The sequence below is a fragment of the Bacillus sp. 22475 genome (assembly GCF_052044835.1).
Classification (GTDB): Bacteria; Bacillota; Bacilli; order Bacillales; family Bacillaceae_G; genus Bacillus_A; species Bacillus_A cereus.
This window is the reverse complement of sequence record NZ_JBQENW010000014.1, coordinates 1-57,671: the sequence shown is the minus strand read 5'-3', so window position 1 is coordinate 57,671 and position 57,671 is coordinate 1. Positions and strand designations below refer to the sequence as shown.

The following is a 57,671-nucleotide window of genomic DNA, read 5'->3' as shown; positions in this document are numbered from 1 at the left end:
TCCCCTAAATCGAAACGAAGAACTTCTTCGTTCGTTTCTTCATTTGCTAAACGAACGAATGCGTTTCCTACTTGTCCAAAGTTTTGATTACGGCCTTCCGCATCATAAATTGTAACTGTAATAGCAATTTTATGAACGTCTGCTGGAACCTTTTTCAAATCTACAACAAGTTGCTCATCGTCGCCTTCGCCTTCACCTGTTCTGTTATCGCCAGTATGTAAAACTGATCCACAAGGAGACTGTAAATTATTGTAGAAAATAAAATCAGTTTCCTTCGTACATTTCCCGTTCGCATCTAATAAAAAAGCAGATGCATCTAAATCGAAATCGTCTCCGCCATCATAAGACTTAATATCCCATCCAAGACCAATTACTGCTTTTGTTAAACCAGGGCTCGTCTTACCTAAATCAATCTTCTGTCCTTTTTGTAACTGAATAGCCATTTATATTCACCTCTATATTTTTATCTTTAAAAATATACCCATCAGTAAACATGCATTTCACCAATGGATATATAAATTGAATCTATTACTCTACATCTAAACCAAAGTTATTACATAGAGACGCTAATCCACCTTGGAATCCACTTCCGATTGCATTGAACTTCCAATCACCTGCATGGCGGTATAATTCACCTACTACTACCGCTGTTTCAATAGAGAAATCTTCTCCTAAATCGTAACGAATTAACTCTGCATTCTTTTCTTCATCGAGAATACGTACGAATGAGTTAGAAACTTGACCAAAGTTTTGGCTGCGGCCTTCTCCATCATAAATTGTAATTGTGAAACAAATACGTTCGATGTGAGCAGGAACATTTTTTAAATCGATTTTAATCGCTTCATCATCGCCTTCGCCTTCACCAGTTCGGTTATCTCCTAAATGCTCTACAGCACCATTCGCACCTTTTGGATTATTATAGAAAACGAAATCTTCTGCTCCTGAAACTTTACCGTTCGCACCTACTAAAAAGATACTAACATCTAAATCGAAATCAGCTTGTCCATCATAACGATTTGTATCCCAGCCAAGCCCTACAAGTACCTTTGATAAACCTGGATTTGTTTTTGTTAAATCTACCTTTTGTCCCTTTTTTAAAGAAATAGATGCCATTTAAAAATTCCTCCTTAGTTTATCCTATTGATAACGTGATACAATCTCACTTAAGTTTTTATCTTGCGTGCCTTCTCCAACTGCTGAAAACTTCCACTCATTTTCGTAGCGATACATTTCTCCTGCAATTAAAGTTGTTTTACTAGCATAGTTTTCTGATAAATTATAACGTGCTAATTCCTCACCTGTATGAGGATTTTGAATACGAATATAAGCGTTACGGATCATACCAAAGTCTTGACGTCTGTTTACACAGTCATAAATATTTACAACGAATACTAAACGGTTAATACGACTTGGGACTTTATGTAATTCTACAAAGATTGTTTCATCGTCACCTTCGCCTTCACCTGTTAAATTATCTCCTGAATGAATAATACTACCACAAGTAGAAAGTTTGTTTCCGAAGTAAACTAAATCATTTTTGTTTAAAAAACGATCTCCTTCTAACATAACAACAGATGCATCACAATCTACATTTGGTTTACTTCCAAATAATGAAGACAGAAATCCACCTGATTGCCCAATTGGATCCCAGCCTAAGCCAACCTGTAGTTTTGCTACTTTTGGTTGTCCTTTCGTTAAATCGATCTTTTGACCTTTTTCTAAAATAATAGGCATGAAGTTTCTCCCTTTCTACAAAGCATTTTCCAAATCGGAAAATATTGTATTCTTCTCTTATATTGTAGCATTATTTACCTAGCGATAAAAAGGATAAATTCTCAGTTATATGAAAACATTCATATAATTTACTTATGATGATGTAATAAGTGGTAAATAGCACCAATCATTCCTGCACAATTACCGTTTTGTGCAAGTTCAATCTCACAATTATTATAAATCTCTTGATTTAAGTATTTACTAACCTCCTCTTTTACTTCTTTTAAAAACTCATTTCCTCTATCGGTAATTCCTCCACCAATAATAATCGTTTCTGGATTAAAAATATAAGCAAGATTACTAATTCCGATCGCCAAATGTTTAAAGAAGATCCCAACTGCTTGAGCAACTTCCCGATCTCCTTTATCATACAACTCGAAAATTCTTTTCCCATTCCACTCGCCTTTGCCTTTATATTTTCTTACAAGCTGAATTAATCCTGAAATCGAAGCAACCTCTTCAAACGTTTTTCCTTCTATTAACATATTCCCCCATTCACCAGCACTAAATGAATGTCCTCGGTACAATTCTCCATCTATAAAAATTGCTCCCCCAATTCCTGTTCCAAGGGTGAGCATAATAAAGTTCTCTTTCTCTCTTCCACTACCATTCCACTTTTCTCCAAACGCTGCACAATTCACATCATTGTCAATCGATACTGGAACTTTTAATATCTCTTGCAATCTATCAATAATAGGAATAGTACTATATCCCGGAATATGATCCGCACCTCCCGTCACAATTCCTTTATTAATATCAACAATTCCCGTAGTGCTAATACCAATTCCTGCAATAGTATGTTCATTCATTATTTTTTTGGATACATATATAAGTTTTTGAATAATTTGTTCTCCGCCTAAATGAATTTCTGTTGCAACTGTTTTACGCTTTAATACTCTCCCTATTTCTGAAACAATGCCATACTTAATTTGCGTACCGCCAATATCAAACGCTATGTACTCTTTCATCTACTGCCACTTCCTCTACCGTTATGAATGTAAATTCTCCACCTCTACTATTTGTAGGAAATCTACATTAACTCTTTTCTGCTTTGACAAATACACCACCTTTTTCTATATATAGTTTTTTTTGCATAAAACTCTTTTTCCTAAGAAATATTACAAAGGGATGTATTTTAGATGGAATATTAATTGCTTAGGAGGAAAACCATGACGAAAATCTTCATTTTAGCATCAACACTCTCTTTATCTTTTTTTAGCGGTTTAAATATCGGTAATGCTGCAACTGAAAACTTCCAACCATTAACAAACGCTATTGTACAAAATAGCGATCATTTTGCCGAAGGAAATTTAAAGGATAATAATAAACCTCCAGGAAATAACGGTTCTCAGGACGATAGTGGTTCTGGCGGCAGTGGCTCTGGCGGCAATGGTTCCGCCGGTAACGGTTCTGGTGGTAGTGGCTCTGGTGACAACGGTTCTGGTGGTAGCGGCTCTGACGGCAATGGTTCTGGTGGCAGTGGCTCTGGTGACAACGGTTCCGGCGGTAACGGTTCTGGTGGTAGCGGCTCTGACGGCAGTGGTTCCGGTGGCAACGGTTCTGGTGGTAGCGGCTCTGACGGCAGTGGTTCTGGTGGCAACGGTTCTGGTGGTAGCGGCTCTGACGGCAGTGGTTCTGGTGGCAATGGTTCCGGTGGCAATGGTTCTGGCGGTAACGGTTCTGGCGACAGTGGCTCTGGTGGTAACGGTTCTGGCGGTAACGGTTCTGGTGGCAGTGGCTCTGGTGACAATGGTTCCGGTGGTAACGGTTCTGGTGGCAGTGGCTCTGGCGGCAATGGTTCCGCCGGTAACGGTTCTGGTGGCAATGGCTCTGGCGGCAATGGTTCCGCCGGTAACGGTTCTGGTGGCAATGGCTCTGGCGGCAATGGTTCCGCCGGTAATGGCTCTCAAGGTGGCAATCGTGTTAAAGGTGATAGCAGTTCTCAAGGCAGTAATGGCTCTCAAGGCGGCAATCGTGTTAAAGGCGATAGCAATTCTCAGAAGGGCAACGGTTCTCAAGGTGGTAATGTAAAAGATAATACAAAAAAACAAGGTGATAAATTACCTAATACTGCAACGCATTACCCTATATCTATTTTAATGGGTCTTTCAACATTCCTAATTGGTATGTTACTGTTTATTCGTCTTAAAAACGTAAAATAAGAACAACATCCTTCCATCTAAAGAATACATGAAATACTGTATAAAACTAAAAAGGGCTTTGGATTGTATTTTATTATGCAGCCCAAAGTCCTTTTTATCATCTATCAAAAGAGTATTAATACGCTTTTCCCCAATACACCATTTGTTTAGCTTCTTTACCACAACAAATACATTCGTCAGCTACATCTTCTTGCTCAAAAGGCATACAACGTGAAGATACTCCAACTTCTTCTTTTAGTTTCTCTTCACAAGCTAATTCCCCGCACCACATTGCCTTAATAAAACCTTGCTTTTCGTCAGCTACTTTTTTCATCTCTTCGAAATTCGTCGCAATATACGTATTTTCATCGCGAAATACTTTTGCTTTATTAAATAAAGAAGTATGAATTTCTTCAAGTAATACTGGAATACGTTCTTCTAATTGATCCATTGATACAAACTCTTTTTCCTTCGTATCTCTTCTTACAAGTACAACTTGATTCTTTTCAATATCTTTAGGGCCAACTTCTAATCGAATTGGAATACCCTTCATTTCATACTCATTAAATTTCCAACCTGGCGTTTTATTACTAGCATCTATTTTTACTCGTGCAATCTTTTGAATATGTCCTTGTAACTCTGTTGCTTTTGCTAAAACTCCTTCTTTATGCTGAGCAATCGGTACAATAACAACTTGCACTGGAGCGACTTTTGGTGGCATTACAAGTCCATTATTGTCACTATGAACCATAATCAATCCACCTATCATTCTTGTTGATACTCCCCAAGATGTTTGGTGTACATATTGCCACTTACCGTTACGATCTAAAAATTTAATATCAAATGCTTCAGAGAAATTCGTCCCAAAGTTATGAGATGTTCCTGTTTGAAGTGCTTTTCCATCATGCATTAAACTTTCAATCGTATAAGTTGCCTTTGCTCCCGCAAACTTTTCTTTTTCTGTTTTTTGTCCTTTAATAACTGGTATCGCTAAATAATCCTCACAGAAAGAAGCATATAAGTTTAAAATATTTAATGTTTCAGCCTGCGATTCTTCTGCCGTTTCATGGATTGTATGACCCTCTTGCCATAAAAATTCAGTCGTACGAAGGAATGGCCTAGTTGTCTTCTCCCAACGAACTACTGAACACCACTGATTATATAACTTTGGCAAATCATTATAGGATTGCACAATCTTTGAAAAGTGCTCACAGAATAAAGTTTCAGATGTAGGGCGTACACAAAGTCTTTCCGCTAATTTTTCATCTCCGCCATGCGTAACCCATGCTACTTCAGGAGCAAATCCTTCAACATGATCCTTCTCTTTTTGCAATAAGCTCTCTGGAATAAACATTGGCATATATACATTTTCATGGCCAGTTTCTTTTAACTTCTCATCCATCACCTTCTGCATATTTTCCCATAAGGCATAACCATATGGACGTAAAATCATACACCCTTTTACACTTGAATAATCAACAAGTTCGGCTTTTTTTACAATATCGGTATACCACTGCGCAAAGTCCTCTTCCATCTTCGTAATGGCTTGCACTTGTTCTTTTGCCATAGTTAATCTTCCTCCTTCTAGAAAATACAAAAAAGCCCGCGTCCCTAAATAGGGACCGAGCTTTGCCGGCGTTACCACCCTGATTCATACACAAAAATTGTATATGCTCTCTTTTTGATAACGGGAAATTCCCGCTGCATATGCAGAACTCAAAGGTAGGTTCCATATCGTCTTTTTAAGAATCTTTCAGCCTGGCGGATTCTCTCTCTGCTAAAAAGGTTTAACATGTACTATTCCTTTTTCATCGTTATAACGAAATAAATTTGTTGAATATCATAATACAAATTCTTTTTTTTAACAATAACTAATTTTCTTATTTTTATATATTCTTTTCATTTTTTGCAGTTTTATACGTAGCTTTTTCGAGAGATTTTTACAAGTTGATGTGCAATCATACCAATAAGTGTACCTAGTAGAACGAAAAAACCAATAAATCCATATCCCATTCCTTCCCACCCACCAATAACCATCATGGTAACAGGAAATGATGCTAAGCAAAGAAGTATTACAATCAGTGCAAATATAATATCAAACTGTTTGTCTGGAAAACGTTTCTTTAGTAAATATGAAATAGCAAATACAAGGAGAATTGTGATGCCACCAATGATGTAAAATATACCGAATCCATCTAACCAGTCCATACTATTCCCTCCGTCCATAGATTCCCTTATACTTATTATATGTTTAATTTTTCTGAAAATAAACAATAAATTTTATTCAGAAACATATTTTTATTACTAGGTATTAATAGTAATATATAATAATAGGTTTTATATAATTAGGAGGATTACTTTATGGATAAAGCATTAACGAATCGTGTCATTATTTTATCATTCGACTGTTTATCAGCTTTAGATTTTCCTATACTACAAAAACTACCTCATTTCCAATCTCTAATAAAAAAGGGCACGGTTGTCGAAAAAGTAGAACCAATTTATCCTTCTGTAACATATCCAAGCCACTCAACAATCGTAACCGGTAATTACCCTAACAAGCACGGTGTTGTTAGTAATACGTTACTTCAACCAGGACGTGAATCACCTGATTGGCATTGGTACCGAAAATCGATAAAAGGAACAACATTGTATGATGAAGCGCGTAAAGCAAATTTAACGACAGCTGCCCTTCTATGGCCTGTTACTGGGAGAGCAAACATTGATTACAATTTACCAGAAATTTTCCCCAATAGACCGTGGCAAAATCAAGTGTTAGTTTCCTTATTTAGCGGTAGCCCACTATACCAATTAGATTTAAATCGTCGTTTCGGCCATATAAGAAATGGTTTATCACAACCAGAGCTGGATGATTTCGTCCTCGCCTCTGCTGTACACACCATTCAGACGAAAAAGCCTAATGTTATGTTCGTACATTTCACTGATTTAGACACGCAAAGACATTATCATGGCTTTGAATCTAACGAAACAATAGCTGCAATTCATAGACATGATGAGCGGCTCGGGAAAATTATTCAAACTTTAAAAGACAGTGACCTATACGAAGAGAGTACAATTATCGCTCTTGGTGACCATAGCGCTTTAAGTGAAAACAAAGCAATTCAATTAAATGTGCTATTCCAACAAAAAGGCCTCGTATCTATAAATAAAAAAGGGCTATTAGTAGATTGGAAGGCCTATTGTCAAAGTTGCGACGGGTCTGCCTATGTATATGTGAAAGACAAAAATGATACGGATACAATTCGAGAAGTACAACTACTCCTTGAAGAACTGCTGCAAAATAAACAGAATGGAATTGAATTTATACTTCATGATGAAGCTGCGAAAGACTGCGGTGCAGATGGTAATTGTTTATTTATGTTAGAAGCGCAAGAGGGGTATTATTTCACTGAAAACTATACAGGAGATTTTATAAAAGAAATTACTGAAAAAGATGTTACGCCTAGTAAAAAATATACATTTGGTACGCATGGATACTCTCCAACAAAACCTAACTATGAAACAATTTTTATCGCTGCTGGAAAAGGAATAAAAACCGGCGTTACCGTCCCGTATATGAGACTTATTGATGAAGGTCCAACTATCGCTAGACTACTCGGTTTACACTTAGGCGAAACAGACGGATCAATTGTAAAGGATTTACTCCAATTGTAAAGAACTGTGTATATATGTAAAAGTTCTGTAAAAATCATCACTGTTTCTCTTTTTATAATTTTTATTTTTGTACACTGTTAGTAGAACAAATTTAAGGGGGAACACTATATGAAAAAAATGTCCAGACAAGAAAAAAGCTGGATATTATACGATTGGGCGAACTCGGTATATTCGCTCGTCATTACAACTGCATTATTTCCAATTTACTTTAAAGCAGCTGCAAAAGAAGCCGGGCTATCTGGTGCAACTTCAACAGCATATTGGGGATATGCAAACTCGTTCGCTACACTTTTAATTTCTATACTTGCTCCTATTCTCGGCACAGTTGCTGATTATAAAGGATTTAAAAAACGATTTTTCACATTCTTCTTTGGACTTGGTATCGTATTTACAAGTATGTTAGCAGTCGTTCCAACATCTCAGTGGTACTTATTATTAGGATGCTATATGCTCGCCTTAGTTGGTTTTGCTGGAGCCAACATTTTCTATGATGCATTTTTAGTAGATGTCACTTCTGAAGATAGAATGGATCGAATTTCTACAAGAGGTTTCGCTTTAGGCTATATTGGGAGTACTATTCCTTTTATCGGTTGTATCGCTCTTATTATTCTTGCTCAAAAAGGAACTATCCCTTTATCAGTTGGCATTGCTAGTCAAATTTCATTCGCGATAACTGCTCTTTGGTGGGGGTTATTTACAATTCCAATGCTTAAAAACGTAGAGCAAACACACTATATTGAGCGTCATCCAAGACCTATTAAAATGAGCTTCAAACGTCTTGCTGATACTTTTAAAAATATTAAAGAATATAAAACTGTATTTATGTTTCTAATTGCTTACTTTTTCTATATTGACGGAGTCGATACAATTATTACTATGTCTACAGCTTACGGAACCGATCTCGGTATCAGTGCAACGAATCTATTAATCATATTATTTGTAACACAAATTGTCGCTTGTCCATTTGCTTTACTATACGGAAAATTATCTGAAACATTTACTGGCAAAAAAATGTTATATGTCGGTATCATTATTTATATCATTATTTGCACATATGCTTATTTCTTAAAAACGACACTTGATTTTTGGATTTTAGCAATGTTAGTTGCTACATCTCAAGGTGGTATTCAAGCACTAAGTCGTTCATACTTTGCAAAACTAGTACCAAAAGAATCTGCTAATGAATTCTTCGGATTTTATAATATCTTTGGTAAGTTCGCCGCAATTATGGGACCGGTATTAGTCGGTGTTACAACGCAATTAACAGGAAAAACAAACGCTGGTGTTCTTAGTATTATTGTTCTGTTTATTATCGGTGGTTTCTTACTCACTAGAGTTCCAGAAAATAATACATCCGTTACACCACCTAGTCCAAAGACTAAAACGCTATAAGAAAAGATCCTCTTCTCATAAGAAGAGGATCTTTTTTATTTTTAACGGTGCGCCTTATAACGAACGACTCTACTGCTTGTACAAAAATAATTTATCAACAGTTGTTCCTAATACTTCAGCTAAACGGAATGCTAACGCTAAGCTTGGATCATATTTATTATTCTCAATTGCATTTATCGTCTGTCTAGAAACCTTGCATTTATCAGCTAATGCGCCTTGTGAAATATTATTTTCAGTGCGTAATTCATAGATTTGATTTTTCACACCATTGCTCCTAACCTGTAAAATCGTTTTTACAACATCAGTATATAATTGGCTCATATAGTTGTCAAAAGTTCCTCAAAGAAAAAGGGAGCAATTTTGCTCCCTTACAATAGTTATTTCGAAGCTAACGAATTTGTTAGTTCCTCTTTATTAGCGACAGCTTCTTTCTTTATTTGCATACGTAGAACTGGCCCTATCGCTAATAAAATAAGTGCCATCGCTATACAAAACACAGTAACTAGTGAAGTTAGTTCCTTTAATCCTCCAGCTAGTGAAGTTCCAATTAACATTGCCCCCATAAACAGTGGTAAAATCGTCCCATTTACTCTTCCAACCATATTTTCTGGTACAAGTTGAATCATAAGCGTACCGACAACGATATTAACACAAGCTAAACAAATACCTGTTCCAAATCTCATGAAACTAGTAATCCAAAATGATGTAGATAACCCTTCTACTAAAAATGACATCGCTAATATGCTCATGCCGAATACAAACATCTTTTTCGGATTCACTTTTGAAGCGAAAACTGCAGCAACAATACCACCGATTAACATACCTATTCCGTCAGCTGCTGCTAAATATTGAACCGCTTCCTTTTCCATTCCAAGGCGTTCTATTACAAGAAACACCTCTAATGGAGTTGTTAATCCAACAGCTAAGCCTATAATGGTGAAATTGAACGTAATCATACGTAAATTTTTCGTATGAAGAACATACTTCCAACCTTCTTTTATATCATTTTTTAATGAATCTCTCGCCACTTGCTCTTTTTCAACCCATTTTGGTAAAAATGAAAGGGCGATAGCAGATAACAAAAATAAAATGATTAAGCTATATAGTGACGTAAATAAACCAAGTTGTGTATACACAAGCGATCCTACCACTGGTCCAAAAATCAGAAATAATGACTGTAATGTTTGGTTAAATGCAATCGCATTTGCTACCTCTTCTTCTTTTACATAGCGCTTAAATATACGCGACGATGACGGCTGAGAAAACTGACCTACAATCGCGGAAATCAGTGTTGCAAAAAATATAGCCTGCCAATAATCAAATTTTAACAATACGACAATTCCTATAATAGACAGTACACTTAACACATCTCCAGCAACCATTGTTCTTTTCGGATTCCAACGATCTGCTAATGCACCACCAATGAACGAGAAAATAAAGATAGGTGCATACTCCATGACAGATAATAGAGACACTGAAACTGGATCATTATTTGTCCGCTCCATTATGAAATATAAAAGAGCCATATTTCTAATCCAAATTGCAAATTGTTGTAAAATATCAGATGCCATAACGAGCATAAATGCTCGGTTTTTAAATAAAGCTTTCACTTTCATTCTCCTTCCATAAACCGACCGTTCGGTCTATTTTTTTGTAAGAAAAGCAACTGACTTATTATTCAGCTGCCATTCCTTTTAACAATACATCTATTGCCTTTTTATAAATACGTTTCAACTCTTTATAATCTAACTCGTAGTAAAGTACTCCAAGCCCTGATAATAATCCGTTCACAATATACATAAGATCACGAGTATTATCTTCACGGAACTCTCCAGACTGTATACCTGCTTCAATTAATTTCTCAAACATAACATATGATTCTCTAGTTAAAGCTAACAGTTCATCCAGAATCTCTTTACTTACAACTTGGCTCATAGAGAATTCCTCTATTGCATTTGAAATTGGTTGCTGTATGTCCTCTACATGATATTCCGCGAGACCATATAGTTTTTCAGTACTAGTGCTATACAACTTCTCTTTTTCATTCCATTTTTCAAGCCAATCATACGTATGCTGTTTCACTACAAATAAAAATAAATCTTCTTTACTTTTAAAGTGATAATAAATACTTCCTTTACTTCGCTCTGTAATTTCACAAATCTCTTCCATAGATGTAGCTGCGTAGCCCTTCTGTGAAAATAGACTTTCTGCTTTATATGCAATTTCTTTCTTTATCTCTTCTGCGCTTCTTCTCATATTCACACCTCTTTAAACCGACCGTTCAGTCTAATAATAACAAATCAAAAACCTCTATCGCAAGAGGCTATATTCCTTATTTAAGAAAACGTACTTTCAAACCAAGTTCGAATCATATGTATTGTTCCAAATTTAAATGCTAATTTAACAAGAATTACACCTCCCGCAGCTAATAAAAATAACACTACTTTCCCCTTATTTTTCACTTTCGGTTCCCTTTTCATTTCCATTCCCCTTAATATGTTAAAAATATTAATCAAACGTTTGTTTAACTGTGTTTATGCATATGTAAGCCGACTAATCAAACGTTTGTTTAAAAAGAAATACGCCTATATAAGGCGCATTTTCATCAATCACCACCGCCACCGCAGCTTCCTCCGCTATCTCCCCCAAAAGACCCTCCACAATCATGTGAGCCACCATCATGCGAGCTATCATTATCAGATCCAGCAAAGAAAAATAATGGTGATGAGCTGTTAGATGAATTATGAATGTTATTTTGTTTTGTAAGATTTACTTTCTTTTTGTTCGATCGAACTGCTGTTACGATTATTCCAACTACAACAAATAATAGTATGACAATAATAAATTCCATATAAAAGCCTCCCTTATTCCTCGAATAATTGAATGGTTCTCTCTAGATTTTCAAGTGAAATGAAGCGTGATTCACGAAGAATTTCTTTTCCATTATGAAATAATAAAATTGTTGGCCCTGTAAATACTCCATATCGCCCCGCAATCTCTTGCATGTCTTGTAGTAATATCTCTATTTTCTCTACGTAATCATAATTCTCTAATACGCAATTTACTTTTCTTAGCATAACATCACAAACACCACAATTTTCCGTTTTAATAAAAAGAAGTACCAATTGTTGTTCTTCGATATAGGTCGCTAATTCTTCTATCGTTTTAAATGTAGTCATCTTATCCCTCTTAGCGTAGTTTACGAAATACTTTGTCTTGATACATACGAAAAGCTGAACTATCTTTAATCTTTCTCTTTTCCATTACCTGCTGAAAACGTAACGTTTTTATTGTTAACTCTTCTCGTAATTTCTTTCTCTCTTCATCATCATAACAGCAGGCAATTAGATCCTCTATTTTTAATATATCTTTTTGTAGTTCCATCTCTGGTGGAATCATTCCCGCATTTTTTAAAATTTTATAACTCATTCTAAGTTCTGGAGGTACCATTGAAAGATCTTCTAATTGTAGTGGTTTTCCTTTTCCCGGAAGATAATCAAGATCACCATTCCGTATCGCTTGTCGAATTTTTTCTTCAGCAATGTTCAAAAACACATCCACATCGTTCCCTCCTTTACATATTTTTACTATTATTTTACATGATATTTCCTTATCTTTCTACGTCTTTAATAATTGGCTCCATACAATTTTTTCTCAAATTTATTTATAATGAGCTATTTCCTCCCATACCAATCTTTCGTTTTCATATATAGTTTGTATTCAAGCCTTTTTGTATTGAGAAAGTCTTTTACAACTGAATAAAGCGTTTACACTAAATCTTACATTTGTTACGATTTAATCACCCCCAGCTCCCTTGTATAGACTTCGTGATGTCTGATCATTTTATCTAGACGTTTCATACGTCTAGATTCATTTTGATTTATTGGCGTATGCCTTTAAATATATCTTTTATTTTGAAAGGAGAAATGGCTATGAGGTCTCAAAAATTCACACTGCTATTACTATCTCTACTACTTTTCTTACCTCTTTTTCTCACAAATTTTATTACTCCAAATCTCGCATTAGCAGATTCACCAAAGCAAAGTCAAAAAATTGTTGGATACTTTCCTTCGTGGGGCGTTTACGGACGTAATTATCAAGTTGCTGACATTGATGCATCAAAACTTACTCACCTTAACTATGCTTTCGCGGATATTTGTTGGAATGGAAAACATGGAAATCCTTCTACCCATCCTGATAATCCAAATAAACAAACGTGGAACTGTAAAGAATCTGGTGTACCATTGCAAAATAAAGAGGTTCCTAATGGTACTCTCGTACTCGGTGAACCATGGGCTGATGTTACCAAATCGTATCCTGGCTCAGGTACAACTTGGGAAGATTGCGATAAATATGCCCGTTGCGGAAATTTCGGAGAACTAAAACGATTAAAAGCTAAATATCCTCACTTAAAAACAATTATTTCCGTTGGTGGCTGGACTTGGTCTAACCGCTTTTCTGATATGGCCGCTGATGAAAAAACAAGAAAAGTATTTGCTGAATCTACAGTAGCTTTTCTTCGCGCATATGGGTTTGATGGCGTAGATTTAGACTGGGAATATCCGGGCGTTGAAACGATTCCTGGTGGTAGTTATCGTCCTGAAGATAAACAAAATTTCACTCTCCTTCTTCAAGACGTCCGAAATGCTTTGAATAAAGCAGGTGCTGAAGATGGCAAACAATATTTACTAACAATCGCGTCAGGTGCAAGCCAACGCTACGCTGATCATACAGAGCTAAAGAAAATTTCTCAAATACTCGATTGGATTAATATTATGACATATGATTTCCACGGTGGATGGGAAGCTACTTCTAATCATAATGCAGCTCTATACAAGGATCCAAATGACCCAGCAGCAAATACGAATTTTTACGTAGATGGTGCTATAAATGTTTATACAAATGAAGGTGTTCCAGTCGATAAACTAGTATTGGGCGTACCTTTTTACGGACGTGGATGGAAAAGTTGTGGAAAAGAAAATAACGGACAATATCAACCTTGCAAACCAGGTAGCGATGGGAAACTTGCTTCTAAAGGTACTTGGGATGATTATTCTACCGGTGACACAGGTGTGTATGATTACGGTGATTTAGCAGCCAATTACGTTAATAAAAATGGTTTTGTACGCTACTGGAATGACACAGCTAAAGTACCTTACTTATATAATGCGACTACAGGCACATTTATTAGCTACGATGACAATGAATCTATGAAATATAAAACAGACTATATAAAGACGAAGGGTTTAAGTGGAGCAATGTTTTGGGAACTAAGCGGGGATTGCCGTACAAGTCCAAAATATAGTTGTAGTGGTCCAAAATTACTTGATACGCTAGTAAAAGAATTACTTGGTGGACCTATTAGTCAAAAAGATACTGAGCCACCAACGAATGTTAAAAATATTGTAGTTACGAATAAAAATTCAAGTTCAGTTCAATTAAGCTGGACTGCATCCACTGATAACGTAGGCGTTACTGAATACGAAATTACTGCCGGAGAAGAGAAATGGAGTACAACAACAAATAGCATTACAATTAAAAACTTAAAACCTAATACGGAATACACATTTTCAGTAATTGCCAAAGATGCTTCTGGAAATAAATCACAACCTACCGCTCTTACTGTCAAAACGGATGAAGCTAATACGACACCTCCTGATGGAAATGGCACTGCTACATTTTCAGTCACTTCGAATTGGGGCAGCGGTTATAACTTCTCGATTATAATCAAAAATAATGGAACGACTCCTATTAAAAATTTGAAATTAGAGTTTGATTATAGCGGCAATTTAACACAAGTTTGGGATTCTAAAATTAGTAGTAAAACAAATAATCATTATGTAATTACAAACGCAGGATGGAATGGTGAAATTCCTCCTGGTGGATCTATTACAATCGGTGGTGCAGGAACAGGTAATCCTGCCGAACTTTTAAATGCCGTCATTAGCGAAAACTAGACGTAATATCCATTAATTATTTCACTAAAGTTTGAATTTAGGTTCGAGCAAGACTTCCTAAATTCAAACTTTTAATTTTATGAAAAATCAAAAATATCACAATAACCTATTATAATTATATTTGGTTTCTAATATGAAGTTTATATGAAGTTCATTTGAATTTTACATGAATTTCCTTTAATTTCTATTGTCTTCCTATAATATCCATATTATCCTTTACATATAGGAATTATTTTCATTCCATTTTGAACTATCTATATATATAAAGAAAGATAGTCACCTGTTAGGGAAAGGCTTTCGTATTATTATAAATATAACAAAAGAAAAAGCACGCTTATAAGCGCACCATAAGAGTGCTTCTTCATACAATTCTCATGTAAGAGTTCTCGAAAATCATGTTAATCACAAAGAAAAGGCATTAGCTCATAAAAGCTAATGCCTTTTCTTTATTCATATTGTTCAGCATTCCAATCTTCTATATTCCATACTTTTGTTATCCACGATTCATAGAAAGAAGGTTCATGTGAGACAATTAAAACTGTTCCTTTGTATTGTTGTAACGCTTCCTGTAAAGCCATCTTAGTTTCTACATCCAAATGATTAGTCGGTTCGTCTAAAATTAAAACATTGCTTTTCGTTACGATAAGTTCACATAAACGCACTTTCGTTTGCTCTCCACCGCTTAATAAACGAATAGGTTTTAATACGTGTTCTTCTTTCAATCCACACTTCGCTAATGCTTGGCGCACTTCTTTCTTTGTCATATCTGGTCGTTCTGCCCAAATTTTCTCTAACGGTGTTATTTCTGAAGCAAACTCTTCCTGTGCAAAATAAGCAGGATTTACTCGTTCCCCAACAAAAATTGAACCGCTTAGCGGCTTTATTTGACTTAATAACGTTTTTAACATTGTCGTTTTTCCAATACCATTATGACCAACAACAGCTATCTTTTCTCCTTTTTTCACTTGTAAATTCAAGTCTGGAAATAACGGCTCACTATAACCCACTCTTAGTTTCTCAGCCTGTAATATACGACTTACTGGTTCATTATAAACAGTAAAAGCAAAACGGGACCGAGGTACATTATTAACCTTTTCAACCCTTTGCATTTTCTCCAATACTTTCTCTCGACTTTTTGCCTGTTTTGCTTTTCGAATTTTATTTTTTTGAATAAATGTTTCTAACTGAGCAATTTCTTTTTGTTGTTTCGCATACGCCGATTGTAATTGTTTTCTTTGTACTTGGTAACTTTGTAAAAACTTTTCATAATCCCCTACATATCGCTTAACTTTTCGTTCTTCTAGATGGTAAATGACATTCGTAATATTGTTCAAAAATACTTCATCATGCGAAATGATAATATAAGCTTTTTCGTACAGTTTCAAGTACGATTGCAACCATTCTATATGTGCTGTATCTAAATAGTTCGTTGGTTCATCTAGCAATAAAATATCAGCTTTTTCTAGAAGAAGCTTTCCTAATAATAATTTTGTCCGCTGTCCTCCACTTAACTTTGAAACATCCTTTTCCAATCCTATTTCAAACAGCCCTAAACCAATTGCCACTTCTTCAATTTCTGTATGAATTTGATAGAAATTAGAGTTTTCCAATATAGTTTGTAACTCTCCATACCTTACTAACAATTTTTCTACTTCTACTGCTTCAGCCATCTCTTCTGCAATTTTTAACATTTCGTATTCAATCGCATACAAGTTAGAAAATGCACTTTGCAAGTATCCTTCAATTGTTATTCCTTCTTGTAAATCTATATGCTGCTGCAAAAATCCAACCTTCACATGTGGAAACCATTCAATGTTCCCATCATCATGTATAAGTTCTCCTGTTAAAATTCTTAGCAGTGTTGATTTTCCAATCCCATTTTTCCCTACTAACCCAACATGCTCCCCCTTTAATAATCGAAAGCACGCATTATATAAGATGGTTTTCTCACCATACGAATGACTTAAATTTTCTACTGTTAATATACTCATTTTTTTCTCTCCTTTACTTATCGTCCATAAGCTAAATAGAGAGACCAACAGTATGAAGCCTTATTTAATTATGCATATAAAAATGGGTAAGGTGAATACACCTTACCCATTACATATTATCGTAAAAAAGGATTAAGGTTCTTTACCTGCTGTCTTCAATTTAGCTTAATCTTAAAAAATGGGCAGACTTCTCCCATATCAAGCTAAAACCATTTGAAGAACAGTTGATAAAGTCATTTTATCCTTTCACTCCTTTAACATTTGTTATATTAAGAGTATAAACTACTCTGTTATATTCTATTCTCTATTTTCCCTTTTGTTCCTTCTCCATCTTTTCATATTCTAAAAAAAGCCTCTTAACAGTAATTATACTAAAAACTGTTAAAAGGCTTTTTCTATTTTTTCATATAAGGAGCTAACACACTTAAAATCTCTTCTTTATCCTTTTTTAATTCGAGTGATGTTAACATATCCATCGTTCTCGGTCTAGGTAATTTCACTTGTACCTCGCCAACAATTGACGCTGGTCTTTGAGATAAAATAAATACGCGATCTGAAAGCAAGATTGCCTCATCTAAGTCATGTGTAACCATAACGATTGTTTGCTTCTCTTGATGCCAAGAGTTTAAAAGCCAGCTATGTACTTCCATTTTTGTAAATGCATCTAACTTTCCAAAAGGCTCATCAAGCAGCATAATTGGCTTTTCACATAAATATGTGCGAAGAAAACTAATTCTTTGACGCATACCACCAGACAATTCATCTGGATAATGGTCTGCATATTCATCTAGTTCGAACTGCTTTAATGCTTCCATTCCTTCTGTCAGCCTTTGCTTTTTCGGCTTTCCTTCAATTTCTAACGGAAGAACGATATTTTGCAAAGCTGATCGCCACGGTAGTAATAAATCTTGTTGTGGCATATAACTAACAACATCTTGCTCTTGTACTTGCTTATCTTTATACATTACGTTCCCGCTTGTTGGTTTTTCAACATTTGCAATCATGTTTAATAATGTGCTTTTCCCGCAACCACTCGGTCCTACAAAGGAAACAAACTCTCCCTCTTGTATAGAGGCACTAATATTCTCTAATACATTCTTTCCGTCGAAAGATTTCACTATATTTTTTATTTGTAATCCGCTCATTTTTCACTTGGAAGGAATTCATTTGTAAAAGCATCTTTTACATCGATTTTCTTTTTAATAACTTTGTTGTCATATAAGAAATTCATGTAATTCGTCCAAATTTCTTCCTTCTGTACTCCCCATGCTTTCGCATCATCTTGATACTTCGTACTTAACCATTTCTGGCTTTCTTGAACTAAATCTTTATTTACATCTGGAACAGCTTTAATTAGAATATCAGCAGCTTCTTTCGGTTCCTTAATTGCAAAATTATAACCTTCTGTTGTTGCACTCATAAACTTTTTCACAAAGTCTTTATCTTGCTTCGTATGTTTTTCACTCGTAATAATAACAGGACTATAGAAATCAAGCGCTGGATCTAAGTCCTTCACCATAATCGTATTTAACTCTTTTCCTTGGCGCTTCGCTTCAATACCATCCCAACCGTAATAAATCCATTCGAAATCTGCATCACGGCCGATTGATTTAAAGAAATCTGTTTGTCCTAAGATGATTTTTTCAACTTTATTAAAATCAGCTTGATGCTTATCCATAATCGTCTTTAATGTCGCTTCTTCCGCTGGTCCTCCCCAGCCGCCATAACGTTTACCTTCAAAATCTTTCGGTGACGTCATATTATCTTTCTTAAGCGATGCAAACGCTGAAGTGTTATGCTGAATAATCGCTCCTACAGATACAACAGGAATTCCTTCCACACGAGCTAATGTTACATTTTCTTGTGCGCTTATTGCGAAGTCTGCTTTTCCTGATGCTATCATTTGCTCTGCTGTTACATTGTCACCTGGTTGAATAATTTCTACATCTAATCCTTGCTTTTTGTAATAATCTTTCGTTTGCGCTACATACAAGCCAGTATGATTCGTATTTGGAAACCAATCTAATACTACTTTTACTTTTTGATCTTTACTTGCACTTTCTTCTTTCTTCGCCGGATTACATCCAGCCACACCTACCGCTAATAAGGCAGCTAACATAACTTTCAAACCTTTTTTCATTTTCTGCCGTCCTTTCTATATATCCATGGTGCTGTTATTCTTGCCATAAACTCTACGATAAAATACAGGCATAATGTCACTATAACGATGATTGCTGCAACACCAAATACTCGGGCAGTCAAAAAGGATTTTGTAGCCCTCGTAAGCATAACGCCTAATCCTTCACTTGCACCGAGCCATTCTCCGATAATTGCTCCCATTACGCTATATGTAACTGCAATTTTTAAACCGGAGAAAAAGTATGGAAGCACTGCTGGAAATTTTACTTTCTGGTAAACTTGCCATTTTGTCGCCTTCATTGTTTGTAACAGCTTCAACATGTTTTTATCTACTGTTTGAAAACCTTCTAAAATACTAAGCGAAATTGGGAAGAAACAAACGAGTATTACGACCATTACTTTCGGCAACATCCCATATCCAAACCAAATAATAAATAGCGGTGCAAGTACAACAATTGGAATTGTTTGCGAAATAACGAGCAATGGATTTATTAAAATACGAAATAACGGTATAACGTCCATAATAATTGCGATGCTCGTCCCCAATAAAATTGCAAAGAATAGTCCAATTATAACTTCCTGCAGTGTTTGCATCGTATTTGGTAATAGTAAATCTTTCATCCCAATTAATTCTTGAACAATGGCAGAAGGCTTTGGTAAAATCCACGGTTCGATTTTAAATAATGAAACAGATCCTTCCCATATCGCAATGAGAAGGATAAGCCAAATAGTTGTAATAAGTTTAGATTGCTTCTGGTTTTGCATATTCATCACGGTACTTCCAAACCTTTTCATCTATCGTTACACCAGTGCTTGGACGATAATGGATTTTAATAGAAGTAATCACTTCTTCTGCTCCAGCATCGACGCAAGCTTGTTGCGCACGTTTAACGACATCAAGAAGTACATCTAATTCTCCTTCCAAAGTTGTTTCCATTGCCCCTACTTCATAACGAACTCCCGATTGTTGCACAACTTCAATTGCTTTATCGACAACAGAATATACATCTTTCGTTTTCGCTTGTGGTACTACTGAAAATGACATTGTAACTTGTTGTGACATAATAAAATCCCCCTTATAAAATTAGATTTCAAAAATAAGAAAAGGCTTTCCTACTGCGTAGGAAAGCCTTGTATGCAAGTTATTATAGAATAACATATGCTACATCACTTTAAGTAACTCCCTACGCTGGCATTATCCAGATCAGGTTGAGGGTCGATGTTTACTTACATCCTCTCAGCCAATTGGCTCCCCGGTCCTTAATTCGTTTTCATTGTAGCATGATTTATTTTATTGAACAAACAAAAGCATGCATAATCATTTCATTATTTTTGGAAAATATCCAACTTTTTCACCATGAGCTAATAACTGCTGTATAAATTCTTTATTGATTGCTGGTACTATCAATTCTTTTTTCTTAATCCATTCATTCGTTCTACGCGTACCCATTACAATTTCAGATTGCTGCGCTCCATCTCCTGCAACTTGAGAAGCAATTAACTCTGCTATTACTTCATTTTCCTTCGCTAATTCAAGTCCGGTATTTACATATTCTGAAAGTGGAACCATTTCAAGATTGTATCCACACTCTCCAATTAACTGTATAAATTGTTCAAACTCAATTTGATGTGGATGACAAATATGTAACGTCTCTCCTACAATTTGCGAATCTTTTAAATACGATACAATTGATTTACTAGCAAAATCAATAGGTGTGAAATCAACTTTCCACTTCACATTTGGTGCTTTCCCAATTAATAGCATTGTTTTAATAAGACGATAAAATGCGTTTCCTTCAATATTTTGTTGGAACGAACCTGTTTCTGAATGACATGCTAAATTACCTGCACGATAAATATTTCCGCGCAAACCATTTTTCATTGCTTCACGAACAATGTTTTCCGCTTGTAGTTTACTATTTGAATATACATTCTCTAAGTCTACACTGTAATTAAAATCACCAGTTTTCATGTATGTATCCCATTGATCTACCGCTAATTCTAACGGGATACCAATTGTAGAAATAAAATGGAATGTAGCACCTTTCTCCGCTAATGCTAGCATACGGCTAGTTCCTTGGACATTTATATTTTCAAATTGTTTTACATCTCCAAAATGTCTTACATCTGCACCACAATGAATTATCGTATCCATCTTAGAACTGATGAACATAAATTCTTCTTCGCTCATCCCAAGATACTCTTCCCCCAGATCACCAGCTACGGCCTGTATACGCTGTAACCATTCTTCACATATATCACTAAAGTAGCCTGTTAATGTATCTATAATTCTTTGTTGCACATCTTTGGTTGGTCTTACTAAACAATAAATAGTAGCAGATGTATCTCTCAACAATTCATATAATATGTGTGATCCTAAATAACCAGTAGCTCCTGTTAAAAAGACATTTAAAATCTGGGTTTCTTCCAAAACGTTTGCATACGTAATAGTATCTGGTTCGTGAATCACTTTATATTCACGAAATACTTCTTCTTTCTCTACTTTTACTTCTCGCTCAATTCGAGCTAATCCATATATCGTTCTTTCTTTAAAGAAATCTTGAATTGTTAAATGTGAAAAATCTTCTTTTAACAACGTTAAGACTCGTAATACTTTTAATGAATGTCCACCAATTGTAAAGAAATCATCATGCACTCCAACTTTTGAAATTCCTAATACTTCCGCCCAAGCACGCGCTATTTGTTTCTCTGCTTTATTAGAAGGTGCAACATATTCTTGTAGACGAGCCGGTTCATACTTTTCTTCTAACTGAGCTAACTTCTTAACATCAATCTTTTTATTAGGTGTAAGTGGTAATTCATTAATATAAATTAGTTTAGATGGCACCATATAATCTGGTAATTGCTCTTGTAACTGATAAACTAATTCTGGTATTTCTTTTTTATTTAAAGTTGTATAGAACGCGATTAAATATTGGCTACCTTCCTTACTCTTCTTAGCAAAAACAGCATTTTCTTTTACATTATGATTTCGAGAAATTTTACTTTGGATTTCTCCTAGTTCAATACGATGTCCTCTAATCTTTACTTGATCATCTTTCCGATGTAAAAATTCTATATTTCCATCCTCTAACAACTTAACAATATCACCTGTTTTATATATATTAACTATAGGATTAAAGGGGTTCTGAATAAAAGCTTCAATTGTTTTATTAGGCTTATTAAAATACCCTTTTGCTAATCCTACTGAATCAATATATAATTCACCAGGTACACCAATTGGACAAAGATTCATATTCTCATCCAAAATCATAACTTGATAATTAGCACATGGTTTACCAATGGGAATACTCGCAACATCCTCATTTAACTGACTAGGTATTTTATAGGTTGTCGTCACTACAGTACATTCTGTCGGTCCGTATACATTATGAATTTCAACATTTGTACCTATTCTTTCTCTCCACAATTTAATAACCTCTACAGGCAACATTTCACCGCCAATCGCAATTCTTTTTAGGGAAGCTAGCTTATATATATCTTCTTCTGCTAAATAAGTTGCTACTTGTCGAACAAAAATTGTTGCTAATGCCAAGATCGAAGTTGCTTTCACTTTATAGATTGCATTTGCAAATGCTTCTACAGACAATCGCTCTTCCTCTAATAATACATACAAGTTTCCTCCGCAGAATAAAGAAGCAAATGACTCCCATACAGAAGCATCGAAACTAAAAGAAGGAAATTGGGCAAATACATCCTCTTCTGTCAATTCATATTGCTTTTGCATCCAAGTGTACAGATTAACAACGCCTCTATGTGCTAACATCGTTCCCTTTGGATTCCCTGTTGAACCAGATGTATAAATCATATAAGCTACATCATCACAATGAATAGACAACTTTACATCTATATCTTCACAAGTTTCACTATCATACATTGAAACTGTTTGAACCCCATCACATGTTATAGGCGTCTCTTTCATCAATATAACTTTCGCTTGGCTATCTTGAATAATGTACTGTATTCTACTTTCCGGATAATCTGGATCAATCGGAACATACGCTGCACCAGCTTTTAATATAGCTACCATACTTACTACTGTGTCTATGCTACGTTTCATAAATATTCCAACATAGTCTCCTAATTGGACGCCATTTTTAATTAACATATGAGCTATTTGATTACTTTTTTTATTTAGCTCCTCATAAGTTAAAGTACCTTCCCTTGAAGATAAAGCTATACGATTTGGAAATTGAGTAACAGTATTATAGAACATATCGACGATACTTTTCTCAGGATATACTGCTGTCGTATCATTCACTTGACTATAAAGTGCCATCTCGGCCTCTGTAATAACATTAAAATGTTTTATATGTTTATTAGCATTTTGTGATGCATCAACTAAAACACCTTGTATTTGTTGTGCATAACGAGTAATCGTTGTCTCTTTCCAATTAACACTATTAAATATTATTTCTACACTTTGCATATTTTTACTAAATACAAATTGTAATGTATTCGTGTCTTTTAGCTCATAATATGTTTCACCAATAATGATAGGTGACATTTCATATAATGTATTGCCGTTTTGAAACTCTTCTATTTCTTCCTCATTCATTTCTTTAATTTGCTCCAGTTGCTCTTCAATTTGTAAATTCAAACTTTCATAGGAGAGAAAATTAGAAACTTCAATAGTAATCGGAAATAAACTTCCTCTTACATGATAAAGCACGACAATATGTTTTTCTTTAGAAATATGATATAACCACGTTGCAGTCGCTCCTATTAAATCTACAATGTGAGTCAAATTTGGAAATAGTTCAGTTTTCCTTTTTATCCTAAGTTCCGTTCCTTGCACATCTTTAGGTATTTTAATACTTCCTTCTACTTTCCCTAAAAATTCTTTTACCATTTCATTATAAGAAATTGCTAATTTCATATTTATGTAAATTCCTCTCTTAAATATAATAAAGGTGTGAAAATTCACACCTTTTTCATCCCTTATTAACGGGCAGATTCGTTCAATTCATAATCAGTAGCGGAGATATCCCCTTTGATTAGAATTGAACTTTCTCCTTATTCGCTTTTAAACTCACCAATAAGCTCTTGTAATTCCTGAGAAAGCCAACTTAAAGAAGTCGCTAATTCTGCAATATCTTGTACTGATATTTCTTGCTCTTTCATGCTTTCTTCAACATTACTACTGCTGTTGGCATAAGTGTTTGCAATATGTGATAATTCATTTACGACTTGAACGATATTCTGGCTATTTTGTAAAATGTCACTCGAATTACCCGAAACAGCTTTTACTTGATCTGTAACAGATTGCGCTGATTTGGAGATTTTTTCAAAGAAATTTCCACTACTTTGAACAAGTGAAATTCCAGTTTCTACTTCTTTTGAACCTTTTTGCATTGAAACTACAGCATCTTCTGTCTCAGCTTGTGTTTCACCAATTAATTTCGCTATATCTTTAGCAGACGCTTCCGTTTGTTCTGCTAATTTTCGTACTTCATCAGCAACAACTGCAAACCCTCTCCCCGCTGCTCCAGCACGTGAAGCCTCAATAGAAGCATTTAAAGCTAATAAATTTGTTTGATTTGAAATACCTGTAATTACAGTTACGATATCACTAATTTCTTTTGACCTTGTTTCTAACGAATAAATGATGGAAGATAAATCTTGTACTGCATTTTGAATTAAACTCATTTGATTAATAATTTGTCCAATCACTTCATTACCTTCAATTGAATGTTGCTCCATACCTTCAGAAGCAACCGCAACTTGTTTCGCAGCCCCAGTTATCTCTTCTACCTTATCTTCCATTCCATGTACAATCCCTAAACATTGTTGTACTGAAGTTTTTTGAGACTGTGCCCCTACTCTTAAACCTTCAATAGAACTTGCAATCTCTTGAACTGCCATGCTGTTTTCCTCTGTACTCGCCGACAATTCTTGTGAAGAAGAAGAAACTTGCTCAGCAGTTTGCCTTACTTTATCTATAATCCCTTTAAATTTTTCAATCGTGTTATTGAAATAAACATTAATAATTCCAATATCATCTGGTCTTTCTTTTAATTTAATACTTAAGTCACCTTCACCAATTTTACGTAACCCTTCTCGTAAATCTTTTAATGGAGCTAACGAGTGACGCACGATAAAGAATTGAGTAATAGTCGCAATTGCTAATGAAATAATGATAAAGAGTAAGCCCTGTATCATAAACTTCTCTTTTGTAATAGGAACAATGGAAGCATCTAAGTCAGCCGCAATAATTGCAACAATATTGTTTTCTCCATCTGTAATTGGTTCTAATATTGTCACCCACGAACCTATTTCATCTTCATATACTTCTGTTATTTGGGCCTTTTTCGTATCAATCACTTTATCGTATGCCTTCATCCAATGAGCGGGTTGTTCATAATAATCTCCCGGCTTTATAGGAAACGCATTTGTTAACTCTGTAGTCAAACCAACGAGTTGTAATTCTCGCTTTTCATTCGGCTTTGCTCCTGTAACATACGTTTGTCCAACACTTTTCAATTCTTTTGACACTTCATCTAATTTCTCTGTTAACTTTTCTTTTTTCACTTTTTCGGCTGTAGGATCTTTCGCCATGTCTCTAACTAACTCTACATCCAATTTTTTCAATACTATTTCTCCTGTTTCAATAGACTGCCTTTCAAATAAAGACATCATACTATTTTGAAACATGTTGAAACTTAACGCACCCATACTTCCAACAAGTGTCAAAATAACTAATACGGTTAATAAGACGTTCTTTTGAAGGAACGATAACTTATGCCAATATTTTTTCATTAATATCCACCTTCCTTAATCAACATAAATAAAAAAAACAAAATATATGAATATTTTGTTTGAAAATGTTTCTCAATATGTTCGAGAATAAAAAAAGCCAATGTAAAAGCATTGGCCAAGACCAACCCTATCCGTCCGGTAACTGGCTAGCGTAGCCTTTCGACCTTAGCTCCTGTAGTTTTGCGTCCTCATGTTTCCATCAGTTTGCCTTTCTCGCTGAACGAGTTGAACGATATGGGAGTTCTATGAGAATTAATTTATTCTCTTTCAAAGATTACAACATATAAATCAAAATGTCTACTTATTTAGAGATATAAATACAAATTTTTAATGTATCGCTTTTTCAAAATAATTTCAAAAAGTACGTGAATGTTACTTTTTTTGTGTTATATAATAAAAAATGTATAAATAACAAGGATTTCTTCGGATATTTATTTAATTTTCATTCAAATTAAACTATTCGAATATATCTTAACTAATGAATTTCGGAGGTAGTTTATCATGTTTTGGCTACAATTTCTTACCTTGTTACTCTGTATTTTTATTGGTGCACGCCTAGGCGGAGTTGGTTTAGGAGTAATGGGTGGAGTTGGTATGGCAATACTCGTTTTTGTCTTCCACTTACAACCAACGGCGCCTCCTATCGATGTAATGCTTATGATTTTGGCAGTAATTACAGCTGCTGGTGCACTCCAAGCCGCTGGAGGAATGGACTACCTTGTTCATCTCGCTGAAAAGGCATTACGAAAAAATCCAAAACGCATTACATTCTTTGCTCCAATTGTTACTTATTTATTTACACTTTGTGCAGGAACTGGTCACGTTGCTTATTCTGTACTTCCTGTTATCGCTGAAGTCTCTCGCGAATCCGGAATTAGACCAGAACGACCAATGTCAATTGCTGTAATTGCTTCCCAACAAGCAATTACAGCTAGTCCGATTTCAGCTGCCACAGTTGCTCTTTTAGCAATGTTAGCTGACTATAAAATTACTTTATTAGATATTTTAAAAGTAAGTATCCCTTCTACTTTCATTGCTTGTATGTTAGCTGCATTTGTTGCTAGCAAAATGGGGAAAGAATTAAATGAAGACCCTGAATACTTGAAACGATTAAAAGAAGGAATGATTCCTAAACTTGAAGAGAAAAAAGAATTTGTAGGTATAAAGGGCGCTAAATTATCAGTTATCCTTTTCCTAGTAGGAACCTTCCTTGTTGTACTTCTTGGTTCATTTGAAACACTTCGCCCAGGATGGATAGTTGATGGAAAGTTAGCTCGTCTTTCCATGCCGAACACAATTGAGATGGTTATGTTAACTATCGCGGCTCTTATTATTATTTTCTGTAAACCAAATGTAGAAAGCATTGTGTCTGGTAACGTCTTTAAAGCAGGAGCAACAGCAGTTGTTGCTATTTTCGGTATCGCTTGGATGGGAGATACTTTCTTTAATGGAAACTTAAATATGATTCAAGGATCTATTCAGCATTTAGTAACAAGTGCACCTTGGCTATTTGCCCTCGCACTATTCATTCTATCTATTTTACTGTATAGCCAAGCAGCAACAGTACGTGCCTTAATGCCACTTGGACTATCCCTTGGTATTCCACCAGCGCTACTAATTGCGATGTTCCCTGCAGTAAATGGATATTTCTTCATTCCGAACTATGGAACAATCGTTGCTGCCATTAACTTTGACCGTACTGGTACAACAGGTATCGGTAAATACGTATTAAATCATAGCTTTATGATTCCAGGCTTAATTGCAACATTTACTTCTATCGGAATTGGAATGCTCTTAATTTCAATTATGTTTTAAAGAAAAAGCACAAACCTTTATTTAAAAAGGTTTGTGCTTTTTTAATCAAACGTTTGTTTAAATTTTTTGGGCAGTCTACTTCTTAATGTAGCACTTAAAATACTACATGTTCTTTTCTACAAACTTCTCTTTACTTCTTCAGCTAATTTTCTCGTACTTTCATACGCAGATTCAGCTAAACTAATTGCTGAAACAACTGAAATACCGTCCGCACCCGCTTCTATAACTGCCGCTGTATTTTCAATTGTAATCCCACCAATACCAACGATTGGCACTGTAATTCCTTGTTCTCTAAAATAAGCTAATCCTTTCGTTCCTTGAACCGCTTTTGTATCTTTTTTCGTACTCGTTGGGAAAATAGGTCCAACGCCTAAATAATCTGCTCCATTTTCGATTGCAAAGCGTGCTTCTTCAATTGTATGAGCAGATACACCGATAATTTTATCTCCCATTTTTTCACGAACAGATGTAATTCCTTCATCATCTTGCCCTACATGAACACCATCTGCATCTAATTCAATGGCTAATTCTACATCATCATTTACAATGAAAGGAACACTATATTCCTTACAAAGCGTCTGCAATACTTTTGCAAAACGCACTCTATCCTCTCTAATTAAAGAACCTTCCCCCTTCTCGCGAAATTGAAAAAGTGTCACTCCACCATCTAACGCTTCTTTCAATACAGCTAAAGGATCCTTCGTGCAGTTATTGCTTCCCATAATAAAGTACACTTGTAATAACTTAGACATTTTCTTTGTTTCAATGCGCATCCTGTGTTTCATCCCCCTTACTCTAACTCCTCAATCTTCCCATACTTCTCAATATCAGCTGAAGTTGTATTCGCTAATTGATTTAAAAATTCAATTTGGAAACTACCTGGCCCTTTTTCTACTGTTTTAACAGCTGCCAGTTCCGCAGCTACACCATAAAACGTTAATGCGGCTACTGCTGCTTTTACATAATCTTTTTCCACTGCTACAAATGCTCCTATTACAGAAGTTAGTAAACAACCTGTTCCCGTAACTTTCGTTAAAATAGGGTGACCGTTTCGAATAACAATAGTTCTCTCTCCATCTGTAACAACATCTTCTTTTCCAGTAATGACCGCAACTGTATTCAATTCGTCTGCTGCCTGCCTTGCAATACTTACAACATTGCCATTTCCAGTACCAGCGTCTACCCCTCTAATTTCCCATTTCTCATTAATAACATTTGCTATTTCAGCTGCATTTCCGCGGATAATTGCTAAATCGATTTCAGCCGGAATATGTCTCGCAACTTCTGTTCGATACGAAGTTGCTCCTGCACCAACTGGATCAAATAGTACTGGCACATTGTTCGCATTTGCTGATTTACCCGCGAGTAACATCGCTTCTACTTCTTCAGGACGAAGTGTCCCCATATTTAATACTAACGCTCCAGCAATGCTAGCCATTTCTGCTACTTCTTCTTTTGCATACGCCATTACAGGCGATGCCCCAAGTGCCAACAAACCGTTAGCAGTAAAATTTGTTACAACAACATTTGTAATATTATGAACGAGCGGATTAGATTCTCTCACCAAATCCACTACTTTACTAATTTCTTTCATATTCATCCTTTTCATCTCCTAACTATAATGATGGGAGATACACAAAAAGACACTTTGCGCGTACGCAAAGTGCCTGAACATGTGCTTTTACACTCTCCCTACGCTGGCATTATCCAACAGGTTCAAATGGTCAATGACGGACTAGTAGCCATACTCTCAGTTTGTATCCACAAACTCCCATGTGTTTCTTATTCATCTACTTCAAAGTCTACTCTTATTCTAGTAAAATAACAAGTTCTTTACTTTTTCTATTTAATATAGAAGCAACTGATAAAGTGAAACTTTAATTAGTTGGGATTTTGTTCACTCCATTAAAAACCGATCAAATATGGAGCGAAACTGAATCTCAAGAAGATGTATGCTATATTTAACTTATGGAAATTTGAAAGGATGTTTTTAATATGTCAAAAAGCGTTGTAATCGCTGAAAAACCTTCCGTTGCACGAGATATTGCTCGTGTACTGAAGTGTGATAAAAAAGGAAACGGCTATCTTGAGGGTAGTAAATATATTGTAACTTGGGCTTTAGGTCATCTCGTTACATTAGCAGATCCAGAAAGTTATGATGTGAAATATAAAAAGTGGAATTTAGAAGATTTACCGATGCTACCTGAGCGTTTGAAATTAACGGTTATTAAACAAACTGGTAAACAATTTAATGCTGTAAAAAGTCAGCTACTTCGAAAAGATGTAAATGAAATCATTGTAGCAACAGACGCTGGACGTGAAGGGGAATTAGTCGCACGCTGGATTATCGATAAAGTTAAGCTAAATAAACCAATCAAACGTTTATGGATTTCTTCTGTAACCGATAAAGCAATTAAAGATGGTTTTGCAAATTTAAAACCAGGTAAAGCCTATGACAATTTATATGCTTCAGCAGTTGCACGTTCAGAAGCTGACTGGTATATCGGTCTTAATGCAACTCGCGCTTTAACAACTCGCTTTAATGCTCAGTTAAATTGTGGTCGTGTACAAACGCCTACTGTCGCTATGATTGCTAGTCGTGAGGATGAAATAAAGAACTTCAAAGCTCAAACTTACTACGGCATCGAAGCTCAAACAATGGAGAAGCTCAAACTTACTTGGCAAGATGCAAATGGCAATAGCCGTAGTTTTAATAAAGAAAAAATCGATGGTATTGTAAAAAGTTTAGATAAACAAAATGCTACTGTTGTGGAAATTGATAAGAAACAGAAGAAGTCATTCTCTCCTGGTCTTTACGATTTAACTGAATTGCAACGTGATGCAAATAAAAAGTTCGGTTACTCTGCTAAAGAAACATTAAATATTATGCAAAAATTGTATGAACAGCATAAAGTACTAACGTACCCTCGTACAGATTCACGCTACATTTCATCTGATATCGTTGGAACACTTCCAGAACGTCTAAAAGCATGTGGTGTTGGAGAATACCGTCCCTTCGCACATAAAGTATTACAAAAGCCTATCAAACCTAACAAATCATTTGTTGATGATAGTAAAGTAAGCGATCATCATGCGATTATTCCAACAGAAGGATACGTTAACTTCTCAGCATTCACAGATAAAGAACGCAAAATTTATGATTTAGTTGTAAAACGTTTCTTAGCTGTTTTATTCCCAGCATTCGAATACGAGCAACTAACATTACGTACTAAAGTTGGTAGTGAAACGTTCATTGCACGCGGAAAAACGATTTTACATGCTGGTTGGAAGGAAGTATACGAAAATCGATTTGAAGACGATGATGTAACTGATGACGTAAAAGAGCAGCTTCTGCCTCACATTGAAAAGAGCGATACATTAACTGTAAAGTTACTTATGCAAACATCAGGCCAAACGAAAGCACCTGCACGCTTTAATGAAGCAACTTTACTTTCAGCAATGGAGAATCCTACAAAATATATGGATACGCAAAATAAACAACTTGCTGATACGTTAAAATCAACTGGTGGATTAGGTACTGTAGCGACACGTGCAGATATTATCGACAAACTTTTCAACTCTTTCTTAATTGAAAAACGTGGTAAAGATATTCACATTACATCAAAAGGTCGTCAATTACTTGATTTAGTACCAGAAGAATTAAAATCACCTACACTAACTGGTGAGTGGGAACAAAAACTTGAGGCAATTGCAAAAGGCAAACTAAAGAAAGAAGTATTCATTTCGGAAATGAAGAACTATACGAAAGAAATTGTTTCTGAAATTAAATCGAGTGATAAAAAATATAAACATGACAACATTTCAACGAAGTCTTGTCCAGATTGCGGTAAACCAATGCTAGAAGTAAACGGCAAAAAGGGAAAAATGCTCGTATGCCAAGATCGTGAATGTGGTCATCGTAAAAATGTATCTCGTACAACAAACGCTCGCTGTCCACAATGTAAGAAGAAACTAGAATTACGTGGTGAAGGTGCAGGCCAAATTTTCGCATGTAAATGTGGCTATCGTGAGAAATTATCAACATTCCAAGAGCGACGTAAAAAAGAATCTGGAAACAAAGCCGATAAACGCGACGTTCAAAAATATATGAAACAACAGAAAAAAGAAGAAGAACCATTAAATAACCCGTTCGCAGACGCATTAAAAAAATTAAAATTTGATTAAACAAAAAGGTTCCTACCTCTATCGGTAGGAACCTTTTATTTTAGTGAATGATTTTACTTCCTTTTGCATTCTCAACAAATTTTTCACTTGATTTGTTAATTGGTGTTTTCAGTAATAACGCAGCAACAATCATAACTACTACGAAAGCACTTAACACAAGTAAATCTCGCGTTACGATATCCCAAAGCATTCCGCCAACTGTTTCACGAATTGCGCTAATTGCATATGTGAATGGTAAGAACGGATAAATCGCTTGGAAGAACGCTGGTGTCATTTGGATTGGGAATGTTCCGCCCGATCCTGCTACTTGTAGTACAAGTAAAATGATCGCCATCGATTTCCCAACGTTTCCGAAAATAGAAACGAGTGAGTATACGATACAAACGAAGACTCCACCAATAAATAAACTAAATAACACAAACCAGAACTTATCGACTACGTACGTACCGAGTAAGAATATATCTCCCATCGATACGATAAACGCTTGTGAAAGACCTATCGTTAAGAATGTTAATAAACGTCCGAAGTAAATTTCATGGCTCTTATAATTCGCGCCCTCTTCGTGTACTTCTACCGTTAATAATGAAACCATTAATAATGCGCCTACCCATAATGCAAGCACTGTATAGAATGGTGACATCGCTGAACCGTAATTCGGCATCGCAAATAATTTATTTTCTTTTAAATTTACTGGATTCGCAAAGTAATCACTTTGCTTTTCAACATCATTTTTCAATAAACGTATAATGTCTTTTAAATCCTCTTCAGATTCAAAATCACGAATTTTATCTGCTAATTCTTTAATCTTTTTCTCAGTAGCTGGCATTTCAGCTTTAATGTCTGCTAATTTCTTTTTGCCATCTACTAAACCTTTTGATGAATCTTCTAGTAATTTTTTAACATCTGGAAGCTTTTTGTCTGCCTCTTTTAAAATTTGAGATGTGTTTTTAGACATCTCTTTTGTGCGAGCAATTGCTGCATTGAAATTTGGAGTGATTTCTGAGTCATATTTAGCTAAAATGTCACCAATTTGGCCCGAAACACTTTTAGACACTTGATTAATACTTTCAATAACATCTGCTGCTGGTTTTTGACCTTTATTAATAGCGTCAATTCCTTTATCAGTTAACTCCATTCCTTTTTGCAAACCATCTTTTGCTTTATTTAACTTAGAAATTGTACCATTAAGGTTTTTATCACTATTCACATCAGCTAACACTTTATTTGTACTTTCCAGAACTGGAATCATATCATTAACTAAATTCCAACTTGCTTTGAACTGCCCATTCAAATCATTTAAGGCTACTTTTGTAGAATCTAATCCATTAACACCTTTGTTACTTAAGTCTTCTCTGGCTTTTTCAAGCTCTGTTTTTAATCTGCTGTAATCATTTACAGCCTTATCATATTTTTCTCTACCATTGTCTAACGCTTCATTTGTTTGATTTACTAACTCATTTGCTTTTTTTATATCTTGATTTAAATTACCTCTTAGTTGCTGAGCATCTTCTTTTACATTCTCAGCTTTGTTTTTCAATTGTTCAGCTGTGCTTACTGCTTTTTCGAAATCTGCTACAAAATTTGTATTATAATCTTTTTCTGCTTGATTTACTAAATTATTTACTGCATCTAACTTTTGATTTACAGCATCTCGCACATCTTGTTTAACTTCTTGGCCAGAACTAATTAAATCTCCTACATGCTTAACTCTATTGTTAGCATCCACCATAGAATTTTTAAGCACTGTTAAACTTTCCACTCTGTTTCCAAAGAACTGTTTACCGAAGTCCGTTGAAGCTGCTTCCTTAAACGTTGTAAAGAAATCAATCAAATATGAAACGCTATCGATACGCTCTTGGAGCAATTTCGAAGCATCTTGCACATTTTTCTGTGCTACAGCTGGATCCACACCTTTATTTTGAAGACCATCCATAACACTTTTTACATATGCGGTTCCAACACGAGTAGAATTGAAAACATTATTTACAGTTTGATCAATATTTTTAGCAACATTTTTATACCCCTCACCATTCACCTGCGGTAATGCTGGAATCTCTGGTATTTGCGGTATTTGTGGAAGAGTTATATTAGGTAACACTGGGAATTTAGCCGGATCTGGAAGTGCCAGATTGAAATCCAATGATGGATTCTTTAAGAAATCTGTAATTGCCGCCGCACCATCTAAACCTTTTTGCATTACCATTAAATTATTCTTAATAGTTCCTGGAGCACGTTGCAATGTTTCATCATTTCTAGCAAAGAATTTATCTAAATTCCCTAACGCTTCTTGCCCATCATTCATAACACTCTCTACAACAGGCAACTCTTTTTGCGCTACTTTCACAACATCTTCTGCTCGAGTTGCATCATCTAATGCCTTATCCATAAGTGTATTCATTTCTGGGAACTGCGCTTCTAACTTAAATACAAGATCTTTTACTTTTTCGATACTTGGTAAATTTGTTTCTAAATCGATTCCAAGATCATTGAAAATTTTAAAAATCTCACCGTTTGCTGTTTTTACAAAGTTTTTACTAATTTCTTCTGTAATACCTGATGCACCTTTTGCTGTAATCTTCGGTGCAATCGCGTTTACTTTTTCATTCACATAGTAATCCAGTTCTGGTTTTTTAGGATTTTCATCCAGAACAGTTGCAATTTTTTCAGAGAAGTCTTTTGGAATCGTAATACTTGCATAATAATCCCCACGCTCAACTCCGTAAATCGCTTGTTTTTCATCTACAAATTTCCAGCCAAGATTTTTGTTTTTCTTAAGGGAGTCTACAATCTCTTTCCCGATATTAATATCTTTCCCTCTTAAATTAGAACCTGCATCTTGGTTAGAAACTGCAATGGGAACCTCTTTTGTATTTCCATACGGATCCCAAGAAGCTTTAATGTTAAACCATGCATATAACGATGGTAAAATCATTAATCCTAAAACAATAACAATTGCAGCCCAATGTTTGGCTACATTCCGTAAATCTGTCTTATAAATACGCCAAATCTGTTTCATAGAAGTTATCACCTAATTATATATTTTTCCTTCTTTAGAAAATGATACATGCATTTTGCAATTATATCACTTTCTACATCGTGTATTAACCAAAAACGTACTATTTTTTCCCATTAACTTTCACTTACTTTATTATATAACGAAGTGAGTCAAAGTATGAATACAAAATGACCAAATCGGTTTTACATTCAATAATAACAAATATATATGAAATGTCATAAAAAATACAAGTATTTTCTCTTGGAAATACTTGTATTCCTAAAAAAAATCCTCACAGCTTTTATTCTCTGTAAGGATTTCTTCTATTATATATCCAATTGAACCTCTACACCGAAATGATCTGAAATTACATTTCTGTTTGTACCATTAAAAATAACTTTTGAAGAATGAACTTTTTTACTTTGGTTACACAATATTAGATCGATTCGCAAATTATGTTTATTTTCATCCCAACCAGCAATCTCACCTTGGACAGTCGTTCCTTCATCCTTCTCTATTGCTAATTCATATGTGTCATACAACCCTTTTTGCATCATATACTCATAACCTTCGCCTTCCAACCGAGCATTGTTATTAAAATCCCCCATTAAGAAGGCGAGCTTATTGCTATCTACACGCTCCATCAAACGATCGACTTGACCTTTGAATGACTCTTCTTCATCATTCCACCAACCGAGATGGCAAGAGTAAAACGTTATATCCTTACCATTATAAGCAATTGTTGTACTTACAATTTTACGCGTTTTCCAATACGTTGTATCCTCGTTTTCTGAAATAAAGAACGTATCTTCTTTTATAATATTATGCTTCGTTATAATCGCTAATCCTTCTTCGTACACGTCATAACCAATATGAGAGAAATCCCAAGTAATATTGTAATCTTTTACATGTAGCGCTTTTAACTCTTCTAATAGTAAAAGTCCAAAATTATCTTTTTTCTTGTTACCGCATACATTTTCAGCTTGTATGGACTGACTTACTTCTTGCAATGCGATGACATCGTACTCTTCTTCTTGAATTACTTTAGCAAGGTATTGTATCTTTTCTATTTGATTCTCTTCTTGCCAAGAATGACAGTTTAAAGTTAGCAATTTCATATTATTACGCACCTAACATATCTTGAATGTCTGACTTTAATACGTCAGCTTTCGGACCATATACCGCTTGTACACCTTTATCTTTTACAATAAGCCCTAAAGCACCATTTTGTTTCCACTGTGCTTCTGGTGCAACAACATCTAAATCTTTTACTGTTACACGTAAGCGTGTCATACAAGCATCTACGTCAGCAATATTTTCTTTTCCACCTAATAAATCGATAACTTTTGTTGCTAATGAACCGTCTTGTACATTTCCTGTCCCTTCTGATGCCTCATCTTCATTATCAATATAGTTACCTGCACGCCCTGGTGTTGGTAAATTGAATTTTTTAATTAAGAAATTAAATAGTGTAAAGTTAAGACCGAAGAACACTAATGAAACAATAACAAAGTTGATTAAGTCTCTTGTTAAACCTGCGTTAACCATCATTGGTGTACGAGTAATTAACTCAATAAATCCAAATGCATGAACACGTAAGTTAATTAAATCAGCTAGTGCGAATGCAAGTCCTGTTGTAATAGCATATACAACATATAATACTGGAGCAATAAACATGAACATGAATTCAATTGGTTCTGTTACACCTGTTAAGAATACTGCTAATGCTGCTGATAAAAACATTGGTTTATATTTTGCACGCTTTTCTTTATCAACGTTACGGAACATCGCAAATGCAATCCCCATTAACGCTGCTGTTGAGCCGATAACTTGTCCAGCTTTGAAACGAGCTGGTACAACGTTATTTAATAAATCGTTATATGCCTTCGTATCTCCATTTGCTAATAAATTATTTAAATCTGTAATCCATGCAAGCCATAATGGATCTTGTCCTGCTACAACTTGTCCAACTTTTGAACCAGTTAGCATCGTATATGTTCCGCCTAGCTCTGTATAGTTCATCGGAATCGTTAACATATGGTGTAAACCAAATGGTAATAATAAACGCTCTAACGTTCCATATACAAACGGTGCAACAACTGGTGCACTATCTTTTGAAGCTGCAATCCAGCGACCAAATTCATTTAACCCACTTTGGATGAATGGCCATAGAAGTGATAATACAATCGCAGTAACTGTAGACCAAAGAATTACAACGAATGGTACAAATCTTTTTCCATTAAAGAATGCTAATGCCTGTGGCAGTTTATTATAGTTATAATATTTGTTATATAAAGTAGCTCCTAAGAAACCTGTGATGATCCCTACGAACACTCCCATGTTTAATGCAGGTGCACCAAGTACAGAAGTAAAGTAATCTTTTACAATTAAATCTCCCGCTATTACTGAAGAAACTTTCGCTTTTGAATCCGCTAACATTTCAGCGTTTACCCCAAATATAGCTCCTGTAATTCGGTTTGTTAAGACGAATGCTAATAGCGCTGCAAATGCACCACCCGCGCGATCTTTCGCCCAAGATCCCCCAATTGCTACTGCGAATAAGATGTGTAGATTTGTAATGATTGCCCAACCGATGTCTTCCATTACGCGAGCGATTGTATGAACTGCGTTAACATCCCCAGCAGACATACCAATTAACTTACCGATGGAAATCATTAAACCAGCTGCTGGCATTACGGCTACAACAACTAATAACGCTTTCCCAAACTTTTGCCAAAAATCAAAAGACGTAATTTTCATCTGTTCTTCCTCCCCTTTATTTATAACAACATAATGATTTAAATTATAATTTCTGTTCCCTTTATGAAAACGATTCCTTATGTTACTTTATTTTTAGCTTTACGCAACCGTTTTCATAAATCTATTTTAATAAAAGCGTTTTCACTTTGCAATAGAAATTTATTTTTTTTCATAAAAAAAGATGCTCAAAGAGCATCCTTTTTTATTATGAAATGCGATAAACCCTTGTTTCATAAGGTTTTAAAGCAATTGTTGTTACTTCTTCATGTTCCGCAACTTCATAGTTATTTAAAAGCAAACGTTTGCGTTCTAGTGCAAATGAACCCTCATTATACACAGCTTCCTCTTTTGAGATATTACTAATTACAATGACTTTTTCATCCTGTAACGTACGTGTATATGCATAAATTTGTGGATCGTCTTCTAAAAGTAAATCGTACGTACCATAGTTCAGTACATCGTGCTCTTTTTTCAGGGCAATCATTTTCTTATAGAAATTGAAAATAGACTTTTCTTCATTTTTTTGCTTCTCAACATTAATTTCTTTGTAATTTGGATTCATGCTAAACCAAGGTGTACTTGTTGTGAAACCAGCATTCATCTCATCATTCCACTGCATAGGTGTACGTGAATTATCGCGGCAAGAAGCCCATATAATCTCCATCATATCTTGATGTGGTACGCCCTCTGCAATTTTCTCGCGATATAAATTTTTAATTGCTACATCATCGTAATCTTCAATATTTGGTAACTGAACATTTGTCATACCAATTTCTTGGCCTTGATAAATAAAAGGTGTACCGTGCATAAAGAAATACATCGCCCCTAGAGCTGTTGCACTTTCACGCCAATATTGTTTATCATCTCCCCATGTTGAAACGATACGTGGTTTATCGTGATTCTCAATATATAAAGCGTTCCATCCTTTATTTTCTAATCCTTTTTGCCATTTCGTTAATACTTTTTTCAATCCTACAACATCAAGGTCTTTCTTCTTCTCTGCATCCCATAAACTTAAATGTTCAAATTGGAATACCATATTGAATTTACCTTGCTCTTCTCCAACCCAAAGCTCAGCATCTTCAATCTTAACACCATTTGCTTCACCAACAGTCATAATATCGTACTTAGAGAATGTATTTTCTTTTAGCTCTTCTAATAAAGGTTGAATACCTTTCACATTCATATGTTTATCAAAAGATGGCACATATTTTAAACCTTTTGGATTTGGCATATCCTTGAGGCCTTCTTCTTTTTTAATATGACTGATCGCATCAACGCGGAAACCATCAATACCTTTATCAAGCCACCAATTAACCGTATCATATAGTACTTCGCGAACTTCTTTATTCTCCCAGTTTAAATCTGGTTGTTTACGTGAGAATAAATGTAAATAATATTGTTCTGTTTCTTCATCATATTCCCATGCCGAACCATTAAAAATACTTTCCCAGTTGTTTGGCTCCGCACCATCTTTACCATCATGCCAAATATACCAATCACGCTTCGGATTATCTTTAGATGAACGTGATTCAATAAACCATGGATGTTCATCACTCGTATGATTAATAACTAAATCAATAATAAGCTTCATATCACGCTTATGAACTTCATCTAGTAAAGCATCAAAGTCTGCCATTGTACCAAACTCATCCATAATATCTTGATAATCACTAATATCATAACCATTATCATCATTAGGCGACTTATACATTGGACAAATCCAAATTACATCTATACCTAAATCTTTTAAATAATCCAGTTTTGCAATAATACCTTGTAAATCTCCAATACCATCACCATTTGAATCCATAAAGCTTCGTGGATAAATTTGATAAGCAACCGCTTCTTTCCACCATGTCTTATTCATAGTCATTCTCTCCTTTTGCATCCCATCGGAATTTTATGCAAACGTTTTCGTAACACTATCATAACAAAATATGAACAGTTTGCAACTGTTTTCATTGAACTCTATGTAGATTCTTTATTCTTATGCTTTATTTATTTCTCACAAAGGTAAATCTCATTCTTCACCTCTCCTTGTCCACGCGTATTACAGACATTTTTCATATATTAATAAAAAGCTCTGATTATTTTAGAAAGGAGTAATAAATTGAAGCAAACAAAATTAACAGGTCGTATCGTTGTTCCCACAGATCCTGACTACGACGTAGCCCGAATGAATTTAAATTTAAGTATTCCAAAACTCCCTTGTATTATTGTTTTTTGTCAAAATAACAAGGATGTCTGTAACGCCTTAAAATGGGCACGTGAACGTCATATACCATTTCGGTTAAGAAGTGGACGTCATAGCTATGAAAATTTTTCTCTTTTAAATAGAGGACTTATTATTGATGTGAGTGAAATGCATCGCATTACTGTTAATACAGAGAAATTAACAGCAACAATTGAGGCTGGTGCAAATCTTGGCACTGTTTATAAAGAACTTTGGAATTACGGTGTTACAATTCCTGCTGGTACAAGTGCAAGCGTTGGAATTGTTGGATTAGCACTTGGCGGTGGTATTGGTATGCTTTCGCGCTTATATGGATTAACATGTGATCAATTAATGGAAGTGGAAATGGTACAAGCGTGTGGAAAATTTGGTGCAAAACTCATTCGTGCAAATGAACAAGAGAACTCTAACCTTTTTTGGGCATACCGTGGTGGCGGTGGTGGAAACTTCGGAATTGTCACTTCCTTAACATTTCGAGTCCACCCGATAAAAAATGTATCAATTTTCTCAATTACATGGGAATGGGAAGACTTTATTGCTGCATTTCAAGCGTGGCAAAACTGGGCACCTTATATAGATGAACGTCTCACTTCATCGATCGAATTATTCGCCAAGCAACGAAATAAAATCGAAGCACAAGGCGAGTTTGTCGGTTCTCCCTCTGAACTCCATTCCCTATTATCCCCTCTTCTTGAAACTGGTAGCCCCTCTCTCTTTATAGAAGAAGTTCCTTATATAAAGGCTGTTGAATTTTTTAATAGCGGTAACATCCCTGAAAATTTCAAGCGCTCTGGTTCCTATGTCTATAAACCTATTCCCCTTAAAGGCATTCAAATCATGCAATACTTTCTTTCTCATGCACCAAATAAAGATGCTAGTATTTGGCATCAATCGCTCATAGGTGCTGTTGAAAATATTTCGCCGAATGAAACGGCTTATTTTCATCGTAAAGCAATTATTGCTCAAGAATACATTACCTCTTGGAAATGCGATGATGAAGAAAATCGAAATATACGCTGGGTTAAAGGTTTACGAGAAAGCTTAGATCCTTATACACTAGGTGACTATGTGAACTGGCCCGATATCGACATTAAAAATTGGCAAACTAGTTATTATGGCTCTAACTTTCACAGATTACGTAAAGTAAAAACCATGTATGATCCTTGTGATGTTTTTCATTTCCAACAAAGTATTCCTCCTTTTCATACATGAAAAAAGGGATAACATAAAAAAATCATCCAATATACCGTTACCTCGCAGTATGTTGGATGATTCAAGTTGATTTTCTATATCGTTTCAAATTCTTGCTCCTACTCATAAACTTTTACTTACAGATTAATTGTATTTCGTATCATTTTCATGCAATGAATGTAATTTAATATTTGGTACTTTATCTTTTTCCATACCTCTATTATAAGAAACAGGAACTTGAAATTCAAATTGCTTTGTCTCATGTTTTTGTAAATAGACTGGTTTCGGTACTGGATAGCCTTTTGAATTCTCGTTTGCATTATCATATAAAACAACTTTTAATGCTTGTGAATGATTACGATAATTTTTTAAAGTAACAATGCACTTCGGTTGGATATTCTCTCCATTTTTCTCCATTCTACACTGGCTATCTTCTTTTTTATATTCTATTGCTTCTATCCCTGTTTTTCCTGCGTAATACCATGTTTTATTCAATGTCTGAAGGATTGTATTTAAAATAAATGGCATCATTAAAATCAAAATACTAATGCCTACTACTTTTATCTTATTCATTTTTCTAAATGTACTAGACCCCTTTTTTCCTAGCCATTTTAAAAATAATATAAATGCAATTACATGTAGTATGAAAGAAACAATCAATATATTTGAGACTTTATAATCCATATAAATATACGTATGTATCGGAACCTTATAGACATTGAATAGTTTTTCCCCAATTAATTCATTATCATTTGGAATTTTTAATAATAACAAAACCCCTATACTGTAACAAATAGCTACTAATCGATCATACTCAATACGAATCATTCTTTCTCCCCTTCACTTTGTTTTTTATTATCGATTTTAGCTATTATTACCATACTATACAATCTTTTTATAGAGGATAACGTAAAAAAGTTCCTTATAAATATATAAAGAACCTTATTAATATACATTATGAATTAAAAAATCAATATACAATTTTCACATTGAAATTTCTTCAAAATATGTTGGATCATGTATTGTAATTTTTTTATCTAAAATTGTAACAATGCTATCATTTTTTAATTGTTTTAATACGCTGCTAACTGTCTCTCGAGATGTTCCAGATATTTTGGATATTTCAATTGTTGTAAGTGGACATGAAATTACAATCTTTTCTCCACTCTGTTCTCCTAAATCCTGCATTAAATAATTTAACGTTTGGATAACACGATCTTGTGCATTAGGAATTGTAATATTTTGCACTCGATTTTCGTTCAATTTTAATATAGATGATAATTGCTGAACAACGTACATCAATTGCGTTCTGCTGGACTTTACCATATCTTCAAAGATTACCGTTGGAATATAATATACCTCCACATCCGTCATTGCTTCTGCTGTATAGTTATATCCTCTGTCTGTAAACATACCACCATAAGGAAAAATAGAATATCGCTTTACATAGTCATCGTATAATAAGTTCCCATTTTGATTAACCCGCTCTAACTTTACAAAACCATCTAACATGAAGTAAATTCTTTCTCTTGAATCCCCTTCTAAAAATAAAAATTGACCTTTTTTATAAGTTCGCCAATAAACAAACTCTGTTAAGCCTTTCAATTTTTTTTCTGTTAAATGAGCAAATAATTCGAACTGCTTTAAGTCTTTCACTACGTTCCGTCTATTCATAAAATTCCCTCTCTCTTGCTGTATGTTGGAGCGAAAAAATCAAGAAAGCGTATTCAATTTGAATTTTATCATAATTAACTTACATATTCAGATTTCATCATGAAAACTTTATGAACAATGAGTACAAAAAATATTAATAAATAAAAAGAATGAAGTTACTAACTCCATTCTTTTTTACTACTAAGTAGCGTACATAAGAATTTAAACATACATGCATACATTCTGTTTTGAAATAATAGTACCAGCTTTTTCTTCTAGTGCTTCATATACTTTTTCTAAAGACGTAATAATTGTTTTTCTTTTTGGATTTGTATTAACAAAATTAATAGCAGCTTCAATTTTTGGAAGCATGCTTCCCGCAGCGAATTGTTGTTCTTCAATATATTCTTCTAATTGATTCACTGTGACATGCCCTAATTTTTTTTGATTCGGTTGATTATAATTTACATACACATGATCAACTGCAGTTAAAATAACGAGCGTATCGGCATCTACTAATTCTGCTAATTTCTGTGCAGCGAAATCTTTATCGATAACCGCTTCAGTTCCTTTTAACCCTTCTTCGGAATCAATTACTGGAATTCCACCTCCGCCAACAGCTATCACTATGTTTCCATCTTCGACCAAAGAATTAATCACTTTATGTTCATGAATACTTACAGGCTTCGGTGATGGAACAACACGTCTCCATCCTCTACCAGCATCTTCTTTAAACACTGCTTTTGTTTCATCCATTAATCTTCTGGCCTCTTCTTCTGTATAAAAAGGACCGATTGGTTTAGTTGGATTTTTAAATGCCTCATCTTTTTTATCCACAACAACGCGTGTTATAACCGTTGCTACGTCTTTTTTTATATTCCGTTTTTTCAATGCCTTTTCAATCGCATTTTCCATCCAATATCCAATCATTCCTTGGCTCATTGCCCCACAAGTATCTAATGGCATTGCAGGTGTCTTTTCCGTTTCTGCAGCTTTTTGCTGTAATAAAATATTCCCCACTTGTGGGCCATTTCCATGCGCAATTACTATATCCACATCATTTTCCATTATTTTCACAAGTTGTTCCGCCGTTTTTTCCAACGCTTCTTGCTGCGCTCCCGCAGTAGCCTCTCCAGACTGTATTGCATTTCCCCCTAGTGCAACTACAATTTTTCTTCGTACCATATTCCAGCCCTCCAGTTGATTTCGCTTTCACAGCGCTTTATAAAGTAATACTGCCTGTAATTAATCCATAAATCGCAAAGAATGCTAAAGCACCAATTGCTACGGATGATGCTAATTCCACTCGAGTAAATATTTGCTTCGAACTCTTTTGCTTTTGAACATTGTAAAAAATAAAAATACCTGGCGCATATAAAGTCATTGTTAATAATAAATACTCTAAACCGGCTGCATAAACTAACCACACGCCATAAATACTTGCGATCAAGCCAATTATTATATTTTTATTTCGATCTGCTTCTTCAGACTTTAAGCTATGCTTCAGTTGATAAAATGCTGAAAAAGCATATGGGATTAAAATAGCTGAAGATGCTAAAGAGAATGCAAAGTTATACGCCTGATCAGAAACGACGAATGTTAACAAGAATATTTGTATTAAACCATTTGTTATCCATAATGAATTTACTGGAGCCTTATTTTTATTTTCTTTTGCGAACCATTTTGGAAATACTCCATCTTTAGCCGCTAAATATGGAATTTCAGAAGCGAGCAGAGTCCACCCTAACCAAGCACCTAACACAGAGATGACTAAACCTAAATTAATAAAAATAGCACCCCATTTTCCAACAACACTTTCAAATAAATAAGCCATAGCCGGATTTTTCAAACCAGCAATATCTGCTTGCTGCATAAGTCCAAGAGACAATAATGTGATTAAAATGTAAATGATGAGTGTACCAATTAAGCCAATAACCGTTGCTTTCCCTACATCACTTCTATTTTTTGCTCGACTGGATAAAACAACAGCCCCTTCTACCCCAATAAATACCCATAAAGTTACAAGCATTGTACTTTTAACTTGGCTGCCAACTGCTCCCCATGAAAAAGAACCAGTTTGCCCCCAAAATCCATCTAAGAACGTATCAATATGAAACGCGAAGATTCCTATGACAATAAATACAAATACAGGTACTAATTTTGCGATTGTAGTTACTAAATTCACAAGTGCTGCTGATTGAACTCCACGTAAAATTAACATGTGAACACACCACAATAATACGCTTGCACCAATAATGGATTCTATATTTTGACCGCCTTCAAAGATCGGGAAGAAATATCCTAATGAAGAAAACAATAATGTACCGTAAGCTACATTCCCAAGCCAAGCAGATAGCCAGTATCCCCACGCACTATTAAACCCCATAAAATTACCAAACCCTGCTTTTGCATAGCTAAAAATACCACCATCTAAATCTGGCCGTTTTACAGTTAGATTTTGAAAAGATAATCCGAGTGCAATCATCCCAATTCCTGTTATAACCCAGCCAATAATAATGGCTCCAGCTCCAGCACCTTTTGCCATATCACTCGCTAAATTAAAGGCTCCACCGCCAATCATAGACCCAACTACAAGAGCCGTCAGTGTAAACAACCCTAATTTCTTATCTTCACCCATTCCACTCACCTCTCTTTAATTGCAATAACAATACAAAAGCAATAGTGAATGATAGTGTCTAAAGGAGGAGAAAGAAGAAAGGAAGACTCCCTTTCTTCTTTACTCCATGTTTCCTAAAGTAGCTGCCATAACCGCTTTAATTGTATGCATTCTATTTTCAGCTTGATCAAATACTTTTGAATGTTTACTGCGGAATACTTCGTCAGTTACCTCCATTTCTTTCAACCCATATTTCTCATAAACTTCTTCGCCATACATCGTTTCAACATCATGAAATGCAGGTAAACAATGTAAGAAAATCACGTTTTCATTCCCTGTTTCTTTAATCATTTTCATATTTACTTGATAAGGTTTCAATAACTCGACACGTTCAGCAAATTTTTCTTCTTCCCCCATAGACACCCATACATCTGTATAAATTACATCTGCATTCGCAACAGCTTCTTCCACATTACTTGTTATCATTACCTGTTCATTATATTTTTTTGCTAAATCAATTACTTCTTGTGCAGGCCATAAAGATTCTGGTGTGCAAATACGTACATCCATTCCAACGATTGCTCCACCAACTAGTAAGCTATTAGCAACATTATTTCGTCCATCTCCAACGTAAACGAGCTTTACATTTTTCAATTTCCCTACATGTTCTCTAATTGTTAATAAATCTGCTAGTGTTTGCGTTGGATGCCACATGTCTGTTAATCCATTCCAAACTGGCACACCAGAATTTTGTGCTAAAGATTCTACAGTTTCATGATTAAATCCACGAAACTCAATTCCGTCAAACATACGCCCTAACACTTTTGCTGTATCCTCTACAGATTCTTTTTTCCCAAGTTGAATATCACCTTTCCCTAAATATTCAGGATTCGCTCCTAAATCTGTACATGCTACTGTAAATGCACAACGCGTACGAGTAGAAGTTTTTTCAAATAAGAGCGCTACATTTTTACCTTCTAAATAATGATGCGGGATACCATTTTTCTTTTTCTCTTTTAATTCTGCTGCCAAATCTAGAAAATATAACAATTCTTCTTGTGTAAAATCTTTTTCTGCTAGAAAGCTTCTTCCTTTTAAATTTGGTCTAGTCATTAACATACTTCATCCCTACTTTCTCCGTTATTTATACTAAATATCTTTACGAACAATTGGCATACTCATGCAACGTGGACCCCCACGACCACGAGATAATTCCGAACTTAGCACTTCAATTACTTCTATACCGTGCTCCCGTAATAACGTATTGGATACATAGTTGCGATCATATGTAACAACTACACCTGGTGCGATTGCTAATGTGTTCGAGCCATCATTCCATTGTTCACGAGCAGAAGCAATTACATCTCCTCCTCCACATGGAATAAGAACTAATTCACTTAAGCCTAATACCTCTTTTAATGCTTCCATTAAAGAAGTACGATGTGTAATTTTAAGAGTTTCCTCATCTGATCCTTTTTCTAAAATATAAATATTCATATTCCCTTTTGGCCCTTGAATGGCTGGATGAATTGTAAACTTGTCATAATCAACCATTGTAAATACTGTATCTAAATGCATAAATGCTCGGCATTTTGGAATTTCTATCGCTAACACTTTCTTAATTTTATTTTGTCGGCTAAAGAGATTTTTAGCTAAACGTTCAATTGCTTTAGCTGAAGTACGAGCAGATACTCCAATCGCAATTGTTTCTTCATTTAAAATTAGCTCGTCGCCACCTTCAATTGGAAATTTATAATCACGATCTAACCAGATTGGTACATTATGTTTTGCAAATCTTGGATGATATTTGATGATATACTCCATAAATAATGATTCACGTCTACGCGCTGGTTCTCTCATCTTATTTATCGTTAAGCCATCGCCCACGCTAGCTGCTGGATCACGAGTAAAATATAAATTAGGCATTGGATCTAAGTAAAACGGATAATGATCTTCCATTAATTCATATAAATGTGTCTTCTTACTTGTTTCAATTTCGCTTTTCCGTACACCGCCCATAATTTTTTGAATTAATTCTTCATTTGAAAAGGAAAGTAAATATTCTTTTAAAGTTTGATGTGCAACATTTACGTCGGCCTGTCCTTCTTTTAAAATACGATCAACAAATTCTTCTCGAAGTTTTTTATCTACTAACGCCTCAGCGGCTAGTTTTTCTAAATAAAGAACTTCAACACCCCGATTGCGTAACGTTTGTGCAAAATAATCATGCTCTTTTTGAATAATTGGTAAGTATGGAATATCATCAAATAATAATTGCTGCAAATAATCTGGCGTCAAGTTTTCCACTTCTTTACCCGGTCGTTTTAATAAAACCGTTTGTAATTCCCCAATTTCTGAAGTAACATGTATCGGATGTTTCATTTGTTGTACCTCCTTTTAAATATGTTTGATGTCTTACAAGTACATAATAAATGCTCTGCACTTTTATCTTTGTGAAAGCATCCACATTATCATTGTGAAATATTAAACAAGTTATTTTTTTAAAATCATACGAATTTGTATTTTTATAACAAACTCTCTCGCTTTTTCAATAAAAAACACATATATTACGCATATATATTGAATATTCAACTTCCGTATTTAAACAAAAATCCTGTTTTTAATTTTATTAAAAACAGGATTTTTGCATCTAAATAATTAAATTTAATCTTTCTTCTATAATCTCCCTATCTGATTTCGACTGTGAAATTATAAGGCATGTATCATTTCCACATATACATCCTATTTTTTCTTTCCAATCTAACTCATCAAATAAAACACCAATAACATGTGCATTACCAGGTAATGTTTTAATAACCATTAATTGATCTACACAATCAATTTTCACAACAACTTCTCGTAATTTTTTCTTTAACTTTATATCAGTTTGTAAATGCTCTTCTGAGAAAACTTTATATATCATTAATCCTTCTTGAGAAGGTACCTTCGTTAAGTTTAACTCACGAATATCGCGAGAAACCGTAGCTTGTGTTACTAATACATCTTTTTGGGCTAACAATTCTACTAATCTTTCTTGCTTATCTATTTCATACTCCTTTACAAATTGTTTAATTAACCGTTGTCTTTTTTCTTTTTTCATAAAAGACACCCCTTTTAATATTATAGCTCGCTATAATTTTCATCCGAAAGGGACAGAAAAGAATGTTGCGGAAACGTTCATAGTTTCACTGTAAATATTAAACCAAACTAAATAAAAAAGAGAAGAACAGTATTCTGTTCTTCCTTTTACATTGAAAATCGTTCAATTGTTTGTTTCAAATCAGTTGCTTGCTTCTCTAAATCCTTTAATAATTGATCGATTACTATCATATTTTTAGACTGTTGTAGCGTCACACGCGCCACTTCTTGCGAACCAGCTGACGTTTCTTCAGCAATTGCTGCTACAGCTTTTGTTTGTGCTCCTGTTTGATGAATGTGGCTCACTTGTTCATTCATATAACTACTAATTTGCTGAGTTGCATCGGCTACTTCCATAACACTTGATGACATTTCTTTTAAAATTAATTCCGTAGCTTCCCCACGTTTCGCCTCTTCTTTAGCTATTTTCACTTGTTCTGTCATTTTCATTGCAACTTGTTGTACTTCATCTTGCATATTCCGTAATAACTGAGATATGTTTCTTGCAGAATGATCACTTTCATCAGCAAGTTTACGTACTTCTTCCGCAACAACCGCAAAGCCTCTTCCATGCTCTCCTGCGCGAGCTGCCTCAATAGAAGCATTTAGTGCTAATAAATTCGTTTGGCTAGCAATCGCACTCACAACAGACACAATATGTTCTACTTGTTTCATTCGTTCTTCTAACTTCTGTACATTTTGCATTGAATCTTCATTTTCTTTTGCCAATGTTTGAATACCTTGAATTAAAGACGTAAAGACACGAGTACTATGCCCTAAAGCTTGAACCATTTCTGAAGACAACGTATCAGACTGCTTCGCTTTTTCTTCTACTTCACTTGCAATAGACGTCGTTGTATCAACAGCAGAAACAATTGCTTGAATTGATGCCGCTGATTGCTCAGCGCCTGAAGAAATCTCTGCAAGTGTCTCAGATACACCTTGCGCTTGTCTCGTTGCTTCGCCTGTTTGTTTTCTAATCTGCTGTACTTGATTATTTGTATACGAAAATGTTGTATCAATATTTTTTACCATGCCCCTTAAGTTTCCTAACATCATATTAAATGCAACACTTAAAGATTTAATTTCATCATCTATCTTCGGTAATGGAACATCTTCACGAATATCACCCTCAGCTGCTCTTCTTGCCGCTTCCTCTAACTTGCGAAGCGGTTTAATTAAAAATACGGCTGCTCCATATGCTAAAATTCCAGACCATACTACCCCTAATAACATAACGATAATATTATATACAGTTTGACTTACATAACTTTGAAAATAATCGTATATCACGTAAATAAAAAAGATACTTGTTGAATATGTAATGAAAGCTAAAACTGTAGTGAATAGCATAAGTTGTGTACGTAATCCAAAAGAAAATGTTTTCCTTTCTGTTTCCATCTTCCCTTCCCCCTTTTTATAAGTAATATAAATACTACCTATATATTATTATCCATATTTTCATTATAGAAGGATATAGGGATTTTAAAAATTATTATTTCTTTGAATACCAAATTGCACGTAAAAAATAAAGGATTCTGACAATTTATGACTAATAACAGAAATAAGGGGCAACATTTGTAAAATATATTTTTAACTGGGGGTTTTGTATGATTCAAGTTCGAAATCTAGTAAAATCATTCGGTTCACTTGATGTGTTAAAAGGAATTGATTTAGAAGTAAAAGAAAAAGAAGTTGTTGTTTTAATTGGTGCCAGTGGTTCTGGTAAAAGTACATTACTTCGCTGTCTTAACTTTTTAGAAATGTACGATGAAGGCGAAATTCACTTACAAGGTGAGCGAATTGATCCAAAGCATTCAAATTTAAATAAAGTCCGTGAAAATGTCGGTATGGTTTTTCAGCACTTTAACCTCTTTCCTCATATGACCTCACTAGAAAACATCATAGAAGCACCTATTCACGTAAAAAAATTAGAGAAAGCAAATGCAAAGGATATTGGAAATCAACTTCTCCAAAAAGTCGGCCTTCAAGATAAAGCGGATGTAACTCCTCATCTTCTTTCAGGTGGTCAAAAACAGCGCATTGCCATTGCACGAGCTCTTGCAATGAGCCCTAAGATTATGCTATTTGATGAGCCTACCTCAGCTTTAGACCCTGAACTTGTTGGAGAAGTATTGCAAGTTATGAAAGAACTTGCTGAAGAAGGGATGACAATGGTTATTGTTACTCATGAAATGAATTTCGCAAAAGATGTAGCTGATCGCGTCATCTTTATGGACGATGGAAAGATTGTAGAAGATGCTCCGCCAGCACAATTCTTTTCAGCTCCATCACATGAACGAGCAAAACGATTTTTACGCAACGTTTTATAATGTAACTTCTGTTTCAAACGAAAAGGAATATATTCATACGGTGCACAACTAATCATCCAAATAAAATATTTCAATAACATACTAAAAAACCATCCGTATGATCAATATATAGGAGGGGTTTTATGAAAAGAAAACTATTAACCATTGTTGCGAGCATTACACTATGTACATCCTTCATACTAGGAGCTTGTAGCAAAGAAAGCTCTACTACTTCATCAAATGGTGAAAAAGAATTTCGCTATGCGATGAGTGGATTATACAAACCTTTTAACTATAAAGAAAATGACGGCAAACTTGTCGGCTTTGATGTAGAAATCGGTGAAGCTCTTGCTAAAAAGATGAACATGAAGGCTACGCCAGTTACAAACCCATGGGAAACGCTAATTCAAGGTCTTCAAGCGAAGAAATATGATGTAATACTGGGTAGTATGGCAATTACAGAGGAGCGCTTAAAAGCTGTTAGTTTCTCAAATCCGTACTATCGCTCTGGCGCCCAAATTTTTGTGGCTAAAAAGAATACCGCTATCTCTTCTCCAGAAGATTTAAAAGGTAAGAAAATTGGTGTTGTAAAAGCTAGTACCTTTAAAAATCTTGTTGCAAAATATACAGATCAAATCACAGAATATGACAGCGATATTACTGCTCTTATGGATTTAGAGCCTGGGCGTGTTGATGCAGTAATTACGGATCAAATGGTTGGTCTACGTATGATAAAAGAAGGAAAATCGAATATAAAAGAAGCCGGAAAACCATTAAATCTTGATGAAATGGGAATTGCTATCCGCAAAGATGATAAAGAAATGGTTGAGCAAGTAAATAAAGCGTTAGATGAAATCATTAAAGATGGTACGTATGAAAAGATCAGTAAAAAATGGTTCGGGCGTAATATTCTTGGTGAAGAGGAAAAAACGAAGTAAGTAAGTTAGCCATTCAAAAGATTCATAAACAGTGCCCCACTGATTAAGTGTTCATTTTATGTGGGGCATTTCATTCTCTACTAAAATCTATACAATATGAGGTGAAACGCATGTTTGAAATTTTTATCTCTTCCTATCCCACACTCTTAAAAGCTACTATTGTCACATTACAATTAACATTAACTTCCCTAGTACTCGGTTCATTAATTGGATTATTATTCGCTTTCTTTCGAATCTCTAACAATAAAGTTTTAAATAGTATCGCTCATGTCTACATTGCTATTATTCGTGGTACACCTTTAATTGTTCAAATTGCCATTCTCTATTTTGGAATTACATCCGTTGTTGTTTTCACCCCTTTTTGGGCAGGAGCAATCGCTTTAGCAATTCATAACGGTGCATATATTACGGAAATTTTCCGAGGATCCATTCAATCCGTCGACCGTGGACAATTAGAAGCAGCTCGCTCTTTAGGCATGCCTTATCCTTTAGCTATGCGACGAATTATATTACCACAAGCATTTCGTCTGTCTCTTCCTCCTCTAGGAAACCAATTTATTATCGGATTAAAAGATTCTTCACTTGTTGCTTATGTAGGAATGTCCGAATTATGGGGATCAGGTTTATCAATTGCAGCAGGTAACTTCCAACAATTAGATACTTACATAATCGTTGGTGCATACTATCTCGTACTTGTTCTTCTATTTACTTATTTTGTTAATCTTTTAGAAAAACGATTACAACGAAAAGAAACTAACTCCGTCCAAGTGAGCAGAAAAAACAAGAAAGAAGTTTCTTTATAGCAAAAAAGCAAGCTCACTAAGAGCTTGCTTTTTTGCTATAAAATACATCTATTTTTACTGATTTACTTTTTTAATACTCTCTTTTTCTTCTATATGTTCCTCACGATATGAAATATTATGAGGATCTAGTCCATTTCCTAAAGAACCATAGAAATGCTCTCTATGCGGATCAACTAATTCACTTCCGTGATAATACACACGTGGTGTATTCCAAAGTGCTGCCAATGCTTTTGTCATCGGCATTTCGTGATAGCGTTCCGGCCACATTTCTTTAATCTTCTCTTTTACTAACGGATAGTATTTTGAACTCATAGCAGGAAACAGATGATGTTCTGTATGATATGAGAAGTTGAAATGTAAAACGTCTACCCAGCGCGGCACTGTTACTGATAAACAGTTTGCTAATGGATCATTTACTGGAACAATTGGATTTAAGCGGTGATTTGTTGCGATATATGCCATTACAATAAAGTTAGCAATTAACAACGGAATGACATATGCAAATAACCATTTTCCTGGTCCCATAATAAACAATAAACTAATCCAAACTGTCCAAGGTAAAAGAAGTTGAAGCCATACAGATTTTTGATTGGATGACTTAAATTCTTTTATAAAATGAAAGAACATTCGAGTCGAATGCAATGTAAATTGAATTGTTAGTGACAGAAAACTAAAGAATGAACGTACATGAAGGGGCATACGATATACCCAACTCAAAAACTTACTCTTCTTAAGTTTCTCAAGTGTCGGCCATGCATCTGGATCATTCTCTTCATGCTGTGTATGAACATGATGCGTTGCATTATGCCACTTTCTCCAAAGCTTTGGCCCTGTTGATAATGGCATAAATGCAATCGCGCCTAAGAAGTCACGAAGCCATGCCTTTCTTACAACAGTTCCATGTAAAATTTCATGCCCTAAAAATCCAAGTGAAGCAAAACATAATCCAAGAACAATTGCAATTCCTAGATTCGCCCACACATTCAATTCAAATACACCAATCGCTATTAACCCCGCCAATGCCACAAGCAAATAAGCCAGTCCACCAAATAAACGAGTAGGCACTGGTTTAAATGCTTTTTTCGGCAAATGTGGTGATACACGTGCTGCATACCACCCAAACGTATGAAGCTCCTTCATCCTTTTGCTCCTTTCTTATGCCGCGCCTTGCGCAACTTACATATATTAATTCTTGCTTCCAGATTGATTTTACTAGGTGATCCAAAAAGCATCTATTATAAGGAAAATATACTCACTCTATCGTCACTTATTTTTCGCTTTTATTATCAATGAAAAACATTTCTCTTTTTACTCTCTATCAACCTTTCCACATGATGAATCATAACAATAGAATTTCTATATTGTCAACACCTTTTATGACCTAGTAATAAAAGGTGGTTATATTTTTATAATCATACTTTATTTCACTAAAGAAAATGTATAGATTCCATAAGGATTTACCCACTATATATAGCCATTTTCTTAAACGCCATAGACTCTATCTCATTCAATAACTCCCTATGTAATCAACAAAACAGAATCACTTGAATTTAGTTTTATATAAATCCTACTACTTCATAATGCCCCACCTAATTAATTATATTAAAATAATTTATAACCTCTTTTAATAAAAATAGACTACTTCTAAAACAACACACATGAATTTCATATAATATGGAAATATTAAAAGGAAAATTGTTCTAAAATCAGGAGGTTTCCGCAATGACAAGTGATACATTTCCACAACTGCCGCTATCTTATTGGATTGAATCTACTCAGTTTCCTACTTTCCCTCGTTTATCCGAAAATATAAAGACGAAAGTTGCTATTATCGGTGCTGGTATTACAGGTATTACTACTGCCTATTTACTTGCAAAAGAAGGCATCGATGTTGTTTTAATTGATTCTGGTCGTATTTTAAACGGAACGACTGGGCATACAACAGCGAAAGTAACAGCACAACATGATCTTATTTATGATGAATTAATAAATCATTTCGGTGTAGAAAAGGCCCGGCTTTACTATGAATCAAATAATAAGGCTCTACAATTCATAAATAAAACTGTGCAAACATATAAAATCGACTGTAATTTCTCAAATGAAGATTCATATTTATATACAACTACTGATAACGGATTAAGAAATTTATCGAAAGAATATGAAGCTTATCAAAAATTAAATATACCTTGTGACTATGTTCAATCTCTATCGATTCCTATTCCAGTACAATCTGCGCTTGTCATGAAAAATCAAGCACAATTCCATCCCCTTCTTTATTTAAAAACACTTTTAGAAAAGTTTGTGGAGATGGGCGGAAAGGTCTACGAACAAACAACAGCTATGGATGTGGAAAAGGGCGATTATCCACAAATAATTACAAAAGAGGGCCATCATATCACTTGTGAATATGTCGTCTCTTGTTCACATTTTCCTTTTTATGATGCGAATAGCTTTTTCTTTACGCGAATGTACGCAGAACGCTCCTACGCTCTTGCAATAAAAGCAAAAACGGAGTATCCAGGTGGCATGTATTTAAGTATTGATGATCCAAAGCGCTCCTTACGCTATATAACAAACAATAGAGAAAAATTAATTTTGATTGGCGGAGAGAGTCATAAAACAGGTCAGGGAATAAATACGATGCTTCATTATGAAGCACTCTATTCTTTTGCTGAAGCCACTTTTGGAATAGATGAAGTTCCTTATAGATGGTCAGCACAAGATTTAATTACTCTAGATAAGCTTCCTTATATCGGACATATTAACGAAAGAAATCCAAATATATTTGTTGCAACTGGATATCGCAAATGGGGAATGACAACTGGAACTGCTGCCGCTCACCTACTGAAGGACTCCATCCTAAAAGTTCACAGTCCCTATAAAGAACTGTATGCACCATCACGCTTCCATGCAAATCCAGATATAAAAACGTTCCTCTCCCAAAACATTGATGTTGCGAAACATTTAATTGCAGGAAAGATTGAAACCGCATTACGTAAGCCAGAAGATCTCGAAGTTGGTGAAGGATCTGTCGTACATGTTAACGGTAAACGAGCAGGTGCTTATAAGGACAAAGAAGGAAAATTACATATCGTCGATACAACTTGTACACATCTCGGCTGTGAAGTTGAATGGAATAATGGTGATTGTACTTGGGATTGCCCTTGCCACGGTTCTCGTTTTTCTATTGAGGGGGACGTTATTGAAGGTCCAGCAGATCAACCGTTAAAACGAGTTGATAATGAGTAAACAAATAAAGAAGTTCAACAGAATTACTGTTGAACTTCTTTATTTGTAATAAACCCTTTTCAGATAAATTTCGACACAAGGAGGAAAATATTAACATTAAATAAAATAATATATTCATCTACAAATTAAAAGGGGTGAATATTATGCAACCTTCAGCTCCACCTCATCTAGAATCTACAGAAACTATCTTTTCAAGCTCTATTACAAAACTTGTTGTTTTTATTTGTTGGCTAGCCATTTTAGCTGATGGATATGATTTAGGTATTTACGGTGCCGTTCTACCAAAGCTCCTAGAAGACAAAAGCTGGGCGCTATCACCAGCGCACGCTGGTACAATTGCAAGCTATGCTTTATTTGGGATGTTTATTGGGGCTATTCTAGTTGGAACGATTACAGATCTAATTGGGCGTAAATGGACGCTTATATGCTGTTTAGCACTTTTTTCTATCACAATGGGTTTAGCGGCTATCGCTCCTTCTCCTGAGTTATTTGGATTATCTCGATTTATAGGAGGAATCGGATTAGGCGGTGTTATCCCTACGGCTTCAGCACTCACTGTTGAATATTCACCCCAAAAAAGGCAATCTTTTATTTATGCTCTTATGTTTACTGGCTATCCTTTAGGTATCGTGTTAGGTGCTATTTTGTCCATGCTTATGTTAGAAGATTTCGGATGGCGAATTATGTTTGGTATCGGAATGATTCCACTACTCCTCATTCCTTTCATTATTCGCTATTTACCTGAGTCCATTCAATTTTTATTATCACGTAATCGCCAAGAAGAAGTGAACCAAATTCTTAATCGTTTTCAAATTGAATTTCATGTAAAAGATAAAACTCATCAAGACCCATCTACTATACGAAAGAAAAATGGATTTTTTACTTTATTCTCAAAAGAATACATAAAAGCAACGCTACTTTTTTGGATCACTTATATAATGGGAATGTTTCTAATATACGGTTTAAACACTTGGTTACCACAGATGATGCGCCAGGCAGGATATCCTCTTGGATCTAGTCTGTCATTTCTACTTATGCTAAATGTTACCGCAGCTATCGGCGCATTATTTGCTGGAGCAATTGCTGATCGTATAGGCGCAAAAATTGTTATTAGCATCTCTTATCTTATGGCAGCCATATGTATCGGACTATTAACAATCAAGCCATCTGTTACAATCATTTATCTTTTAATTGGGCTTGCTGGTATTGGATCGGTCGGTATTACTCAAATATTAAATGCATATGTAACACAATACTTCCCATCACATATCCGAGCTACCTCCTTAGGCTGGGGACTGGGGCTTGGCCGAGTTGGTGCAATTGCTGGCCCTATTCTCGTCGGTATTATTATGACAATGCAATATGACTTAGCATGGAATTTTTACTTATTCTCCTTTGCAGGTCTTATCGCAGCTATATCTGTTTTCTTCATTCCTACAAAATAAAAAGAGCACAAACTTACTGAACTGCACCCCAATTGTTAGACACAGTCTAACAATTGGAGGTGCAGTTTTTCTATGGCTAAATTTACAGCTGATGAAAAAATACAAATCGTTCTACGTTATTTGAACGGAAATGAAAGTTATCGAGAAATGGGTAGATCGCTCGGTATAAGTGACACAATCATTTTGAATTGGGTAAACCAATATAAACAGAATGGTCTGGAAGCTTTTCTAAAACGATGTACAAATTACACACAACAATTTAAACTAGACATACTAAACTTTATGATTGAAAACGGTATGTCCTTATTTGAGACAGCAGCTATCTTTAATATTCCTGCCCCTTCAACGATTTCTGTTTGGAAAAAACAGCTCGAAACACAAGGAATTGATGCCCTTCAATCTAAGAAAAAGGGGCGTCCATCCATGAAAAAAGATTCAAATAAACAATTAAAACAACCTTTAGCTGAAGGGTCAGTCGAAGCACTT

At 35.0% G+C, this 57,671-nt stretch carries 47 protein-coding genes, 2 pseudogenes, 3 riboswitches and 1 other annotated feature (1 of these 53 running past the window's edge); of the genes and pseudogenes, 13 read left to right on the top strand and 36 right to left on the bottom strand.

Annotated elements, in window-relative coordinates:
- The 4 genes from ACTJJY_RS20485 to ACTJJY_RS20470 all read right to left on the bottom strand — a co-directional run.
- Positions 1-443, bottom strand: the 5' portion of a protein-coding gene (locus ACTJJY_RS20485; RefSeq protein ID WP_440606398.1) for a TerD family protein. Its footprint begins 136 nt before the window's first position; only the first 443 of its 579 coding nucleotides appear in the window; the start codon lies at positions 441-443; the stop codon falls past the left edge of the window.
- A gap of 85 nt (positions 444-528) precedes the next feature.
- Positions 529-1,113 carry a TerD family protein gene (locus ACTJJY_RS20480; RefSeq protein ID WP_000146720.1) on the bottom strand — a complete coding sequence of 195 codons (585 nt, stop codon included), beginning with the start codon at positions 1,111-1,113 and terminating at the stop codon, positions 529-531.
- Between the two features lie 24 nt (positions 1,114-1,137).
- Entirely contained in the window at positions 1,138-1,734 is a 597-nt protein-coding gene (locus tag ACTJJY_RS20475) for a TerD family protein (RefSeq protein WP_440606397.1), read from the bottom strand.
- A 128-nt stretch (positions 1,735-1,862) separates the two neighbouring features.
- Positions 1,863-2,741, bottom strand: coding sequence for an ROK family protein (locus tag ACTJJY_RS20470; RefSeq protein WP_440606396.1), 879 nt, complete (start codon positions 2,739-2,741; stop codon positions 1,863-1,865).
- 201 nt (positions 2,742-2,942) lie between these two features.
- Between ACTJJY_RS20470 and ACTJJY_RS20465 the strand changes: the two genes are divergently transcribed.
- Positions 2,943-3,935: a cell wall anchor protein gene (locus tag ACTJJY_RS20465; protein WP_440606395.1), complete on the top strand. Its 993-nt coding sequence runs from the start codon at positions 2,943-2,945 to the stop codon at positions 3,933-3,935.
- A 115-nt stretch (positions 3,936-4,050) separates the two neighbouring features.
- On the opposite strand, the gene proS is transcribed toward ACTJJY_RS20465, so the two are convergent.
- Together proS and ACTJJY_RS20455 are read right to left on the bottom strand one after the other, a co-directional pair.
- Entirely contained in the window at positions 4,051-5,481 is a 1,431-nt protein-coding gene (gene proS / locus ACTJJY_RS20460) for a proline--tRNA ligase (protein ID WP_440606394.1), read from the bottom strand.
- A gap of 47 nt (positions 5,482-5,528) precedes the next feature.
- Positions 5,529-5,735, bottom strand: a binding site (T-box leader).
- Positions 5,736-5,828: 93 nt separating this feature from the next.
- Positions 5,829-6,122, bottom strand: coding sequence for a YesK-like family protein (locus ACTJJY_RS20455; RefSeq protein ID WP_000383860.1), 294 nt, complete (start codon positions 6,120-6,122; stop codon positions 5,829-5,831).
- Between the two features lie 153 nt (positions 6,123-6,275).
- Here ACTJJY_RS20455 and ACTJJY_RS20450 point away from each other — a divergent pair, with 153 nt between their 5' ends.
- Both ACTJJY_RS20450 and ACTJJY_RS20445 read left to right on the top strand, forming a co-directional pair.
- Positions 6,276-7,589: an alkaline phosphatase family protein gene (locus ACTJJY_RS20450; protein WP_440606393.1), complete on the top strand. Its 1,314-nt coding sequence runs from the start codon at positions 6,276-6,278 to the stop codon at positions 7,587-7,589.
- Positions 7,590-7,697: 108 nt separating this feature from the next.
- Complete coding sequence (locus ACTJJY_RS20445; protein WP_000738820.1) at positions 7,698-8,981, top strand: MFS transporter; 1,284 nt, start codon at positions 7,698-7,700, stop codon at positions 8,979-8,981.
- A gap of 69 nt (positions 8,982-9,050) precedes the next feature.
- Here the strand turns inward: ACTJJY_RS20445 and ACTJJY_RS20440 are convergent, their stop codons facing one another.
- From ACTJJY_RS20440 to ACTJJY_RS20410, 7 genes are all read right to left on the bottom strand, one after another.
- Positions 9,051-9,302 (bottom strand): helix-turn-helix transcriptional regulator, encoded by a 252-nt coding sequence (locus ACTJJY_RS20440; protein WP_002023181.1) that lies wholly within the window; start codon positions 9,300-9,302, stop codon positions 9,051-9,053.
- 56 nt (positions 9,303-9,358) lie between these two features.
- The gene (locus ACTJJY_RS20435; protein WP_440606392.1) at positions 9,359-10,591 is read right to left on the bottom strand and encodes an MFS transporter; all 1,233 of its coding nucleotides are present in this window, start codon (positions 10,589-10,591) and stop codon (positions 9,359-9,361) included.
- Between the two features lie 64 nt (positions 10,592-10,655).
- Positions 10,656-11,237 carry a TetR/AcrR family transcriptional regulator gene (locus ACTJJY_RS20430; RefSeq protein WP_001254432.1) on the bottom strand — a complete coding sequence of 194 codons (582 nt, stop codon included), beginning with the start codon at positions 11,235-11,237 and terminating at the stop codon, positions 10,656-10,658.
- An 80-nt stretch (positions 11,238-11,317) separates the two neighbouring features.
- Positions 11,318-11,461, bottom strand: coding sequence for a hypothetical protein (locus ACTJJY_RS20425; RefSeq protein WP_000817985.1), 144 nt, complete (start codon positions 11,459-11,461; stop codon positions 11,318-11,320).
- Positions 11,462-11,586: 125 nt separating this feature from the next.
- On the bottom strand, positions 11,587-11,832 hold the full coding sequence (locus ACTJJY_RS20420) for a hypothetical protein (protein WP_000394364.1): 246 nt from the start codon (positions 11,830-11,832) through the stop codon (positions 11,587-11,589).
- A 13-nt stretch (positions 11,833-11,845) separates the two neighbouring features.
- Positions 11,846-12,160: a thioredoxin family protein gene (locus tag ACTJJY_RS20415; protein WP_000206517.1), complete on the bottom strand. Its 315-nt coding sequence runs from the start codon at positions 12,158-12,160 to the stop codon at positions 11,846-11,848.
- 10 nt (positions 12,161-12,170) lie between these two features.
- Positions 12,171-12,542, bottom strand: a complete 372-nt coding sequence (locus ACTJJY_RS20410) for a DnaJ family domain-containing protein (protein ID WP_440606391.1) — start codon at positions 12,540-12,542, stop codon at positions 12,171-12,173.
- Between the two features lie 371 nt (positions 12,543-12,913).
- On the opposite strand from ACTJJY_RS20410, the gene ACTJJY_RS20405 reads away from it, so the two are divergent.
- A complete protein-coding gene (locus tag ACTJJY_RS20405) occupies positions 12,914-14,938 on the top strand; it encodes a glycosyl hydrolase family 18 protein (protein ID WP_440606390.1) in 2,025 nt (674 codons plus the stop codon).
- A gap of 446 nt (positions 14,939-15,384) precedes the next feature.
- Here ACTJJY_RS20405 and ACTJJY_RS20400 read toward each other — a convergent pair whose 3' ends face one another.
- The 7 genes from ACTJJY_RS20400 to ACTJJY_RS20370 form a co-directional block, all read right to left on the bottom strand.
- Positions 15,385-16,929: an ABC-F family ATP-binding cassette domain-containing protein gene (locus ACTJJY_RS20400; protein ID WP_440606389.1), complete on the bottom strand. Its 1,545-nt coding sequence runs from the start codon at positions 16,927-16,929 to the stop codon at positions 15,385-15,387.
- Between the two features lie 395 nt (positions 16,930-17,324).
- Entirely contained in the window at positions 17,325-18,074 is a 750-nt protein-coding gene (locus ACTJJY_RS20395) for an ABC transporter ATP-binding protein (RefSeq protein WP_000016079.1), read from the bottom strand.
- Positions 18,071-19,069, bottom strand: coding sequence for an ABC transporter substrate-binding protein (locus tag ACTJJY_RS20390; protein ID WP_000715556.1), 999 nt, complete (start codon positions 19,067-19,069; stop codon positions 18,071-18,073). Before ACTJJY_RS20390 ends, ACTJJY_RS20395 begins: the two co-directional genes overlap by 4 nt.
- On the bottom strand, positions 19,066-19,839 hold the full coding sequence (locus ACTJJY_RS20385; RefSeq protein WP_142254812.1) for an ABC transporter permease: 774 nt from the start codon (positions 19,837-19,839) through the stop codon (positions 19,066-19,068). Before ACTJJY_RS20385 ends, ACTJJY_RS20390 begins: the two co-directional genes overlap by 4 nt.
- Complete coding sequence (locus ACTJJY_RS20380) at positions 19,811-20,131, bottom strand: MTH1187 family thiamine-binding protein (RefSeq protein ID WP_000082906.1); 321 nt, start codon at positions 20,129-20,131, stop codon at positions 19,811-19,813. The genes ACTJJY_RS20385 and ACTJJY_RS20380 overlap by 29 nt, the downstream gene beginning before the upstream one ends.
- A 101-nt stretch (positions 20,132-20,232) precedes the next feature.
- Positions 20,233-20,334: riboswitch (TPP riboswitch) on the bottom strand.
- Positions 20,335-20,386: 52 nt separating this feature from the next.
- Positions 20,387-23,968, bottom strand: coding sequence for a non-ribosomal peptide synthetase family protein (locus ACTJJY_RS20375; protein ID WP_440606388.1), 3,582 nt, complete (start codon positions 23,966-23,968; stop codon positions 20,387-20,389).
- Between the two features lie 137 nt (positions 23,969-24,105).
- A complete protein-coding gene (locus tag ACTJJY_RS20370) occupies positions 24,106-25,848 on the bottom strand; it encodes a methyl-accepting chemotaxis protein (RefSeq protein WP_064532155.1) in 1,743 nt (580 codons plus the stop codon).
- A 134-nt stretch (positions 25,849-25,982) separates the two neighbouring features.
- Positions 25,983-26,067: riboswitch (cyclic di-GMP riboswitch) on the bottom strand.
- Positions 26,068-26,349: 282 nt separating this feature from the next.
- On the opposite strand from ACTJJY_RS20370, the gene ACTJJY_RS20365 reads away from it, so the two are divergent.
- Complete coding sequence (locus ACTJJY_RS20365) at positions 26,350-27,663, top strand: anaerobic C4-dicarboxylate transporter family protein (protein WP_440606387.1); 1,314 nt, start codon at positions 26,350-26,352, stop codon at positions 27,661-27,663.
- A gap of 116 nt (positions 27,664-27,779) precedes the next feature.
- Here the strand turns inward: ACTJJY_RS20365 and thiE are convergent, their stop codons facing one another.
- Together thiE and thiM are read right to left on the bottom strand one after the other, a co-directional pair.
- Positions 27,780-28,448, bottom strand: coding sequence for a thiamine phosphate synthase (gene thiE / locus ACTJJY_RS20360; RefSeq protein ID WP_440606386.1), 669 nt, complete (start codon positions 28,446-28,448; stop codon positions 27,780-27,782).
- Positions 28,449-28,453: 5 nt separating this feature from the next.
- On the bottom strand, positions 28,454-29,263 hold the full coding sequence (gene thiM, locus ACTJJY_RS20355) for a hydroxyethylthiazole kinase (protein WP_440606385.1): 810 nt from the start codon (positions 29,261-29,263) through the stop codon (positions 28,454-28,456).
- Positions 29,264-29,335: 72 nt separating this feature from the next.
- Positions 29,336-29,448, bottom strand: a riboswitch (TPP riboswitch).
- Positions 29,449-29,658: 210 nt separating this feature from the next.
- On the opposite strand from thiM, the gene topB reads away from it, so the two are divergent.
- Positions 29,659-31,848, top strand: coding sequence for a DNA topoisomerase III (gene topB / locus ACTJJY_RS20350; RefSeq protein WP_440606384.1), 2,190 nt, complete (start codon positions 29,659-29,661; stop codon positions 31,846-31,848).
- A 40-nt stretch (positions 31,849-31,888) separates the two neighbouring features.
- Here the strand turns inward: topB and ACTJJY_RS20345 are convergent, their stop codons facing one another.
- The 4 genes from ACTJJY_RS20345 to ACTJJY_RS20330 form a co-directional block, all read right to left on the bottom strand.
- The gene (locus ACTJJY_RS20345) at positions 31,889-34,864 is read right to left on the bottom strand and encodes a YhgE/Pip family protein (RefSeq protein ID WP_440606383.1); all 2,976 of its coding nucleotides are present in this window, start codon (positions 34,862-34,864) and stop codon (positions 31,889-31,891) included.
- A 305-nt stretch (positions 34,865-35,169) separates the two neighbouring features.
- The gene (locus ACTJJY_RS20340; RefSeq protein ID WP_069354894.1) at positions 35,170-35,961 is read right to left on the bottom strand and encodes an endonuclease/exonuclease/phosphatase family protein; all 792 of its coding nucleotides are present in this window, start codon (positions 35,959-35,961) and stop codon (positions 35,170-35,172) included.
- A gap of 4 nt (positions 35,962-35,965) precedes the next feature.
- Positions 35,966-37,603 carry a PTS transporter subunit IIBC gene (locus ACTJJY_RS20335; protein WP_000705560.1) on the bottom strand — a complete coding sequence of 546 codons (1,638 nt, stop codon included), beginning with the start codon at positions 37,601-37,603 and terminating at the stop codon, positions 35,966-35,968.
- Between the two features lie 205 nt (positions 37,604-37,808).
- Positions 37,809-39,473: a glycoside hydrolase family 13 protein gene (locus ACTJJY_RS20330; RefSeq protein ID WP_001044710.1), complete on the bottom strand. Its 1,665-nt coding sequence runs from the start codon at positions 39,471-39,473 to the stop codon at positions 37,809-37,811.
- A gap of 243 nt (positions 39,474-39,716) precedes the next feature.
- Here ACTJJY_RS20330 and ACTJJY_RS20325 point away from each other — a divergent pair, with 243 nt between their 5' ends.
- Positions 39,717-41,051, top strand: coding sequence for an FAD-dependent oxidoreductase (locus ACTJJY_RS20325; protein WP_440606382.1), 1,335 nt, complete (start codon positions 39,717-39,719; stop codon positions 41,049-41,051).
- Positions 41,052-41,174: 123 nt separating this feature from the next.
- On the opposite strand, the gene ACTJJY_RS20320 is transcribed toward ACTJJY_RS20325, so the two are convergent.
- The 9 genes and pseudogenes from ACTJJY_RS20320 to ACTJJY_RS20280 form a co-directional block, all read right to left on the bottom strand.
- Positions 41,175-41,858 carry an ABC transporter permease gene (locus ACTJJY_RS20320; protein WP_098022955.1) on the bottom strand — a complete coding sequence of 228 codons (684 nt, stop codon included), beginning with the start codon at positions 41,856-41,858 and terminating at the stop codon, positions 41,175-41,177.
- Positions 41,859-42,014: 156 nt separating this feature from the next.
- Positions 42,015-42,704 carry a Crp/Fnr family transcriptional regulator gene (locus ACTJJY_RS20315; protein ID WP_001081905.1) on the bottom strand — a complete coding sequence of 230 codons (690 nt, stop codon included), beginning with the start codon at positions 42,702-42,704 and terminating at the stop codon, positions 42,015-42,017.
- A gap of 201 nt (positions 42,705-42,905) precedes the next feature.
- Positions 42,906-43,868 carry a carbamate kinase gene (gene arcC, locus ACTJJY_RS20310; RefSeq protein WP_440606381.1) on the bottom strand — a complete coding sequence of 321 codons (963 nt, stop codon included), beginning with the start codon at positions 43,866-43,868 and terminating at the stop codon, positions 42,906-42,908.
- A gap of 37 nt (positions 43,869-43,905) precedes the next feature.
- Entirely contained in the window at positions 43,906-45,321 is a 1,416-nt protein-coding gene (gene arcD / locus ACTJJY_RS20305; protein WP_440606380.1) for an arginine-ornithine antiporter, read from the bottom strand.
- A gap of 99 nt (positions 45,322-45,420) precedes the next feature.
- Entirely contained in the window at positions 45,421-46,419 is a 999-nt protein-coding gene (argF, locus tag ACTJJY_RS20300) for an ornithine carbamoyltransferase (protein ID WP_098130108.1), read from the bottom strand.
- Between the two features lie 30 nt (positions 46,420-46,449).
- On the bottom strand, positions 46,450-47,682 hold the full coding sequence (gene arcA / locus ACTJJY_RS20295; protein WP_000682344.1) for an arginine deiminase: 1,233 nt from the start codon (positions 47,680-47,682) through the stop codon (positions 46,450-46,452).
- Positions 47,683-47,950: 268 nt separating this feature from the next.
- Positions 47,951-48,400: an arginine repressor gene (gene argR / locus ACTJJY_RS20290; protein ID WP_000711831.1), complete on the bottom strand. Its 450-nt coding sequence runs from the start codon at positions 48,398-48,400 to the stop codon at positions 47,951-47,953.
- 146 nt (positions 48,401-48,546) lie between these two features.
- A pseudogene (locus ACTJJY_RS20285) lies at positions 48,547-49,119 on the bottom strand (methyl-accepting chemotaxis protein); the annotation flags it as partial.
- Between the two features lie 417 nt (positions 49,120-49,536).
- Positions 49,537-49,674, bottom strand: a pseudogene (locus ACTJJY_RS20280) (HAMP domain-containing protein); the annotation flags it as partial.
- A 374-nt stretch (positions 49,675-50,048) separates the two neighbouring features.
- Here ACTJJY_RS20280 and ACTJJY_RS20275 point away from each other — a divergent pair.
- From ACTJJY_RS20275 to ACTJJY_RS20265, 3 genes are all read left to right on the top strand, one after another.
- Complete coding sequence (locus ACTJJY_RS20275) at positions 50,049-50,771, top strand: amino acid ABC transporter ATP-binding protein (RefSeq protein WP_440606379.1); 723 nt, start codon at positions 50,049-50,051, stop codon at positions 50,769-50,771.
- 122 nt (positions 50,772-50,893) lie between these two features.
- Positions 50,894-51,688 (top strand): ABC transporter substrate-binding protein, encoded by a 795-nt coding sequence (locus tag ACTJJY_RS20270; protein ID WP_000823755.1) that lies wholly within the window; start codon positions 50,894-50,896, stop codon positions 51,686-51,688.
- Between the two features lie 47 nt (positions 51,689-51,735).
- On the top strand, positions 51,736-52,491 hold the full coding sequence (locus ACTJJY_RS20265; RefSeq protein ID WP_003269335.1) for an amino acid ABC transporter permease: 756 nt from the start codon (positions 51,736-51,738) through the stop codon (positions 52,489-52,491).
- 54 nt (positions 52,492-52,545) lie between these two features.
- Here the strand turns inward: ACTJJY_RS20265 and ACTJJY_RS20260 are convergent, their stop codons facing one another.
- The gene (locus tag ACTJJY_RS20260) at positions 52,546-53,631 is read right to left on the bottom strand and encodes a fatty acid desaturase family protein (protein WP_000661208.1); all 1,086 of its coding nucleotides are present in this window, start codon (positions 53,629-53,631) and stop codon (positions 52,546-52,548) included.
- 582 nt (positions 53,632-54,213) lie between these two features.
- Here ACTJJY_RS20260 and ACTJJY_RS20255 point away from each other — a divergent pair.
- The 3 genes from ACTJJY_RS20255 to ACTJJY_RS20245 all read left to right on the top strand — a co-directional run.
- A complete protein-coding gene (locus ACTJJY_RS20255) occupies positions 54,214-55,740 on the top strand; it encodes an FAD-dependent oxidoreductase (RefSeq protein ID WP_440606378.1) in 1,527 nt (508 codons plus the stop codon).
- Positions 55,741-55,883: 143 nt separating this feature from the next.
- Entirely contained in the window at positions 55,884-57,185 is a 1,302-nt protein-coding gene (locus ACTJJY_RS20250; protein ID WP_440606377.1) for an MFS transporter, read from the top strand.
- A 72-nt stretch (positions 57,186-57,257) separates the two neighbouring features.
- Positions 57,258-57,671, top strand: a 414-nt coding sequence (locus ACTJJY_RS20245; protein WP_440605686.1) for a transposase, incomplete at its 3' end; no start/stop codon positions are given.

Coding starts and splice junctions, on each gene's coding strand:
- ACTJJY_RS20480 (WP_000146720.1), bottom strand. CDS start 1,113: ATGGCATCTATTTCTTTAAAAAAGGGACAAAAGGTAGATTTAACAAAA.
- ACTJJY_RS20475 (WP_440606397.1), bottom strand. CDS start 1,734: ATGCCTATTATTTTAGAAAAAGGTCAAAAGATCGATTTAACGAAAGGA.
- ACTJJY_RS20470 (WP_440606396.1), bottom strand. CDS start 2,741: ATGAAAGAGTACATAGCGTTTGATATTGGCGGTACGCAAATTAAGTAT.
- ACTJJY_RS20465 (WP_440606395.1), top strand. CDS start 2,943: ATGACGAAAATCTTCATTTTAGCATCAACACTCTCTTTATCTTTTTTT.
- proS (WP_440606394.1), bottom strand. CDS start 5,481: ATGGCAAAAGAACAAGTGCAAGCCATTACGAAGATGGAAGAGGACTTT.
- ACTJJY_RS20455 (WP_000383860.1), bottom strand. CDS start 6,122: ATGGACTGGTTAGATGGATTCGGTATATTTTACATCATTGGTGGCATC.
- ACTJJY_RS20450 (WP_440606393.1), top strand. CDS start 6,276: ATGGATAAAGCATTAACGAATCGTGTCATTATTTTATCATTCGACTGT.
- ACTJJY_RS20445 (WP_000738820.1), top strand. CDS start 7,698: ATGAAAAAAATGTCCAGACAAGAAAAAAGCTGGATATTATACGATTGG.
- ACTJJY_RS20440 (WP_002023181.1), bottom strand. CDS start 9,302: ATGAGCCAATTATATACTGATGTTGTAAAAACGATTTTACAGGTTAGG.
- ACTJJY_RS20430 (WP_001254432.1), bottom strand. CDS start 11,237: ATGAGAAGAAGCGCAGAAGAGATAAAGAAAGAAATTGCATATAAAGCA.
- ACTJJY_RS20425 (WP_000817985.1), bottom strand. CDS start 11,461: ATGAAAAGGGAACCGAAAGTGAAAAATAAGGGGAAAGTAGTGTTATTT.
- ACTJJY_RS20420 (WP_000394364.1), bottom strand. CDS start 11,832: ATGGAATTTATTATTGTCATACTATTATTTGTTGTAGTTGGAATAATC.
- ACTJJY_RS20415 (WP_000206517.1), bottom strand. CDS start 12,160: ATGACTACATTTAAAACGATAGAAGAATTAGCGACCTATATCGAAGAA.
- ACTJJY_RS20405 (WP_440606390.1), top strand. CDS start 12,914: ATGAGGTCTCAAAAATTCACACTGCTATTACTATCTCTACTACTTTTC.
- ACTJJY_RS20400 (WP_440606389.1), bottom strand. CDS start 16,929: ATGAGTATATTAACAGTAGAAAATTTAAGTCATTCGTATGGTGAGAAA.
- ACTJJY_RS20395 (WP_000016079.1), bottom strand. CDS start 18,074: ATGAGCGGATTACAAATAAAAAATATAGTGAAATCTTTCGACGGAAAG.
- ACTJJY_RS20390 (WP_000715556.1), bottom strand. CDS start 19,069: ATGAAAAAAGGTTTGAAAGTTATGTTAGCTGCCTTATTAGCGGTAGGT.
- ACTJJY_RS20385 (WP_142254812.1), bottom strand. CDS start 19,839: ATGAATATGCAAAACCAGAAGCAATCTAAACTTATTACAACTATTTGG.
- ACTJJY_RS20380 (WP_000082906.1), bottom strand. CDS start 20,131: ATGTCACAACAAGTTACAATGTCATTTTCAGTAGTACCACAAGCGAAA.
- ACTJJY_RS20375 (WP_440606388.1), bottom strand. CDS start 23,968: ATGAAATTAGCAATTTCTTATAATGAAATGGTAAAAGAATTTTTAGGG.
- ACTJJY_RS20370 (WP_064532155.1), bottom strand. CDS start 25,848: ATGAAAAAATATTGGCATAAGTTATCGTTCCTTCAAAAGAACGTCTTA.
- ACTJJY_RS20365 (WP_440606387.1), top strand. CDS start 26,350: ATGTTTTGGCTACAATTTCTTACCTTGTTACTCTGTATTTTTATTGGT.
- thiE (WP_440606386.1), bottom strand. CDS start 28,448: ATGAAACACAGGATGCGCATTGAAACAAAGAAAATGTCTAAGTTATTA.
- thiM (WP_440606385.1), bottom strand. CDS start 29,263: ATGAATATGAAAGAAATTAGTAAAGTAGTGGATTTGGTGAGAGAATCT.
- topB (WP_440606384.1), top strand. CDS start 29,659: ATGTCAAAAAGCGTTGTAATCGCTGAAAAACCTTCCGTTGCACGAGAT.
- ACTJJY_RS20345 (WP_440606383.1), bottom strand. CDS start 34,864: ATGAAACAGATTTGGCGTATTTATAAGACAGATTTACGGAATGTAGCC.
- ACTJJY_RS20340 (WP_069354894.1), bottom strand. CDS start 35,961: ATGAAATTGCTAACTTTAAACTGTCATTCTTGGCAAGAAGAGAATCAA.
- ACTJJY_RS20335 (WP_000705560.1), bottom strand. CDS start 37,603: ATGAAAATTACGTCTTTTGATTTTTGGCAAAAGTTTGGGAAAGCGTTA.
- ACTJJY_RS20330 (WP_001044710.1), bottom strand. CDS start 39,473: ATGAATAAGACATGGTGGAAAGAAGCGGTTGCTTATCAAATTTATCCA.
- ACTJJY_RS20320 (WP_098022955.1), bottom strand. CDS start 41,858: ATGATTCGTATTGAGTATGATCGATTAGTAGCTATTTGTTACAGTATA.
- ACTJJY_RS20315 (WP_001081905.1), bottom strand. CDS start 42,704: ATGAATAGACGGAACGTAGTGAAAGACTTAAAGCAGTTCGAATTATTT.
- arcC (WP_440606381.1), bottom strand. CDS start 43,868: ATGGTACGAAGAAAAATTGTAGTTGCACTAGGGGGAAATGCAATACAG.
- arcD (WP_440606380.1), bottom strand. CDS start 45,321: ATGGGTGAAGATAAGAAATTAGGGTTGTTTACACTGACGGCTCTTGTA.
- argF (WP_098130108.1), bottom strand. CDS start 46,419: ATGTTAATGACTAGACCAAATTTAAAAGGAAGAAGCTTTCTAGCAGAA.
- arcA (WP_000682344.1), bottom strand. CDS start 47,682: ATGAAACATCCGATACATGTTACTTCAGAAATTGGGGAATTACAAACG.
- argR (WP_000711831.1), bottom strand. CDS start 48,400: ATGAAAAAAGAAAAAAGACAACGGTTAATTAAACAATTTGTAAAGGAG.
- ACTJJY_RS20275 (WP_440606379.1), top strand. CDS start 50,049: ATGATTCAAGTTCGAAATCTAGTAAAATCATTCGGTTCACTTGATGTG.
- ACTJJY_RS20270 (WP_000823755.1), top strand. CDS start 50,894: ATGAAAAGAAAACTATTAACCATTGTTGCGAGCATTACACTATGTACA.
- ACTJJY_RS20260 (WP_000661208.1), bottom strand. CDS start 53,631: ATGAAGGAGCTTCATACGTTTGGGTGGTATGCAGCACGTGTATCACCA.
- ACTJJY_RS20255 (WP_440606378.1), top strand. CDS start 54,214: ATGACAAGTGATACATTTCCACAACTGCCGCTATCTTATTGGATTGAA.
- ACTJJY_RS20250 (WP_440606377.1), top strand. CDS start 55,884: ATGCAACCTTCAGCTCCACCTCATCTAGAATCTACAGAAACTATCTTT.